Annotated in this window: 36 protein-coding genes; 11 read left to right on the top strand and 25 right to left on the bottom strand. The window is 71.6% G+C overall.

The genetic code is table 11. The features are described from left to right. Positions 1-59: 59 nt before the first annotated feature. The 6 genes from H9623_RS08940 to H9623_RS08965 form a co-directional block, all read right to left on the bottom strand. On the bottom strand, positions 60-1,022 hold the full coding sequence (locus tag H9623_RS08940) for a pseudouridine synthase (RefSeq protein WP_193719707.1): 963 nt from the start codon (positions 1,020-1,022) through the stop codon (positions 60-62). Beyond that, a complete protein-coding gene (gene scpB / locus H9623_RS08945; protein WP_193719708.1) occupies positions 1,019-1,801 on the bottom strand; it encodes an SMC-Scp complex subunit ScpB in 783 nt (260 codons plus the stop codon). Before scpB ends, H9623_RS08940 begins: the two co-directional genes overlap by 4 nt. Next, positions 1,798-2,979 (bottom strand): segregation and condensation protein A, encoded by a 1,182-nt coding sequence (locus H9623_RS08950; protein ID WP_193719709.1) that lies wholly within the window; start codon positions 2,977-2,979, stop codon positions 1,798-1,800. Before H9623_RS08950 ends, scpB begins: the two co-directional genes overlap by 4 nt. Further along, entirely contained in the window at positions 2,963-3,853 is an 891-nt protein-coding gene (locus H9623_RS08955; RefSeq protein WP_193719751.1) for a ParA family protein, read from the bottom strand. Before H9623_RS08955 ends, H9623_RS08950 begins: the two co-directional genes overlap by 17 nt. A gap of 135 nt (positions 3,854-3,988) precedes the next feature. After that, positions 3,989-4,996: a site-specific tyrosine recombinase XerD gene (gene xerD / locus H9623_RS08960; protein ID WP_193719710.1), complete on the bottom strand. Its 1,008-nt coding sequence runs from the start codon at positions 4,994-4,996 to the stop codon at positions 3,989-3,991. A gap of 51 nt (positions 4,997-5,047) precedes the next feature. Then, positions 5,048-5,929, bottom strand: coding sequence for a heme o synthase (locus H9623_RS08965; protein ID WP_321575362.1), 882 nt, complete (start codon positions 5,927-5,929; stop codon positions 5,048-5,050). 492 nt (positions 5,930-6,421) lie between these two features. Between H9623_RS08965 and tkt the strand changes: the two genes are divergently transcribed. The 5 genes from tkt to pgl all read left to right on the top strand — a co-directional run bounded on the left by tkt (position 6,422) and on the right by pgl (position 13,310). Next, the gene (gene tkt / locus H9623_RS08970; RefSeq protein ID WP_193719753.1) at positions 6,422-8,623 is read left to right on the top strand and encodes a transketolase; all 2,202 of its coding nucleotides are present in this window, start codon (positions 6,422-6,424) and stop codon (positions 8,621-8,623) included. Positions 8,624-8,713: 90 nt separating this feature from the next. Beyond that, positions 8,714-9,853 carry a transaldolase gene (gene tal, locus H9623_RS08975; RefSeq protein WP_193719711.1) on the top strand — a complete coding sequence of 380 codons (1,140 nt, stop codon included), beginning with the start codon at positions 8,714-8,716 and terminating at the stop codon, positions 9,851-9,853. Between the two features lie 160 nt (positions 9,854-10,013). Beyond that, positions 10,014-11,555 (top strand): glucose-6-phosphate dehydrogenase, encoded by a 1,542-nt coding sequence (gene zwf / locus H9623_RS08980; protein ID WP_193719712.1) that lies wholly within the window; start codon positions 10,014-10,016, stop codon positions 11,553-11,555. Positions 11,556-11,616: 61 nt separating this feature from the next. After that, positions 11,617-12,534, top strand: a complete 918-nt coding sequence (opcA, locus tag H9623_RS08985; RefSeq protein WP_193719713.1) for a glucose-6-phosphate dehydrogenase assembly protein OpcA — start codon at positions 11,617-11,619, stop codon at positions 12,532-12,534. Beyond that, complete coding sequence (pgl, locus tag H9623_RS08990; RefSeq protein ID WP_193719714.1) at positions 12,531-13,310, top strand: 6-phosphogluconolactonase; 780 nt, start codon at positions 12,531-12,533, stop codon at positions 13,308-13,310. The genes opcA and pgl overlap by 4 nt, the downstream gene beginning before the upstream one ends. A 175-nt stretch (positions 13,311-13,485) precedes the next feature. Here the strand turns inward: pgl and H9623_RS08995 are convergent, their stop codons facing one another. The 9 genes from H9623_RS08995 to uvrC all read right to left on the bottom strand — a co-directional run bounded on the left by H9623_RS08995 (position 13,486) and on the right by uvrC (position 23,507). Beyond that, on the bottom strand, positions 13,486-13,833 hold the full coding sequence (locus tag H9623_RS08995; RefSeq protein ID WP_193719715.1) for an RNA polymerase-binding protein RbpA: 348 nt from the start codon (positions 13,831-13,833) through the stop codon (positions 13,486-13,488). 76 nt (positions 13,834-13,909) lie between these two features. Beyond that, on the bottom strand, positions 13,910-14,152 hold the full coding sequence (gene secG, locus H9623_RS09000) for a preprotein translocase subunit SecG (protein WP_030152466.1): 243 nt from the start codon (positions 14,150-14,152) through the stop codon (positions 13,910-13,912). Positions 14,153-14,416: 264 nt separating this feature from the next. After that, positions 14,417-15,214 carry a triose-phosphate isomerase gene (tpiA, locus tag H9623_RS09005; RefSeq protein ID WP_193719716.1) on the bottom strand — a complete coding sequence of 266 codons (798 nt, stop codon included), beginning with the start codon at positions 15,212-15,214 and terminating at the stop codon, positions 14,417-14,419. A gap of 42 nt (positions 15,215-15,256) precedes the next feature. Next, the gene (locus tag H9623_RS09010) at positions 15,257-16,456 is read right to left on the bottom strand and encodes a phosphoglycerate kinase (protein ID WP_193719717.1); all 1,200 of its coding nucleotides are present in this window, start codon (positions 16,454-16,456) and stop codon (positions 15,257-15,259) included. A gap of 130 nt (positions 16,457-16,586) precedes the next feature. After that, positions 16,587-17,591, bottom strand: coding sequence for a type I glyceraldehyde-3-phosphate dehydrogenase (gene gap, locus H9623_RS09015; RefSeq protein ID WP_193719718.1), 1,005 nt, complete (start codon positions 17,589-17,591; stop codon positions 16,587-16,589). Between the two features lie 523 nt (positions 17,592-18,114). Then, entirely contained in the window at positions 18,115-19,095 is a 981-nt protein-coding gene (whiA, locus tag H9623_RS09020) for a DNA-binding protein WhiA (protein WP_191805771.1), read from the bottom strand. Between the two features lie 216 nt (positions 19,096-19,311). After that, positions 19,312-20,274 (bottom strand): gluconeogenesis factor YvcK family protein, encoded by a 963-nt coding sequence (locus H9623_RS09025; RefSeq protein WP_193719719.1) that lies wholly within the window; start codon positions 20,272-20,274, stop codon positions 19,312-19,314. A 3-nt stretch (positions 20,275-20,277) separates the two neighbouring features. Next, positions 20,278-21,216, bottom strand: coding sequence for an RNase adapter RapZ (rapZ, locus tag H9623_RS09030; protein WP_193719720.1), 939 nt, complete (start codon positions 21,214-21,216; stop codon positions 20,278-20,280). A gap of 20 nt (positions 21,217-21,236) precedes the next feature. Further along, positions 21,237-23,507 (bottom strand): excinuclease ABC subunit UvrC, encoded by a 2,271-nt coding sequence (gene uvrC / locus H9623_RS09035; RefSeq protein ID WP_193719721.1) that lies wholly within the window; start codon positions 23,505-23,507, stop codon positions 21,237-21,239. A 101-nt stretch (positions 23,508-23,608) separates the two neighbouring features. Here uvrC and H9623_RS09040 point away from each other — a divergent pair, with 101 nt between their 5' ends. Next, entirely contained in the window at positions 23,609-24,094 is a 486-nt protein-coding gene (locus H9623_RS09040) for an OsmC family protein (protein ID WP_193719722.1), read from the top strand. A 23-nt stretch (positions 24,095-24,117) separates the two neighbouring features. Here the strand turns inward: H9623_RS09040 and uvrA are convergent, their stop codons facing one another. Next, positions 24,118-27,186, bottom strand: a complete 3,069-nt coding sequence (uvrA, locus tag H9623_RS09045; protein ID WP_193719723.1) for an excinuclease ABC subunit UvrA — start codon at positions 27,184-27,186, stop codon at positions 24,118-24,120. Positions 27,187-27,445: 259 nt separating this feature from the next. On the opposite strand from uvrA, the gene H9623_RS09050 reads away from it, so the two are divergent. Together H9623_RS09050 and H9623_RS09055 are read left to right on the top strand one after the other, a co-directional pair. Beyond that, positions 27,446-28,153 carry an MBL fold metallo-hydrolase gene (locus tag H9623_RS09050; RefSeq protein ID WP_193719724.1) on the top strand — a complete coding sequence of 236 codons (708 nt, stop codon included), beginning with the start codon at positions 27,446-27,448 and terminating at the stop codon, positions 28,151-28,153. Between the two features lie 70 nt (positions 28,154-28,223). Then, positions 28,224-28,532, top strand: a complete 309-nt coding sequence (locus H9623_RS09055) for a YciI family protein (protein WP_321575359.1) — start codon at positions 28,224-28,226, stop codon at positions 28,530-28,532. A gap of 112 nt (positions 28,533-28,644) precedes the next feature. Here H9623_RS09055 and H9623_RS09060 read toward each other — a convergent pair whose 3' ends face one another. From H9623_RS09060 to uvrB, 4 genes are all read right to left on the bottom strand, one after another. Beyond that, positions 28,645-29,658: a TerC family protein gene (locus H9623_RS09060; protein WP_193719725.1), complete on the bottom strand. Its 1,014-nt coding sequence runs from the start codon at positions 29,656-29,658 to the stop codon at positions 28,645-28,647. Continuing rightward, on the bottom strand, positions 29,658-30,656 hold the full coding sequence (locus tag H9623_RS09065; RefSeq protein WP_193719726.1) for a TerC family protein: 999 nt from the start codon (positions 30,654-30,656) through the stop codon (positions 29,658-29,660). The genes H9623_RS09060 and H9623_RS09065 overlap by 1 nt, the downstream gene beginning before the upstream one ends. A 280-nt stretch (positions 30,657-30,936) precedes the next feature. Then, the gene (locus H9623_RS09070; RefSeq protein WP_193719727.1) at positions 30,937-31,359 is read right to left on the bottom strand and encodes a VOC family protein; all 423 of its coding nucleotides are present in this window, start codon (positions 31,357-31,359) and stop codon (positions 30,937-30,939) included. 107 nt (positions 31,360-31,466) lie between these two features. Further along, a complete protein-coding gene (gene uvrB / locus H9623_RS09075) occupies positions 31,467-33,563 on the bottom strand; it encodes an excinuclease ABC subunit UvrB (protein WP_193719728.1) in 2,097 nt (698 codons plus the stop codon). Positions 33,564-33,820: 257 nt separating this feature from the next. Here uvrB and H9623_RS09080 point away from each other — a divergent pair, with 257 nt between their 5' ends. Then, positions 33,821-35,308: a choice-of-anchor A family protein gene (locus H9623_RS09080; protein ID WP_193719729.1), complete on the top strand. Its 1,488-nt coding sequence runs from the start codon at positions 33,821-33,823 to the stop codon at positions 35,306-35,308. 121 nt (positions 35,309-35,429) lie between these two features. Here the strand turns inward: H9623_RS09080 and H9623_RS09085 are convergent, their stop codons facing one another. From H9623_RS09085 to H9623_RS09095, 3 genes are read right to left on the bottom strand one after another with little or no spacing between them, the layout of a single operon-like run. Beyond that, positions 35,430-36,122, bottom strand: a complete 693-nt coding sequence (locus H9623_RS09085; RefSeq protein WP_193719730.1) for a pyroglutamyl-peptidase I — start codon at positions 36,120-36,122, stop codon at positions 35,430-35,432. Then, positions 36,119-36,736: a dephospho-CoA kinase gene (gene coaE, locus H9623_RS09090; RefSeq protein ID WP_193719731.1), complete on the bottom strand. Its 618-nt coding sequence runs from the start codon at positions 36,734-36,736 to the stop codon at positions 36,119-36,121. The genes H9623_RS09085 and coaE overlap by 4 nt, the downstream gene beginning before the upstream one ends. Positions 36,737-36,752: 16 nt before the next feature. Further along, on the bottom strand, positions 36,753-37,217 hold the full coding sequence (locus H9623_RS09095; protein ID WP_193719732.1) for a MarR family winged helix-turn-helix transcriptional regulator: 465 nt from the start codon (positions 37,215-37,217) through the stop codon (positions 36,753-36,755). Between the two features lie 150 nt (positions 37,218-37,367). On the opposite strand from H9623_RS09095, the gene H9623_RS09100 reads away from it, so the two are divergent. Beyond that, the gene (locus H9623_RS09100) at positions 37,368-39,278 is read left to right on the top strand and encodes an ABC transporter ATP-binding protein (protein WP_193719755.1); all 1,911 of its coding nucleotides are present in this window, start codon (positions 37,368-37,370) and stop codon (positions 39,276-39,278) included. A 289-nt stretch (positions 39,279-39,567) separates the two neighbouring features. Here H9623_RS09100 and rpsA read toward each other — a convergent pair whose 3' ends face one another. Both rpsA and H9623_RS09110 read right to left on the bottom strand, forming a co-directional pair. Next, positions 39,568-41,040 (bottom strand): 30S ribosomal protein S1, encoded by a 1,473-nt coding sequence (gene rpsA / locus H9623_RS09105; RefSeq protein ID WP_191790319.1) that lies wholly within the window; start codon positions 41,038-41,040, stop codon positions 39,568-39,570. Between the two features lie 347 nt (positions 41,041-41,387). After that, the gene (locus H9623_RS09110) at positions 41,388-42,413 is read right to left on the bottom strand and encodes a 6-phosphofructokinase (RefSeq protein WP_193719733.1); all 1,026 of its coding nucleotides are present in this window, start codon (positions 42,411-42,413) and stop codon (positions 41,388-41,390) included. Positions 42,414-42,544: 131 nt separating this feature from the next. On the opposite strand from H9623_RS09110, the gene H9623_RS09115 reads away from it, so the two are divergent. Continuing rightward, positions 42,545-43,354 carry a class I SAM-dependent methyltransferase gene (locus H9623_RS09115; RefSeq protein ID WP_193719734.1) on the top strand — a complete coding sequence of 270 codons (810 nt, stop codon included), beginning with the start codon at positions 42,545-42,547 and terminating at the stop codon, positions 43,352-43,354. The last annotated feature ends 60 nt before the right edge of the window (positions 43,355-43,414 follow it).

The following is a 43,414-nucleotide window of genomic DNA, read 5'->3' on the forward strand; positions in this document are numbered from 1 at the left end:
AAGACCGTCGCGGAGCTCCGCGAGCAGGTCGTCCGCCCCCCCGGGGGCCCCGGGACGGGCTAGAGCCCGACCTCGGCCATGAGCGTGCCGAGCTCGGTACGGCCCAGGACGCGGGTCGCGCCCGGGCGCAGGTTGCCCAGGTGGATCGAGCCGATGCGGGTGCGCACGAGGCGGGTCACGGGGTGGCCGATCTCCTCGAACATGCGGCGGACGATGCGGTGACGCCCCTCGTGGAGCACGACCTCGACCATGCTGGCCTGGGGGGTCGTGTCGACGACGCGGTAGCGGTCCACCTTGGCGGGGCCGTCCTCGAGCTCGACGCCGTGGAGGAGCCTGTTGGCGACGTTGCCCGCGACGCGGCCCTCGACGGTCACGAGGTAGGTCTTGGAGACCTCGTACTTGGGGTGCGTCAGGCGGTTGGCGAGCTCGCCGTCGTTCGTCAGGAGCAGCAGCCCCTCGCTGTCGGCGTCGAGGCGCCCGACGTGGAAGAGGCGCTCGGGGCGCGTCGCGACGAACTGCGTGAGCGCGGGGCGCCCCTCGGGGTCGTGCATCGTGGACACGACGCCGAGCGGCTTGTTGAGCGCGATCGTCACGAGGGACTGGTCGAGCTGGACCCGCATGCCGTCGACGTGGATGACGGCCTTCTCGGGGTCGACGCGCACACCGAGCTCGCGCACCACGACGCCGTCGACCTCGACACGGCCTGCGGCGATCAGGTCCTCGCACGCGCGGCGCGAGCCCAGGCCTGCGGTCGCGAGGACCTTCTGGAGGCGGACGCCGTCGGCGACGTGGACGTCACGCTGGGGGCCCTGGGGGGTCGCGCGGCGACGCGGCGGGTTGCTCTTGCCCGCCTGGGGGTCGCCCGCCCACCCGCGTCCCGCACCGGAGCGGGGGGCCGCGGAGCGCTGACCTGCCGACCGCCCACCGCCCGCGCGACCACTGCCCGGTCGACCCGTGCCCGAGGTGTTCTCGGACCGCTGTCCTCGGGCGGCCGGACGGCCACCCTCGCGTGCGCTGCTCATGATGTTCCTTCGTCGTTCGTGCTGGGTCGAGCGTCGTCGGGCAGGGCCGGCGGCCGCGGCTGCGCGCGGTCGCTCCCGCCCCCGGACGCTCCGAGTGTGCGGTCTGCGGCGTCGACGATCGAGTCGACGTCCGGCAGGTGAGGCGCGAGGGCGGGGAGCTCGTCGAGCGACGAGAAGCCCATGCGCTCCAAGAAGTATCCCGTGGTTCCGTACAGGACCGCACCCGTCGAGGGATCCTGACCGACCTCCGCGACGAGCCCGCGGGTCGTCAGCGTCCGTACGACGCCGTCCACGTTCACGCCGCGCACGGCCGAGATCTGGCCGCGCGTGACCGGTTGACGGTACGCGACGACCGCGAGGGTCTCCAAAGCGGCCTGCGTCAGGCGCGCGCTCTGGCCCTCCAGGAGGAACCGTCCGACGACGTCGGCGAACACCGGCGCCGAGTAGATGCGCCATCCTCCGCCGGCCTGGCGCAGGTCGAAACCGCGGGGCCTGCCGCCGAGCTCGCCGCGGTACTCCGCGGCCAGCTCGCCGAGCAGGTCCTCGACCTCGCGCTGCGGCAGTCCGAGCGCAGTGGCGAGCTGGACGGCCGGGATGGGCTCGTCGGCGACCATGAGGACGGCCTCGAGGGCCGCGAGCGCCCCGCCCGGCAGGTGCTCGGCGCTGAACGTCACGTCCGGGGCGTCGGTCTCGCGGGGGACGGCGCCGGGCGCGCTCCCCTGCGCACCACCGCCGTCGCCGGTGCTCGTGGTGCTCGTCCCGACCGTGTCCTGCGTCATGCTCTCCCCGTTCCTGCGTGCGTCTCGTCGGCGGTGCGCACCGTGCCGTCCGCCATCTCGCCGCCGCCGTCCGCGGCAGCCAAGGCCGCGCGGTCCGCAGCGACCTCCACGTCGTCGTCGCCCACGAGCACGTCGCCGTCGTCGAACTCCTCGCCCACGGCCGCGAGCGCGTCCAGCGCGCCGTCCCCCTCGTCGTCGGCGCCCGTCCAGCGGACCGTGAGCTCACCGAGCGCCTCGACCTGCTCGAACGCGACGAGCCCCTCACGGAAGAGCTCGAGCAGCGCGAGGAAGCGCGCGACCACGACGATCGTCTCGCCCGCGTCGGCGACGAGCACGCGGAAGGACGCGGCTCCCTCGCGGCGCAGCAGCCCGACGACGATGCTCGCCTGCTCGCGCACGCTCACCGCGGGCGCGTGCAGGTGTGTCAGCGACACCCCGGGCGGGGGCGCCTTGGGCTCGAGGGCCTTGGCCGCCATGGCCGCGAGCTGGTCGGGGCCGAGCTTCCACACGAGCTCGGGCAGCAGGGCCGCGAGGTGAGGTTCGAGCTGCACGATGCGCGGGAAGCGGCGCCCCTCGGTCGCGAGCCGGTCCGCGATGACCGCGGAGACCTGCTTGTAGGCGCGGTACTGCAGGAGCCGGGCGAACAGCAGGTCGCGGGCCTCGAGCAGCTCGAGGTCCTCGGCGCTCTCGACGTCGCCCGTGGGCAGCAGCCTGGCGGCCTTGAGGTCGAGCAGGGTCGCGGCGACGAGCAGGAACTCGCTCGCGGTGCCCAGGTCCCAGCCGGGGTGCCCGCCGCGCCCGGGGACGGGGCGACGCGAACGCCCGGGACGAGCGGCGCCGTCGGGCACCGTGCCCGACGGCTCGGCCCGCGCCGCCTCCTCGGCCTCGCGTGCGAGGCGCTCGGCCGTGCGGATGTACGCGATGAACTCGTCCGTGACCTGCGAGAGCGCGATCTCCGTGATGTCGAGCTTGTGCTTCGCGATGAGCGAGAGCAGCAGGTCGAAGGGGCCCGAGAAGTTCTCGAGGTGCACCTCGAACGCGGGGTTGCCGTTCCGGTCGGTCGAGGGGACGGCCGGCGCGGGGGCCTCCGCGGAGGCGGTCGACGGTGGGGCGGGCTGCTGGTCCTGCGTGGCGTCCGCCCGGGCGGACGCCGGTGCGGTCTCAGGCAGCGTCGCCACGGGCGACCAGCTCGCGGGCGAGCTGACGGTAGGCCGTCGCGCCCGGGTGGGAGGGGGCGTAGACCGTGATGGGCTCGGCCGCGACCGACGCGTCGGGGAACTTCACGGTGCGCCCGATCACGGTGTGCAGGAGCTTGTCGCCGAAGGCCTCGTGCACGCGCGCCACGACCTCGCGCGAGTGCAGGGTGCGCGAGTCGAACATGGTCGCGAGGATGCCGTCGACCTCGAGGCGCGGGTTGAGGCGGTCGCGCACCTTCTCGATGGTCTCGACCAGCAGGGCGACGCCGCGCAGCGCGAAGAACTCGCACTCGAGCGGGATGAGGACGCCGTGCGCGGCCGTGAGGGCGTTGACGGTCAGCAGGCCCAGGGAGGGCTGGCAGTCCACGAGGATCACGTCGTACTCGTCCTGCACGGGCCGCAGGACCCGCGCCAGCACGGACTCGCGCGCGACCTCTCCCACGAGCTGGACCTCTGCCGCGGACAGGTCGATGTTGGCGGGCAGCACGTCGAGGTTCTCGACGGCCGTGGGCACGATGACCTCGCGGATGTCCGCGCCACGCTCCATGAGGAGGTTGTAGACCGTGCGGTCGAGGTCGTGCGGGTTGACGCCCAGGCCCACCGACGCGGCGCCCTGCGGGTCGAAGTCGACCAGCAGGACCTTGCGCCCGTACTCGGCGAGCGTCGCGCCCAGGTTGATGGTCGTGGTCGTCTTGCCGACCCCGCCCTTCTGGTTGCACATCGCGATGATGCGCCCGGGACCGTGCGTGGCGAGCACGGCCGGCACGGGGAAGTCGGGGATCTCGCGGCCGACGGGATCGACCCGGGGGGTGCTGTCGGGTGCGACGTCCGCACCGCCGTCGACGGCGCCCGCCACCGTGTCGACGCGTGCGTCGAACGGTCCGGCGGCGTCCTGGATCTCGCTCGGGGCCTGGCTGCTCACGTCCGCCACGCTACCTCAGGGGCCCGCGTGCGACGCGAGCACGCGCCGGAGTGGCGCGAACCCGCACCGTCAGCCCAGGGCGCGCGGGTGCGCCGACGCGTAGACCTCGCGCAGCGACTCCCGCGTCACGAGGGTGTAGATCTGGGTCGTCGTCACCGAGGCGTGCCCGAGCAGCTCCTGGACCACGCGCACGTCGGCACCGCCCGCGAGCAGGTGGGTCGCGAACGAGTGCCGCAGCGTGTGGGGAGAGATGCGCTCGGGGTGCTCGAGCCCCGCACGCTCCGCCGCGGTGCGCAGGACCGCCCACGCGCTCTGGCGGCTCAGGCGAGCGCCGCGGGTGTTGAGGAACACGGCCGGGGTGCCGCGGCCCGTGGCGGACAGCGCGGGCCGCCCCCGCACCAGGTAGGCGTCCAGGGCCCGCACCGCGTACGACCCGACGGGCACGACGCGCTCCTTGGCCCCCTTCCCGAACAGGCGCACGGCCCCCGTGCCGAGGTCCAGGTCGTCGACGTCGAGGCTCACGGCCTCGGAGATGCGGGCACCCGTGGAGTACACGAGCTCGAGCAGCGCGCGGTCCCGCAGCGGCCCCGGGCCCTCCCCCGCACCGGCGGCCTCGAGGATGGCCTCGACCTCCTCCGCGGAGATCGCCTTGGGCAGGCGTCTGCCCTGCGCGGGCGGGCGCACCTCGGCCGACGGGTCGGTGCCGGTGTGCCCCTCGAGCGCGCAGAAGCGGTGCCACCCGCGCACCGCGGCCACGGACCGGGCCGTCGACGACGGCGAGAGGAGCGCGGCGCCGTCGGCCCCCGTGCGGACCGTGGTGACGTAGTCCGTGACGTCGGCCGGGACGACGTCCGCGGGTTCCGTGCGGCCCCGCGTCGCGAGGTACGCGGCGTACCGCGCGAGGTCGCGACGGTACGCCGCGACCGTGTTCGGGGACAGCCCGCGCTCGACCGTCAGGTGGGCGAGGTACTCGCGCACCGCACGGTCGAGGGCTGCGGGCAGCGGCGGGGCCTCCCCCGCGGGAGCAGGCTCAGGCCCGACGGCGAGCGCGGACTCCTCCGCAGCGGCGCGCGTCATCGCGCACCGGCTGCAGGTCGAACGATCATCCCGTGGTTCCCGGGCCGACCGTCAGAAGGGGAGGAACACGTCGACCGCGACGGCGACGAACAGGAGGGTCAGGTAGGTGATCGAGGCGTGGAACACCTTCATGGCCCCGAGCTTGCCCTTGGTCGGGTCGTTCGCGCGGCGCAGCATCAGGATGCACAGCGCGAGGAACCAGGCGCCCAGACCGATCGCGACGACGCCGTAGACCCACGTCATGGGCGCGAGCCACCACAGGGCGAGCGACGAGGCGATCATCGCGACCGTGTAGGCGATCATCTCGCGCGCGACCTTGCGGTTGTCGGCGACGACCGGGAGCATCGGGACGCCCGCGTTCGCGTAGTCCTTCTTGAACTTGATCGACAGCGGCCAGTAGTGCGGCGGCGTCCAGAAGAAGATCACGAGGAACAGCGCGACCGCGGACCAGCTCAGCGACTCCGTGACGGCCGACCAGCCGATGAAGACCGGCATGCAGCCCGCGATGCCGCCCCACACGATGTTCTGCGGCGTGCGCCGCTTGAGGATCATGGTGTAGCCGACGACGTAGATCGCGATGGCGGCGAACGTGAGCCACGCCGAGGGGGCGTTGACGAGCCGCGCGAACCAGACGAGCGCCACGACGCCCAGGACCGTCGCGAAGACCAGCGCGGCCCGCGGGGAGATCTCCCCCGTCACGAGCGGTCGACGCTTGGTGCGGTTCATGAGCTCGTCGATGTCACGGTCGATGTAGCAGTTGAAGACGTTGGCCGACGCGGCGGCCAGCGTGCCGCCGACCAGCGTCTTGACGACCAGCCAGAAGTCCGGGAAGCCGCCCTGGGCGAGGATCATGGTGGGCAGCGTGGTCACGAGCAGGAGCTCGATGATGCGCGGCTTCGTCAGGGCGATGTATGCACCGATCGTGCTCCGGATCCCCGCGACGGCGCTGCCGTCCGCGGTGACACGGGGCTGTCCGGCGACCTGGGCGGTCGCGGCAGGACGAGACGGATGACCCGTCTCGTCGATCGGTGCCTGGCTCGTGGTGTGCACGCGCTTCGGTGTTCCGTTCTGGCGAGGAAAGCGGGGGGCGTCGTCCGGCAGCCGGGGCGTGTCGGCACCGACCCGCTGGACGTCCGTCTTATGTTACGTCTCCCCCTCTGGTGCCGCCGCCCTGGGCCGTCGGGCAAAAGTGTGAGATCGGACCGCGATCCACCCCGTGGTCGGGGCGGGACGCCCTCCGGGGGTCCGCGTATAGGCTGGGTCGAGCAACCGACGGCCTGGTGCCCTGGTGGCCCGCGTGGCGTCCTGCCTTCGTGGTGACCACCGTCCGGACCGGCCGGCCGCCCGCTCGGCCCCGGCTCCACCTGTGAGCGACCGGGCGTGTGCGACGGAATAGTTCAACGGTTGATCCTTGTTGTGTCGACGATGATCCGGGGCGCAGACTCCGGACGGGAAAGAGGTCCGGTAAACGTGTTCGTTCCTGCCAACCAGCCCCTCGAGTGGTCCCCTCTGGACGACCAGGCTGTCAAGACCATCAAGGCCCTGGCGGCCGACGCCGTCGAGAAGGTCGGCAACGGCCACCCGGGGACCGCGATCTCGCTCGCCCCCGCTGCGTACCTGCTCTTCCAGAAGGTCATGCGCCACGACCCGGCGGACTCGCACTGGGTCGGCCGCGACCGGTTCGTGCTCTCCGCGGGCCACTCCTCGCTCACGATCTACCTCCAGCTCTTCCTCGCCGGCTACGGCCTGGAGATCGAGGACATCGAGGCGCTGCGCACCTGGGGCTCCAAGACCCCGGGCCACCCCGAGTACAAGCACACCAACGGCGTCGAGATCACCACGGGCCCCCTCGGCCAGGGCCTCGCGTCCTCGGTCGGCATGGCCATGGCGGCCCGCCGCGAGCGCGGCCTGCTCGACCCGTCGGCGGCGCCCGGCGAGAGCCCGTTCGACCACCACGTGTACGTCATCGCCTCCGACGGCGACCTGCAGGAGGGCGTGACCTCCGAGGCCTCCTCGCTCGCGGGCCACCAGCAGCTCGGCAACCTCATCGTGATCTGGGACGACAACAAGATCTCGATCGAGGACGACACGGACATCGCCTTCACCGAGGACGTCCTCGCGCGCTACGAGGCGTACGGCTGGCACACCCAGAAGGTCGACTGGACCCAGGGCGGCACGGGCTACGCCGAGAACGTCGACGAGCTCGCCGCCGCGGTCGCCGCGGCGCAGGCCGAGACCGGCAAGCCCTCGATCATCGCGCTGCGCACGATCATCGGCTGGCCCTCGCCCACCAAGCAGAACACCGGCGGCATCCACGGCTCCGCGATGGGTGCGGACGAGATCCGCGGCCTCAAGATCGAGCTCGGCCTCGACCCCGACACGTCGTTCGACGTCCCCAGCGAGGTCCTCGAGTACACGCGCGCCGTGGGCGAGCGCGGCGCCGAGCTGCGCGAGCGCTGGAACACCGCGTTCGAGGCGTGGAAGGTCGCCAACCCCTCCGGCCACGCGCTCCTGCAGCGCCTCGAGGCCCGCGAGCTGCCCGCCGGCTGGACCGAGTCCCTGCCGACGTTCGAGGCGGGCAAGGACGTCGCGACGCGCGCCGCCTCCGGCAAGGTCCTCTCGGCCCTGGCCGACACGCTGCCCGAGCTCTGGGGCGGCTCTGCCGACCTCGCCGGCTCGAACAACACGACCATGGACGGCGAGCCCTCGTTCGTCCCGGCCGAGCACGCGACCAAGAAGTTCCCCGGGCACGAGTACGGCCGCACGCTGCACTTCGGCATCCGTGAGCACGCCATGGGCTCGATCCTCAACGGGATCGTCCTGCACGGCGGTACCCGCGCCTACGGCGGCACGTTCCTCACGTTCTCCGACTACATGCGCCCCGCGGTCCGCCTCGCGGCCCTCATGGAGATCCCGTCCACGTTCGTCTGGACGCACGACTCGATCGGCCTGGGCGAGGACGGCCCCACGCACCAGCCCATCGAGCACTTCGCCGCGCTGCGCGCCATCCCCGGCCTCGACGTCGTCCGCCCGGCCGACGCCAACGAGACCGCCTGGGCCTGGCGCACGATCCTCGAGCACACCGACCGCCCGGCCGGCCTCATCCTGACCCGCCAGAACGTCCCGACGTTCCCCCGCGGCACGGACGGCTTCGCCGACGCGTCGGGCACCGCCCGGGGCGGCTACGTGCTGCTCGACACCGAGGGCACGCCCGACGTGATCCTCATCGGCACGGGCTCCGAGGTCCAGCTCGCGGTCGAGGCGCGCGAGCAGCTCGCCGCCGACGGCATCGCGGCCCGCGTGGTCTCCCTGCCGAGCCGCGAGTGGTTCGACGCGCAGAGCCCCGAGTACCGCGAGAGCGTGCTCCCGGCGGCCGTCAAGGCACGCGTCTCGGTCGAGGCGGGCATCGCCCAGGGCTGGCGGGACCTGGTCGGCGACGCCGGCCGCTCCGTGAGCCTCGAGCACTACGGGGCGTCGGCGGACTACAAGATCCTCTACCGCGAGTTCGGGATCACGTCCGAGGCCGTCGCGGCCGCCGCGAAGGAGTCGATCGAGGCGGCCCGCACGGGTGCGGCCCCCGGTGGCGCTCCCGTCCCCTCGGTCGGTGGCACTGGCGACCAGCTCTGACCATCCGTAGATTCCAGGAGGGGGCGGTCATCGCCCGCCCCCTCCTGGACCGTCCGTGAGGACGGCCGCCAGACGACGAGAGGGAGAGCCATGTCCGTCCAGCACAGCACTGCGCCAGCACCCGTCCGTGAGCTGTCGGAGGCGGGAGTCTCCATCTGGTTGGACGACCTCTCCCGTGAACGCCTGCGCGGCGGAGGGCTCGCCGAGCTGATCTCCTCGCGGGCGGTCGTCGGTGTCACGACCAACCCCACGATCTTCGCGAGCGCCCTCGCGGCGGGCGACGCCTACGACGCACAGCTCGCCGAGCTGGCCGCCGCCGGGACCGACGTCGAGGCAGCGGTCGAACGGATCACCACGGACGACGTCCGCGAGGCGGCCGACGTCCTGCGGCCGGTCTACGACGCGACAGACGGGGTGGACGGCCGCGTCTCGATCGAGGTCGACCCGCGCCTGGCCCGCGACGCCGACCGCACGGTCGAGACCGCTGTCCGCCTGTGGCGGACGGTCGACCGTCCCAACGTCCTCATCAAGATCCCCGCCACGGTCGAGGGCCTCGACGCGATCGAGCGCACCCTGGCCCAGGGCATCAGCGTCAACGTGACGCTCATCTTCTCCCTGGCCCGCTACCGCCAGGTCATGGACGCCTTCCTCGCGGGGCTCGAGCAGGCCCGCGACTCCGGCCACGACGTGACGCGCATCGCCTCGGTCGCCTCGTTCTTCGTCTCGCGCGTGGACTCGGCGGTCGACCCCGCCCTGACCGCGATCGGGACCCCCGAGGCCCTGGAACAGCGCGGCCGCGCCGCGATCGCCAACGCGCGGCTCGCGTACGAGGCCTACGAGCAGCTCGTCCAGACCGACCGGTGGCGCGCGCTGGAGTCCGCGGGCGCCCACCCGCAGCGGCCCCTGTGGGCCTCGACGGGCGTCAAGAACCCGGACTACCGCGACACCATGTACGTCGACGAGCTGATCGCTCCCGGTGTGGTGAACACCATGCCGCAGGCCACGCTCGACGCGTTCGCGGACCACGGTGTCGTGCTCGGCGACACCGTCGCGGACACCTACACCGCCTCGCGCTCGACCCTGGAGGCCATCGAGTCGTTCGGGGTCTCCCTCGACCAGGTCACCGAGCACCTCGAGGCGGAGGGCGTCCAGAAGTTCGAGGCCAGCTGGACCGAGCTGCTCAGCACCGTCGCCGCCGGTCTCGCCCGCGCGGGCGACGGCGCACCGTGACCTCCTCCCGCGCGACCGGCGCACCGCACGGCGCCGCACCGGCGTCCGCGGACCTGGACGCCTCCGTGGTCACCCACGACCACCACCTAGGCTCTGTCCCGGTCCGCCGGACGGGCCGCCCGACCATCCCATCCCCCGCCGACGAGAACGGTGACATCAGTTGAGACCGGCAAAGATCAGCGCAGAGCACAACCCGCTGCGCGACCCGCGTGACCTTCGACTCCCCCGCATCGCCGGGCCCAGCGGCCTCGTGATCTTCGGCGTCACGGGCGACCTCGCCCGCAAGAAGCTCATGCCCGCCGTGTACGACCTCGCCAACCGCGGTCTGCTCCCGCCCGGCTTCGCACTCACGGGGTTCGCGCGCCGCGACTGGGCCGACCAGGACTTCGCCAAGGTGGTGCGCGACGCCGTCGAGCAGTACGCGCGCACGCCGTTCCGCGAGGCGACCTGGAAGCAGCTCGCCGAGGGCATCCGGTTCGTCCAGGGCGAGTTCGACGACGAGCAGGCGTTCGAGCGCCTGCGCACCACCGTCGAGGAGCTCGACAAGGAGCGCGGCACGGGCGGCAACCACGCGTTCTACCTCTCGGTCCCGCCCAGCGCGTTCCCCCTGGTCTGCGAGCAGCTCTCGCGCTCCGGGCTCTCGCGCTCGGGCGAGGACGCCTGGCGCCGCGTGGTCATCGAGAAGCCGTTCGGCCACGACCTGACCAGCGCGCGCGAGCTCAACGACGTCGTCTCCAAGGTCTTCTCGCCGGACTCGGTCTTCCGCATCGACCACTACCTGGGCAAGGAGACCGTCCAGAACATGCTGGCGCTGCGGTTCGCCAACCAGCTCTACGAGCCCATCTGGAACGCGCACTACGTCGACCACGTCCAGATCACCATGGCCGAGGACATCGGCATCGGTGGCCGCGCCGGGTACTACGACGGGATCGGCGCCGCCCGCGACGTCATCCAGAACCACCTCATCCAGCTCCTCGCGCTGACCGCGATGGAGGAGCCCGTCTCGTTCGACGCCGAGTCGCTGCGCGCCGAGAAGCTCAAGGTCCTCTCGGCCGTGCGGCTCCCGCGCGACCTGGGCCGCCACACCTCGCGCGGCCAGTACTCGGCCGGGTGGCAGGGTGGCGAGGAGGTCGTCGGGTACCTCGAGGAGGACGGCATCTCGCCCGAGTCCACGACCGAGACGTTCGCCGCGATCCGCGTCGACATCGACAACCGTCGTTGGGCCGGGGTCCCGTTCTACCTGCGCACGGGCAAGCGCCTGGGACGCCGCGTGACGGAGATCGCTGTCGTCTTCAAGTCGGCCCCGCACCTGCCGTTCGAGTCCTCCGCGACGTCCGAGCTGGGCAAGAACGCGCTCGTGATCCGGGTCCAGCCCGACGAGGGGGTGACGATCCGCTTCGGTGCCAAGGTGCCCGGGACCGCCATGGAGGTCCGCGACGTGACGATGGACTTCGGCTACGGCCACGCGTTCACCGAGTCCTCCCCCGAGGCCTACGAGCGGCTCATCCTCGACGTCCTGCTGGGTGACCCGCCGCTCTTCCCGAGCCACGAGGAGGTCGAGCTCTCCTGGAAGATCCTCGACCCGATCACGGCGTTCTGGGAGTCCAAGGGCGCGCCCGACCCCTACCGCTCGGGCACCTGGGGTCCGGAGTCGGCCGACGAGATGATGGCCCGCGACGGCCGCACCTGGCGACGCCCGTGACCGCACCGATCTCCCGCCTGCCCCGGAACCCCGGCCGGACCTCGAACTGGAGCCCCACCTCATGATCATCGATCTCCCCGAGACGACGACCAATGCGGTCAACAAGCGCCTCGTGAAGCTGCGCGACGAGGGTGGTGCCGTGGCCCTCGGTCGCGTCCTGACCCTCGTCGTCCTGGCCGAGGAGGCCGACGTCGAGGACGCGGTCGCCGCGGCCAACGGCGCCTCGCGCGAGCACCCCTGCCGCGTCGTGGTCGTCGCGCCCGCCAACAAGCGAACGACGGCCCGGCTCGACGCCCAGATCCGCATCGGGGGCGACGCGGGGGCCAGCGAGGTCATCATCCTGCGTCCCTCGGGTCCGCTGGTCGCGCACACCGACACCCTGGTGATGCCGCTCCTGCTCCCGGACGCCCCGATCGTGGCCTGGTGGCCCCGCGAGACGCCTGACAACCCGTCGGCGGACCCGGTCGGCCAGATGGCCCACCGCCGCATCACGGACGCGGTCAACGCCGGCAAGTCGCTCCAGACGCTCCAGCGCCTGAGCAAGAGCCACCACCCGGGCGACACGGACCTCGCATGGACCCGCGTGACCCTGTGGCGCGGCCTCATCGCGGCCGCGCTCGACCAGCCGCCGTACGAGTCGGTGACCGCGGTCGAGGTCGAGGGCGAGGAGCACCACCCCTCGGTCGACATCCTCGCGGCATGGCTCGCCCAGCAGCTCCGGTGCCCGGTCCGGCTCGTCCGCCGCCGTGGCGTCGAGGGCATCACCAAGGTGACGCTCGAGCGCAAGGGCGGGCCCGTGGTGCTGTCCCGCCCCGACGGGCGCATCGTGACGCTGACCCAGCCCGGGCAGCCGGACCGCTGCCTCTCGCTGCCCCTGCGCCAGCTCGAGGAGTGCCTCACCGAGGAGCTGCGCCGGCTGGACCCCGACGAGGTCTACGGCGAGGTCCTCACCAAGGGCCTGGCAAGGATCGGCGAATGACGGCCGGCTCCGGGGCTGCGTCCCCGTCGCACGGGCCACGGCTCGTCGTCGTGCACCCGGACGCGGGCGTGCTCGCCGAGGCCGTCGCGGCCCGGCTCCTGACCCGCGTCCTCGACATCCAGTCCGTGCGCACCCCGGTCCACGTGGTCCTCACGGGCGGGACGGTCGGCATCCGTTCGCTCGCGGCCGTGGCCGCGCACCCGGTGCGCGACGCCGTCGACTGGACGGGCGTCCACCTGTGGTGGGGCGACGAGCGGTTCCTGCCCACGGGTGACCCCGAGCGCAACGAGACGCAGGCGCGCGAGGCCCTGCTCGACCACCTGCCGACCCTGCCCCCGGAGAACGTGCACGTCGTGCCCGCGCCGGGTGACGGCGTCGGGACCCCCGAGGAGTCGGCCGCGCTGTACGCGGACGAGATCTCGCGCTTCACGCCCGACGGCGCCACGCACCTCGCGTTCGACGTCCTCCTGCTGGGCATGGGCCCGGACGGACACGTCGCGTCGCTGTTCCCCGGGAACGCGGGGCTCGACGCGCAGGGGACGACGACCGGGGTGCACGACTCCCCCAAGCCGCCGCCGGAGCGCGTCTCGCTGACGTTCTCCGCGATCCAGGCGGCCCAGGAGGTCTGGGTCGTCGCCGCGGGCGCGGAGAAGGCCCCTGCGGTGGCCTCGGCCCTCGCCGGTGACCCCGTGACCACGACCCCGGCGGCCGGGGCGCTCGGGACGCAGCGCACGCTGTGGCTCGTCGACCTCGCAGCGAGCGGCCGCGTGTCCTGACCGGACGGGCCGGCGGCAGCCCGTCCGCCGGCCCAGGTCGCTCCCGGGAGCACCGGAGCGCCCGGGAGAGCTCGCAGGATGCAGCACAGCGGGGCCCGTCCGACATGGACGGGCCCCGCTGTGCGGTGTGTCCTGCCCTGCCCGGGCGGGACGGTGACGACGTGTGGTGAGGGGCCTAGCGGCCGCGGCGTGCTCGGAGCGCGGCGAGCGCCTCCTCGAGCAGCGCGACCCCGTCCTCGTCGCTCCGGCGCTCCTTCACGTACGCGAGGTGCGTCTTGTACGGCTCGTTGCGCAGCGCGCTGGGCGGGTTCGCCGGGTCGAGGCCCGCGGGCAGACCGCAGCGCGGGCAGTCCCAGGTCTCGGGCGTGACGATCTCCGCCTCGGACGAGAAGCTGGGCCGGGTCTCGTGACCGTTGGCGCACCAGTAGGCGACCCAGACACGCGGTGCGATGTCGCCCCGCTCCGTCTCCCCCAGCGGGCCCGCACCGACGCGAGACCCCTTGATAGCACTGCCACCAGCCACGACTTCACTCCCCTGACTCACGACCGTCCGCGTCCCGGAACGGTTCCCTACCCCGTGCCGCCGGTGCGGCGCAGGGTCAGCTGACCTTCTGGATGAGCCCCAGGAGGACGATCACGACGGTCCACGTGATCGCGAACGTGATGGTGATGCGGTTGAGGTTCCGCTCGGCCACCCCCGAGCTGCCTGCGCTGCTCGAGATGCCGCCACCGAACATGTCGGACAGGCCGCCGCCCTTGCCCTTGTGCATCAGCACGAGGAGGGTCAAGAAGCCGCTGGTGATGACCAGCAGGATCTGGAGAATGATGCGCAGCGCGTCCACGAGTACGTCCTTGGCTCTGGGTCCACGTCGAGAAGTCGAGAGCGGACCGCACGGTTGTCCTGGACCGACCTGCGAGGCGCAGGTGCGGCACCGAGGACAAGGGTAGGCGACGCGGGGCCGATCCGACGAACCGATCCACCGGGTGGTCGATGCTGGCGGACAGGTCACCGTGCGTGTCGGGCTACCGCGAGGAGAGTCCTCCGCGGTGCGCGGAGGCGACGCTGCCGGGGCGCGCCGCGTGGCACGACCCGGCAGCGGCGGGGATCAGGCCCCGGTCTGGTGCGACTGGAAGCGCGCGATCTTCGCGAACTCCTCCGGGTCGAGGCTCGCGCCGCCGACCAGTGCGCCGTCGACGTCCTGCTCCTTCATGAGCTCGGCGATCGACGACGACTTGACCGAACCGCCGTAGAGGACGCGGACGGCGTCCGCCACCTCGGCGGAGTACAGCTCCGCGAGACGGGCACGGATCGCGCCGGCGACCTCCTGCGCGTCCTGCGGCGTGGCGACCTCGCCCGTGCCGATGGCCCAGACGGGCTCGTACGCGATGACGACCTTGGCGGCGTCCTCGGCCGAGAGACCCTCGAGGGCGCCGTCGACCTGCGCGAGCGTGTAGGACACCTGCTCACCGGCCTTGCGGACCTCGAGCGCCTCGCCGACGCAGATGATCGGGATCAGGCCGTGGGCCAGGGCGGCCTTCGACTTGGCATTGACGAGCGCGTCGTCCTCGCCGTGGTACTGGCGGCGCTCCGAGTGCCCGATCGCGACGTAGGTCACGCCCAGCTTGCTCAGGAACACGGGCGAGATCTCACCCGTGTAGGCACCCGAGACGTGCTGCGAGACGTCCTGCGCGCCGTACGTCAGCTCGAGCTTGTCGGCGTCGACGAGCGTCTGCACGCTGCGCAGGTCCGTGTACGGTGCGAGCACCGTGACCTCGACCGCCGAGAAGTCGTGCTTGGCGTCCTTGAGGGCCCAGGCGAGCTTCTGGACCGTGTGGATGGCCTCCTGGTGGTCCAGGTTCATCTTCCAGTTGCCCGCGATGAGCGGGGTACGTGCATCAGTCATGGTGTCTACCTTCTGTGAGCCGTGAGGCTGCGGGGGTGGGGGTCAGGCCTCGAGGACCGCGAGCCCCGGGAGGGACTTGCCCTCGAGGAACTCCAGGCTCGCGCCGCCACCGGTCGAGATGTGGCTGAAGCCGGCCTCGTCGAAGCCGAGGATGCGCACGGCCGCAGCGGAGTCGCCGCCGCCGACGATCGTGAACGCGCCGTTCGCGGTCGCGTCGACCAGGGCCTGCGCGACAGCACGGGTGCCACCGGAGAACGCCTCGAACTCGAACACGCCTGCGGGGCCGTTCCAGACGACCGTCTTGGCGTCGACGATCTTGCTCGCGAACAGCTTCTGCGACTCGGGGCCGATGTCCAGGCCGATCTTGCCGTCCGGGATCGCGTCCGCGGGCACGACCTCGTAGGGCGCGTCGGCGGCGAACGAGTCGGCCGCGAGGATGTCGGTCGGCAGGACGATCTCGACGCCCGCCTTCTCGGCGTCCGCGAGGTAGCCCTTCACGGTGTCGATCTGGTCCGTCTCGAGGAGCGAGTTGCCCACCGAGTAGCCCTTGGCCGCGAGGAACGTGAAGACCATGCCGCCACCGATGAGCAGGCGGTCCGCCTTGGTCAGCAGGTTGGCGATGACGCCCAGCTTGTCGGAGACCTTCGAGCCACCGAGCACGACGACGTAGGGGCGCGCGGGGTCCTCGGTCGCCTTCTTGAGGGAGTCGACCTCCTTGAGCACCAGCTCGCCCACGGCGGACGGCAGCACCTTGGCGATGTCGTAGACCGAGGCCTGCTTGCGGTGCACGACGCCGAAGCCGTCCGAGACGTACGCGTCGGCGAGCGAGGCGAGGTCGGCGGCGAGCGACTCGCGCTCGGCGTCGACCTTCGAGGTCTCGCGGGGGTCGAAGCGGATGTTCTCGAGCAGCGCGACCTCGCCGTCGCCCAGCGCGGCGACCGTGGCCTTGGCGGACTCGCCGACGGTGTCCTGCGCGAGCGTCACGGGGGCGCCGAGCAGCTCGCCCAGGCGGGCCGCGACGGGGGCGAGGGAGTACTTGGCGTCGGGCTCACCCTTGGGGCGACCGAGGTGCGCGGTCACGACGACCTTCGCACCGGCGTCGGTCAGCCGCTTGAGCGTGGGGAGCGCGGCGCGGATACGGCCGTCGTCCGTGATGGTCGTCCCGTCGAGGGGGACGTTGAAGTCCGAACGGACGAGCACGCGCTTGCCGCGCAGGTCGCCGAGGGAGTCGATGGTCTTCATGAGCACACTCCTGGTCTGAACAGGTCGAAACAGGTCACGTCACACATGACTGCGTCCGCGTGCATGGGCGGCCAATCGGGCCGGCCACGCACGCGGACGCAGAATTCACCTCACGTCGCAGGGACGGAGATCAGAGACGAGCACCCACGTACTGCGTGAGCGAGACGAGCGAGCTGGAGTAGCCCCACTCGTTGTCGTACCACGCGACGACCTTGACCAGGTCGCCGCTCACCTTGGTGAGCTTCGAGTCGAAGATCGAGGTGTGCGGGTCCGTGACGATGTCCGAGGAGACGATGTCGTCGTCGACGTACTTGAGGACGCCCTTGAGCGGGCCCTCGGCAGCAGCCTTGACCGCAGCGTTGACCTCCTCGACCGTGACGGTCTTCGAGGCGGTGAAGGTGAGGTCCGTGGCCGAACCCGTGATGACGGGGACGCGCATCGCGAAGCCGTCGAGCTTGCCCTTGAGCTCGGGGAGCACGAGGGCGACGGCCTTGGCCGCACCGGTCGAGGTGGGGACGATGTTCTGCGCGGCCGCACGGGCACGACGCAGGTCCTTGTGGGGGCCGTCCTGCAGGTTCTGGTCACCCGTGTACGCGTGGATCGTGGTCATGAGGCCACGCTCGATGCCGATCGCGTCGTTGAGGGCCTTGGCCATCGGGGCGAGGCAGTTCGTGGTGCACGACGCGTTGGAGATGATGTGCTGCGTCGCGGGGTCGTACTGCTCGTGGTTCACGCCGACGACGAAGGTGCCGTCCTCGTTCTTCGCCGGAGCGGAGATGATGACCTTCTTGGCGCCGGCCTCGATGTGAGCCTTCGCCTTGGTCGCGTCGGTGAAGAAGCCGGTCGACTCGATGACGATGTCAGCGCCCAGCTCGCCCCAGGGGAGCTTCGCGGGGTCGCGCTCCTCGAGGGCGCGGATGGCCTTGCCGTCGACGATGATGTTGTTCTCGTCGAAGTCGACGCTCAGCGGGAAACGACCCAGGACGGTGTCGTACTTCAGCAGGTGCGCGAGCGTCTTGTTGTCCGTGAGGTCGTTGACACCCACGATCTCGATGTCCGCCCCCGACGCGATGATGGCGCGGAAGAAGTTACGTCCGATACGACCGAAGCCGTTGATACCGACGCGGATGGTCACAATGCCCTCCTCAGGGCGCGCCGGTGTTTCCGACGCACACGGTTGATGCCGAACGATCACGTACTACGGCGTACGTAGGTGGTAACGGCGAAGCACTCCCCCACCGATGCCTCGCGGCGTGGACTCCGGGAATCTCGCAGGGCCACAGCGACAGCTGCGGCTCAACAGGGTCCCGAAGACCTCAGTGAAGGAGCACGTCTTTGTCACCTGACATCCCCGATCCTATACCCGAAGCCCCCCATCACGTGACCTGGACACGGATCTGAGACGACCGGGAACGCACCGTGGGATGTGACCGAGGTCAGAGACGGCGGTCACACCGGGCCCCCTGCCGGGCTGTCGCGGGAGGGGTCGGGGTCGGAGCACGCAAGCGCTCCCACAGGGCCGCGCGGCAAGGCCCCCGGACGCGCCGGGCCCCCCCGGGCCGCCCCGCCCGCACCCCACGAGCCCTGCCCACGACACGGCGAAGGGGGCGCGTGCCCGCCGGGCGCGCGCCCCCTTCGCAGGTGGCCGGTGGGACGGGTCAGACGTCGAGCAGGTCCGGGCTCAGGCCCGCCTCGGTGTCCGGGATGCCGAGCTCGGCCGCGCGCTTGTCCGCGGTCGACAGCAGCCGGCGGATACGACCCGCCACGGCGTCCTTGGTCAGCGGCGGCTCGGCGAGCTGTCCCAGCTCCTCGAGCGAGGCCTGCTTGTGCGCGAGCCGCAGCTCGCCGGCCTCACGGAGGTGGTCCGGGAGGTCCGGGCCGAGGATCTCGAACGCGCGCTCGACACGGGCGCCCGCGGCGACCGCAGCACGAGCCGAACGGCGCAGGTTCGCGTCGTCGAAGTTCGCGAGCCGGTTCGCGGTGCCGCGCACCTCGCGGCGCTGGCGACGCTCCTCCCAGACCACGACGGTCTCGTGGGCCCCGAGCCGGGTCAGCATCGCGCTGATCGCCTCGCCGTCCCGGATCACGACCCGGTCGACCCCCCGCACCTCGCGAGCCTTCGCGGAGATCCCCAGGCGCCGGGCGGCACCGACGAGCGCGAGCGCGGCCTCGGGTCCGGGGCACGTCACCTCGAGCGCCGAGGAGCGGCCCGGCTCGGTCAGCGAGCCGTGCGCGAGGAACGCACCACGCCACGCCGCCTCGGCCTCGCCGACGCCCGCCGAGACCACCTGCGGCGGCAGCCCGCGCACGGGCCGTCCACGGTTGTCGAGCAGGCCCGTCTGCCGGGCCAGGGACTCACCGTCCTTGACGACCCGCACGACGTAGCGGCTGCCGCGTCGCAGCCCCCCCGCCGACACCACGATCAGCTCGCTCGTGTGCCCGTACACGTCGCTGATCGTCTGCCGGAGCCGTCGGGCCGCGATCGCCGTGTCGAGCTCCGCCTCGATCACGATGCGCCCCGAGATGATGTGCAGCCCTCCCGAGAACCGGAGCATGGCCGAGACCTCCGCCTTGCGGCAGGAGGTCTTGTCCACCTTGAGTCGCGCGAGCTCGTCCTTCACCTGTGCCGTCAACGCCATGGCGACATCCTCCCATCAACGAGCAACGATCGTGACCGCCTTCTGCCACGAGGGACGTCCCGACGCGGGGCACGAGCCGCTGGTGCGGCTGACCGTTCACGCGCCCGCATAGGGCGCCGGGGACCGTGCGGTGTCCTCGCGCCGGGGCGGGCAAGGCTGTCCGTCGGTGACCGGTGCAGGTGGGTGCAGGCCGATCCCGGGCTGGTCGGCTCCCGCTCAGCGCGCCGAGGTCCCCACGTCCCCCAGGAAGCCGTCGAAGACGTCGCGCAGGGCGGCGGCGAGGCGCAGCGCGTCGTGCTGCGGGGTCCCGTCCGAGCGCCCCACCTGGCGCAGCAGCAGGCGCGCCCCTGTCCTCGCCGACTCGTCGACGAGGAGCCCGATGTCCTCCGCCGCGCTGGGGTCCGCGATCACCGCGTCGATACGCAGGTCGGGCGCGTGCTTGTGCAGCGCCTCGAGGTGGTCGGTCGCGGTCAGGCCGAACGTCTCCCCCGAGGTGTTCGAGAGGTTCAGGACGACGCAGCGCCGGGCCGAGGTGTCGTGCAGCGCGCGCGCCAGCTCGGGCACGAGCAGGTGCGGCATGACCGAGGAGTACCAGGACCCCGGCCCCAGGACGACCCAGTCGGCCGCCATCACCGCCTCCACGGCCTCGGGGCAGGCGGGCGGGTCGGGCGGCACGAGCCGGAGCTGCTCGATCCGCTCGTGGGTCAGGGCGACCTGGCTCTGCCCCACGATCGTGGCGAGCCCGTCCCCCGTCCGGACGTCGGCCTCGATGCCGAGCGGGACCGCGGCCATGGGAAGGACCCGCCCCCGGGCCCCGAGCAGCTTGCCGACCCAGTCCAGCCCCGCGACCGGGTCGTCCAGCAGCTCCCACAGCGCGACGATCAGGAGGTTGCCGACCGCGTGCTGGTCGAGGTCGCCGCTCGAGGAGAACCTGTGCTGCAGGACCGAGCTCCACGTCCGTCCCCACTCGGAGTCGTCGCACAGGGCCGCGAGCGCCATCCGGAGGTCTCCGGGGGGCAGGACGCCGAGCTCGGCCCGCAGGCGCCCGGAGGACCCGCCGTCGTCGGCGACGGTCACCACGGCCGTGATGCGGTCGGACATGAGCCGCAGGGCCGAGAGCGTCGCGGACAGGCCGTGCCCGCCGCCGAGGGCCACGACCGCCGGGTTGACGAGTGGCACGGGCTACTCCTTGCCGAGGTCGCGGGCAGTGACGGTGACGCGCTGGCCGAGAGCTCTCAGCCGTTGCGCGAGCACCTCCGAGATCGCGACCGAGCGGTGCTTGCCCCCGGTGCAGCCCACGGCGATGGTCACGTAGCGCTTCTCCTCGGCGAGGTACCCCGCGAGGACCGGCTCGAGCGCGCTCACGTACCGGTCGACGAACTCGAGGGCGCCGGGGCGGGCGAGGACGTAGTCGCGCACGGGTTCGTCCCGGCCCGTGAGGTGCCGCAGCTCGGTGATCCAGTACGGGTTGGCGAGGAACCGCATGTCGACGACGTGGTCGGCGTCGAGCGGGATGCCGTACTTGAACCCGAACGAGACCACGTTGATCCGCAGCGTCTCCGGAGTTCCTTCGGCCACGGCCGCGCGGACCTCGCGGGCGAGGTCGTGGACGTTGAGCTCCGAGGTGTCGATCACGACGTCCGCACGCTCCTCGACGCTCGAGACGAGGCGTCGCTCCTCGGCGATGCCGTCCAGGATGCGCCCGTCTCCCTGCAGCGGGTGCGGGCGCCGCACCTGCTCGTACCGGCGCACGAGGACCTCGTCGGACGCGTCGAGGAACAGGATGCGGTAGAAGACCCCGGCGTCCCTCAGGTGCTTGAGCACGTCGAGGAGGTCGGTGAAGAACCCTCCGCCGCGCACGTCGACGACGGCGGCGATCCGCTGCACGCTGGACCCGGCGCGGGTCATCATGTCGACGAGGGGCACGAGCATGCGCGGGGGCATGTTGTCCACGACGTACCAGTCGAGGTCCTCGAGCACCGCGGCGGCCCGGCTGCGTCCGGCGCCGGACATCCCGGTGATCACGAGGACCTCGGCGTCGGACCGCTCGGGGGCGGGCGTGGCCGCCTCGATCACGGGGATGCCCTGGGGGACGGTCGTCGGGGCGGGTTCGGAGCTCATGTCACCAGCATGCCAGCCGCTCACGGAGCCCCGGGCCCGGCGGCCGCGCCGGGCGTGTCCGCCGCGGCGCTGCCACCGCCCTGCCCGACGGCGTCGCGCCCCTCGGGCGGGAGGGCGTCGGACGTGCCCGTCCCGCCGGTGCGCGGTGCGGACGCGTCGGGCTCACGGGGCGCGGCGCCGTCGGGCGTGGACGGGGCAGGTGCCGCGCCGACGGGCGGGGCCTCCCCCGGCGCGGAGGCCGACGGCTCGCCGGCTCCTGCGCTGCCGGTCGCCTGCGACGAGGCCGGCCGCAGCGCCGCCACGACCGCGGCCGCGGTCGCCGCCCCCATCCCGGGGACCGTCGCGATCTCCTCGGCCGACGCCGCACGCAGACGCTTGAGCGAACCGAAGTGGGTCAGCAGCGCCTTCTTGCGTGCCGGCCCGAGCCCGGGGACGTCGTCCAGGGCGGAGGCGGTCATGGCCTTGCCGCGCTTCTTGCGGTGGTAGGAGATCGCGAACCGGTGCGCCTCGTCACGGACGCGCTGGAGCAGGTAGAGCCCCTCGGAGCTGCGCTGCAGGATCACGGGGTAGTCCTCCCCCGGCAGCCAGACCTCCTCGAGCCTCTTCGCGAGCCCGCACAGCGCGACGTCGTCGATCCCGAGCTCGGCGAGCGCCCGGGCGGCCGCCGCGACCTGGGGAGGCCCGCCGTCGACGACGACGAGGTTGGGCGGGTAGGCGAAGCGTGCCGCGCGACCTGCCGGGGCGTCGGCGCCCACCTCGCCCGACCGGGGTACGTACCCCGCGGCGACCGCGTCGGCGTCGTGTGCCGTGTCGTCGTCCGCCCCCAGGTCCATCTCGACGTCCGTCGCCTGCGAGCGGTCCGCGAGGTACCGCTTGAACCGACGGGTGATGACCTCGTGCATGGCCGCGGTGTCGTCGCGCGCCCCCAGCCCCTCCGGCCCACGGATCGCGAAGTGGCGGTACTCGCTCTTGCGCGCGAGCCCGTCCTCGAAGACCACCATGGACGCGACCTGGTGCGTGCCCTGCGTCGTGGACACGTCGTAGCACTCGATGCGCAGCGGCGCGGTCTCCAGGCCCAGCGCCTCCTGGATCTCGCGCAGGGCCTGGCTGCGGGTCGTGAGGTCGCCCGCGCGACGGGTGCGGTGCAGCGCGAGGGCGTGCTCGGCGTTCTTGTGCACCGTCGCCGCGAGCTCTCGCTTGTCCCCCCGCTGAGGCACGCGGACGTCGACCTTCGCCCCGCGCAGACCCGTGAGCCACGCCACGACCTGCTCGGTGTCGGGCGGAAGGACCGGCACCAGCACCTCCCGGGGGACGACGCTCGACGAGGGGGACGAGGAGTCGCCCAGCGCCTCGTCGACCGAGCCGTAGACCTGCTGGAGGAGGTGCTCGACGAGCTCCGCGTCGGTCACGTCCTCGACCTTCTCGACGATCCATCCCCGCTGGCCACGGATGCGGCCGCCACGGACGTGGAAGACCTGGACCGCGGCCTCGAGCTCGTCCCCCGCGAGCGCGAAGATGTCCGCGTCCGTCGCGTCGCCCAGCACCACGGCGTTCTTCTCCATGGCCCGCTCGAGGGCCAGGATGTCGTCACGCAGCCGCGCCGCCTGCTCGTACTCCATCGCCGCGGCGGCCTCCTTCATCTTGGCCTCGACGCGACGGATGAACTTGGCGGTGTCACCGGCCATGAAGTCGCAGAAGTCCTCCGCGAGCGCGTGGTGGTCCTCGGGGGAGATCCGTCCGACGCAGGGGGCCGAGCACTTGTCGATGTACCCGAGCAGGCACGGGCGCCCCGTCTGCTGGGCGCGCTTGAAGACGCCGGCCGAGCACGTGCGGACCGGGAAGACACGGAGCAGCAGGTCGAGGGTCTCCCGGATGGCCCAGGCGTGCCCGTAGGGCCCGAAGTACCGGGTCCCGGGGCGCTTGGCGCCGCGCATGACCTGGGCGCGCGGGAACTGCTCCCCCAGGGTCACGGCGAGGTACGGGTACGACTTGTCGTCGCGGTACTTGACGTTGAAGCGCGGGTCGAACTCCTTGATCCACGAGTACTCGAGCGCGAGCGCCTCGACCTCGGTCCCCACGACCGTCCACTCGACCGACGCGGCCGTCGTGACCATGGTCTGGGTGCGGTAGTGCAGGTTCGTCAGGTCCTGGAAGTAGCTGCCGAGGCGTGCCCGCAGGTTCTTGGCCTTGCCCACGTAGATGACACGGCCGTGCTCGTCGCGGAAGCGGTACACGCCCGGTGACGTGGGGATCTCTCCTGGTGCGGGGCGGTACGAGGACGGGTCGGCCATGCCTGCCAGCCTAGGACAGTGCACCCACACGTCCGCCCCCTCGGGGCGACGCACGTGACGCCCGTCACACACGAACGGGGATCCGCCGCTAGGGTGACCGCATGGGCGCCCTTCACTCCTACGCCGCGACCGTCCGCTGGACGGGGGCCGGCCAGACCGGAACCACCACCTACACCGCGTACAGCCGGGACCACGACGTCGAGCTCGCCGGGAGGCCGACGCTCCCGGGCACTGCCGACCCCGCGTTCCGCGGCGACCCGGCCCGCTACAGCCCCGAGGAGCTGTTCGTCGCGAGCCTGTCGCAGTGCCACATGCTGTGGTTCCTGCACCTCGCGTCCGCCGCGGGGATCGTCGTGCGCGAGTACACGGACGAGGTGACGGGCACCATGCGGGTCGAGTCGGCCGGCGCGGGACAGTTCACGGACGTCACCCTGCACCCGCACGTCGTGGTCGACGACGGCCCCCAGGTCAGCGACCAGGCCGTCGCCGAGGTCCATCGCCGCGCGCACGACCACTGCTTCCTGGCACGGTCCGTGAACTTCCCGGTCCTGCTCGAACCCGCCCCGCTGCGCACGCACGCCGCCTGAGACGGGCCACCCCGCGGCGGAGCTCAGTCGCTCGTCGGCTCGGCCTTCTCCGCTGCGGCCTTCCGGGCGGCAGCCTTCCTGGGGGCCGCAGCCTTGGGGGCGGCCGACGCCTTGACGGTCGTCGAGGACTCGTTCGCCGCGGCCGTCGTGGACGACTTGCGTGCGGCCGTCTTCCGAGGCGTCTTCGCGGCCGAGGCCTTGCCCGCCGTGGCGGACGAGGACTTCTTGGGCAGGGGCGCCACCGGGATCGGGTCCCCCGTGAGGACCTCCGCGAGGAACCGACCGGTGTGGCTCGCCGGGACCGCCGCGACCTGCTCCGGCGTTCCCTCCGCGATGACCCGACCTCCCCCGGAACCGCCCTCGGGGCCCATGTCGATGACCCAGTCCGCGTTCTTGATGACGTCGAGGTTGTGCTCGATCACGAGGACCGTGTTGCCCTTGTCGACGAGCGACTGGAGGACCGCGAGCAGCTTGCGGATGTCTTCGAAGTGCAGGCCCGTCGTGGGCTCGTCCAGGACGTAGATCGTCCGGCCCGTCGACCGCTTCTGCAGCTCGCTCGCGAGCTTGACGCGCTGGGCCTCACCACCCGAGAGGGTGGGCGCCGGCTGACCGAGGCGCACGTAGCCGAGGCCGACCTCCGAGAGCGTCTTGAGGTGCCGCGAGATCGTGGGGACCGCCGCGAAGAACTCCGAGGCCTCCTCGATGGGCATGTCGAGCACGTCCGCCACGGTCTTGCCCTTGAAGTGCACCTCGAGCGTCTCGCGGTTGTAGCGCGCGCCGTGGCAGACCTCGCAGGGGACGTAGACGTCCGGCAGGAAGTTCATCTCGATCTTGATGGTCCCGTCGCCCGAGCACGCCTCGCAGCGCCCGCCCTTGACGTTGAACGAGAAGCGCCCAGGCGTGTAGCCACGGACCTTGGCCTCGCTCGTCTCGGCGAAGAGCTTGCGGACGTGGTCCCAGACCCCCGTGTAGGTCGCGGGGTTCGACCGCGGGGTGCGCCCGATGGGCCCCTGGTCCACGTGCACGACCTTGTCGAGGTTCTCGAGCCCCGTGATGCGACGGTGACGGCCCGCGACCTGCCGCGCCCCGTTGAGCTCGTTGGCGAGCACGGTGTAGAGGATCGAGTTGACCAGCGTGGACTTCCCCGAGCCCGAGACCCCGGTGACGGCGGTCAGGGTGCCGAGCGGGAAGCTCACGTCGATGCCCTCGAGGTTGTGCTCTCGCGCACCGATGACCGTGACCTGACGGTCCTTGTCCACGGGTCGGCGCGACGCGGGCAGCGGGATGCTGCGGCGTCCTGCGAGATAGGCGCCCGTGACGGACTCGGGGGCCTCGAGGAGCCCCGCGTAGTCGCCCGAGTGGATCACGCGACCGCCGTGCTCGCCGGCCCCCGGCCCGATGTCCACGATCCAGTCGGCGGCACGGATGGTGTCCTCGTCGTGCTCGACGACGATGAGGGTGTTGCCCAGGTCCCGCAGACGGGTCAGCGTGTCGATGAGGCGACGGTTGTCGCGCTGGTGCAGCCCGATGCTCGGCTCGTCCAGGACGTACAGCACACCCACGAGCCCCGAGCCGATCTGCGTCGCGAGGCGGATGCGCTGCGCCTCGCCGCCCGAGAGGGTCCCTGCGGGACGCTCGAGCGAGAGGTAGTCCAGGCCGACGTCGAGGAGGAAGCCCAGCCGGGCGTCGATCTCCTTGAGGACCTCGGTCGCGATGGCCTTCTGGCGGGTGCCCAGCTCGAGCGAGCCGAGGAACGCGGCGGCCTCGCGCAGCGGCAGACGGCAGACCTCCGCGATCGACTTGTCGCCGACCTTGACCGCGAGGACCTCGGGCTTGAGGCGAGTGCCCTCGCACACCGGGCACGGCGTCTCGCGCATGTACGCCTCGTACTTCTCCTTGGACCACTCCGACTCGGTCTCGCCGTGCCGGCGTTCCAGGAACGTCACGACCCCCTCGAAGCCGGTCGAGTACTGGCGCTCGCGCCCCCAGCGGTTCTTGTACCGGACGTGGACCTCGTGGTTCTGGCCGTAGAGCACGGCCTGCTGGGCGCGCTGGGGCAGCGCGCGCCACGGCACGTCCATGGAGAAGCCGAGGTCCGAGGCCAGGGCCGTCAGGACGCGGTTGAAGTACTCCGAGGAGATCTGCGCCCAGGGGGCCACCGCGCCCTCGGCCAGCGACTTCTCGTCGTCGGGGATCACGAGGTCCGGGTCCACCTCGAGGCGGAAGCCGATGCCCGTGCACTCGGGGCACGCCCCGTAGGGAGCGTTGAAGGAGAAGGTGCGCGGCTCGATCTCGTCGAGCGTGAGCTCGTGGTCGTTGGGGCACGCGCGCTTCTCGGAGAAGCGTCGCTCACGCTGCGGGTCGTCCGCGTCGGCGTCCACGAGCTCGACGACGACGAGCCCGCCCGCGAGCCCCAGCGCCGTCTCCACGGAGTCCGTGAGCCTGCGCTGGACGCCCTCGCGCGAGACGAGACGGTCGATCACGACCTCGATGTCGTGCTTGAGCTTCTTCTCGAGCGTGGGAGGGTCCGTCAGCTGGACGACCTCTCCGTCGACCCGTGCGCGCGCGAACCCCTTGGACTGCAGCTCCTTGAAGAGCTCGCTGTACTCGCCCTTGCGTCCGCGGACCACGGGCGCCAGGACCTGGTAGCGCGTGCCCTCCGGCAGCTCGAGGAGGCGGTCGACGATCTGCTGCGGCGTCTGGGCCTGGACCTTCTCGCCGCAGACCGGGCAGTGCTGCGTGCCGGCGCGCGCGAACAGCAGGCGGAGGTAGTCGTAGACCTCGGTGATGGTGCCCACGGTCGAGCGCGGGTTGCGGTTGGTCGACTTCTGGTCGATCGAGACCGCGGGCGAGAGCCCTTCGATGAAGTCGACGTCCGGCTTGTCCATCTGCCCGAGGAACTGGCGGGCGTACGCGGACAACGACTCGACGTAGCGGCGCTGCCCCTCGGCGAAGATGGTGTCGAACGCGAGGGAGGACTTGCCGGACCCCGACAGGCCCGTGAAGACGATGAGCTGGTCCCTCGGCAGGTCGAGGTCGACGTTGCGGAGGTTGTGCTCGCGGGCACCAGCGATGACAAGGCGATTGCTCACCGAAGCATCGTATGCCTCGACCCTGACATTCGCACACCTGTTCGACCCCTCGGTTCCACCGCCGACCGTCGGGAGCGACGTCCCCGACGGCCCGGATCCGCCGGCGGGCCCCGTGACCAGCGCGCCGACCGGCGTCCCGACCCGTGCGCACGGCACCGCAGGTGCGGACGAGACACGCGTCACACGGTCCGCCTCGCGTGCCATACTCGGCCGCGAGCAGCCCGGCCGGGCTGCTCGAGCGACGGGACGGGGAGCGCACATGGGCTACGGCGGCGACGTGGTGGTCGGAGGACCGAGCGACCTGCGCGTCCTCGACGAGCTCGAGGTCCGCAAGGCGGCCGTCGGCCCCTCCGCGAACAACACCTACCTCCTGACCTGCCGGGCCGGCGGAGCCCAGCTCCTCGTCGACGCCGCCGCCGACGCCGACCGGCTCGTCGCCCTCGTGCGCGAGGGGTCGCCCGACGCTCGCCTCGACCTGATCGTCACGACGCACCGCCACCTCGACCACGTGGGAGCGCTCGAGTCGCTCGTCGCCGTCACCGGGGCCCCGGTCGCCGCAGGCGCCCCGGACGCGGAGGCCGTCAGCGAGGCGACCGGGGTCGCGATCACGCGCCCGCTGCACGACGGCGACACGATCGTCCTCGGCCACGTCACCCTCGAGGTGATCGGCCTGCGGGGCCACACCCCGGGGTCCGTCGCGCTCGCCTACCGCGAACCCGAGCACGCGAGCGGCCCCGGCTCGCTGCCCGGGCGCGTGCACCTGTTCACGGGGGACACCCTGTTCCCGGGCGGGGTCGGCAGCACGTCGAACGACCCCGCGCGCTTCGCCCAGCTCTACGCCGACGTCACCACGAAGCTCTTCGACCGGTACGACGACGCCACCTGGGTGTACCCCGGCCACGGCCTCGACACGACCCTCGGGGCCGAGCGCCCGCACCTCGACGAGTGGCGCGAGCGCGGGTGGTAGCCCCCTCCGGTCCGGCGGGCCGCCCCGAGGCCCGGGACCAGGGGCCGGCCTCGGTCCGGAGAGTGCTTGAATGAGCGCCATGCCGATCTTCGCCGTGACCTACACGTACGCCGACCGCCCCACCGTCCTGGACGAGCACCGCCCTGAGCACCGCGCCTTCCTGCGCGGGCTGCTCGACGACGGCACGCTGCTCGCGTCCGGCCCGCTCGCCCAGGACGCCGCCAACCCCGCCGGCGCCCTCCTGCTGGTCGACGCGCCGGACGAGGGGGCGGTCGCGACGGCGCTCGACGCCGACCCGTTCGCGCGCGAGCACGTCATCACCCGCCGGACCGTCCGCCCCTGGTCCCCCGTCATCGGCCCCTGGGCCGACCGCGCCTGACCGCACCGGCACCCTCGACGGGCGACGCGCCCCCGGACGCGCGACGGCCCGCCTCCCCGAGGGGAGGCGGGCCGTCCGCGTACCAGGCGAGCAGGCGCCCGACGCGAGCGCGCTACGAGGGCGCGTCGACGTCGTCGGGCACCGGCTCGAGCCTGCTCGACGCACGCGTGCGCAGCAGGCTCGCCACGGTCGTGACCCCGAGCGCGCCCACGATGACCACGAGCGAGAGCCAGATCGGGACCGTCGGGACGGCCTCGACGTGCTGCCCGCCGTTGATGAACGGCAACGTGTTCTCGTGCAGCGCCTCGAGGATGAGCTTGATCCCGATGAAGCCCAGGATGACCGCCAGCCCGATCGGCAGGTAGACCAGGCGCTCGAGCAGCCCACCCAGCAGGAAGTAGAGCTGACGGAGCCCCATGAGGGCGAAGACGTTCGTCGTGAACACGATGAACGGGTCCTGCGTCAGGCCGAAGATCGCCGGGATCGAGTCGAACGCGAACAGCAGGTCCGTGCTGCCGATCGCGAGGAACACGACGAGCATGGGCGTGAAGAGCTTCTTGCCGTCGACCACGGTCCGCAGCCTGCCGCCGTCGTACGTCTGCGACAGGGGAAGCACCCGGCGCAGCGACCGGATCAGCCGGTTCTCCTGGTACTCCTCCGGCTCGTCCCCGCCCGCGACCAGCTTGACCGCGGTGTAGATCAGGAACGCCCCGAAGAGGTAGAAGACCCACACGAACTGGGCGATGATCGCGGCGCCCGCGAGGATGAACGCACCTCGCAGCACGAGCGCCACGATGATCCCCACCATGAGCACCTTCTGCTGGTGCTCCCGCGGCACGGCGAACCTCGTCATGATGATGACGAACACGAAGAGGTTGTCCACGGACAGGCTGTACTCGGTGAGCCAGCCCGCGTAGAACTCGACCGCGGGAGCACTGCCGCCCACGAGGGCGACGAGGCCGCCGAAGACCAGTGCCAGGGCGACGTAGAACGCCACCCACAGGCCGCTCTCCTTCATCGACGGCACGTGCGGCCGACGGCCCACGACCACCAGGTCGACGAGCAGGAGGACGACGAGGGCCGTCAGGGACGCCGCCTCGAACCAGAACGGCAGCTCGTGCTGCATCAGTAGGTCTCCTTCTCCAGCTGTCGGCGGTCGCTACGGTCCTTCGCGAGGCTCGCGATCGTGGTGATCGCCAGCGTGACCACGATGAAGCCGAGCGAGACGGCCGTGGAGATCTCCGGGATGGCCGTGATGTGCTCACCACCGTTGATGAACGGGATCTCGTTCTTGTGCAGCGCGTGGATGAGCAGCTTGATCCCGATGAAGCCGAGGATCGCGGCCAGCCCCCAGGCCAGGTACACGAGGCGGTCCAGCAGACCGTCGATCAGGAAGTAGAGCTGACGCAGACCGAGCAGCGAGAACGCGTTGGCCGCGAAGACGAGGAACGTCTCCTGCGTGAGACCGAAGATCGCGGGGATCGAGTCCACCGCGAAGAGCAGGTCGGCGCTGCCGATCGCGATCATCACGATGAGCATGGGCGTGATGTAGCGCTTGCCGTCGATCTTGGTGAACATGCGGTCCTCGACGTACGCGTCCGTCGTCGGGAACAGGCGGCGCGTGAGGCGCAGGACGCCGTTCTCCTTGTACTCCTCGTCGTCGTGCGACCGCGCACTCTTGATCTGCGCGTACGCCGTGTAGATCAGGAAGGCGCCGAAGATGTAGAAGACCCAGCTGAAGTTCTCGATCAGCGCGGCGCCCAGGAAGATGAAGATCGTGCGCAGGACCAGCGCGATCGTGATCCCGATCAGCAGCACCTTCTGCTGGTACAGCCTGGGCACGCGGAAGCTCGTCATGATGAGGACGAACACGAAGAGGTTGTCGACCGACAGGCTCTTCTCCGTGATGTACCCGGCGAAGTACTCACCGCCGTAGACCGAGCCGAAGTAGGCCCAGATCCCGACCCCGAAGAGCACCGCGATCCCGACGTAGCCGGCGGACCACCACGAGGCTTCCTTGAGGGTGGGAGCGTGCGGGGTGCGGACGTGGCCCACGAAGTCGAAGGCCAGCATCGCGACGATCACCCCGATCGTCGCGACCCACATCCAGACAGGAACATCCATCACACATACCTCCGGTACGTAGCGTCGAGTACCGAAGGTCTCTTCCGCCCTCGGATCACCGAACCGCCCGGAGGCGGCCGCGAGAGGTGACCGTGCAGGACCGGTGACACCGGGCCGACGACTGCGCCGACCGTGATGACGACATCACCGTGTTCAGGAATACTCCCCTTCAACCGAGCAAGCATAGGGCATCGTGCGATGCCGGCCCCCTCGCCTCCCACAACGCGTCGAGCCGTGCGGTTCTTCCGGCACGCCTCCCGCCGCGGCGCCCGTCAGGTGCTCACTGCACGCAGAACTCGTTGCCCTCGGGGTCCTGCAGGACGATCCAGAACTCACCGTCCTCGTCCATCTCCTGGAGCACGGTCGCCCCGAGCGAGACGAGGTGCTGCGTGTGCGAGCGGACGTTGCGCACCCTCTCGTCGCCCTGTCCGTCGACCCCCACGTCGATGTGCATGCGGTTCTTGGCCGTCTTGCCCTCGGGGACCTGCTGGACGAAGATCCGTGGCCCCACGCCGTCCGGGTCCACGATCGCGGCGAACGCGTTGAACCGGTCCGGGCTCATGCCCCAGGACGCCATCGCGGCCTCCCAGTCGTCGAACCCGTCGGGCGGTGGCTGCGCGACGTAGCCGAGCGCCTCGCACCAGAAGGCCGCGAGCGCCCGGGGGTCCGCTGCGTCGAACGTGATCTGGACCGTGCGTGCCATGTGATCCCTCGTCCTCTCCCGAGCGCCGGGCCGACGGCGTCGGTCGGGCGGTGCCCTGGCGTCCGGCGGCGCCCCGTGCAGGCGGTCGCCGTCGTCAGGGCGTGTCGTCAGGCGGTGGCCGACTGCATCTGCCGCAGCTCCTTCTTGAGCCCGGAGATCTCGTCGCGCAGGCGCGCGGCGAGCTCGAACTGCAGCTCGGCCGCTGCGGCGTGCATCTGGTCGCTCAGCTCCTGGATGAGGTCGGCGAGCTCGCCCGCCGCGACCCCCGCCAGCCGGTTCGACGTCGCCCCCTCCTTGGGGCCGCCGGGGACCGGGGCGCGACCCTTGCCGGGCTGCCGGTAGCCGCCCGCGAGGAGCTCCTGCGTGTCGATGTCCTCCCGGGCGAGCATGTCCGTGACGTCGGCGATCTTCTTGCGCAGCGGCATGGGGTCCACACCGTGCTCGAGGTTGTACGCGACCTGCTTCTCGCGGCGCCGCGTGGTCTCCTCGATCGCCTGGGCCATGGCGGGGGTGATCTTGTCGGCGTACATGTGGACCTGGCCGGACACGTTGCGCGCCGCACGACCGATCGTCTGGATGAGGGACGTGCCCGATCGCAGGAAGCCCTCCTTGTCCGCGTCGAGGATCGCGACGAGCGAGACCTCGGGCAGGTCGAGCCCCTCGCGGAGCAGGTTGATGCCGACCAGGACGTCGTACTCCCCCATCCGCAGCTCGCGCAGGAGCTCGACGCGGCGCAGCGTGTCGACCTCGGAGTGCAGGTACCGGACCCGGACGTCGCGCTCCAGGAAGTAGTCCGTGAGGTCCTCGGACATCTTCTTGGTCAGGGTCGTGACCAGGACGCGCTCGTTGCGCTCGACCCGCTCACGGATCTCGTGGAGCAGGTCGTCGATCTGCCCCGTGGTCGGCTTGACCACGATCTCCGGGTCGACCAGACCGGTGGGGCGGATGATCTGCTCGACCACGCCGTCCGACATCGAGAGCTCGTACTTGCCCGGCGTCGCCGAGAGGTACACCGTCTGCCCGATCCGCTCGACGAACTCCTCCCAGCGCAGCGGCCGGTTGTCCATGGCGCTCGGCAGGCGGAAGCCGTGGTCGACGAGGTTGCGCTTGCGCGACATGTCACCCTCGAACATCGCCCCGATCTGGGGCACGGTCACGTGGGACTCGTCGATCACGAGGAGGAAGTCCTCGGGGAAGTAGTCCAGCAGCGTGTGCGGCGCGGTGCCGGGCTCTCGCCCGTCGATGTGCCGCGAGTAGTTCTCGATCCCCGAGCACGACCCGATCTGGCGCATCATCTCGATGTCGTAGGTGGTGCGCATGCGCAGACGCTGCGCCTCGAGGAGCTTGTTCTGCCGCTCCAGCTCCGCGAGCCGCTGCTCGAGCTCGGTCTCGATCGACGTGATCGCGCGCTCCATGCGCTCCGGGCCGGCGACGTAGTGCGTCGCGGGGAACAGGTTGACGCTCGTCTCCGACCGCACGACCTCTCCCGTGAGCGGGTGGAGCAGGTGGATCGCCTCGATCTCGTCGCCGAAGAACTCGATGCGGATCGCGAGCTCCTCGTAGACCGGGATGATCTCGACCGTGTCGCCGCGCACCCGGAACGTGCCGCGCGTGAACGCCATGTCGTTGCGCGTGTACTGCATGGTGACGAACTGGCGCAGCATCGCGTCCCGCTCGACCTGGTCCCCGACGTCGAGCCGGACCATGCGGTCGACGTACTCCTGCGGCGTGCCCAGGCCGTAGATGCACGACACCGAGGCCACCACGACGACGTCACGGCGCGTCAGCAGCGACGACGTCGCGGAGTGACGCAGGCGCTCGACCTCGTCGTTGATCGAGGAGTCCTTCTCGATGTAGGTGTCCGTCTGCGCGATGTAGGCCTCGGGCTGGTAGTAGTCGTAGTACGACACGAAGTACTCGACCGCGTTGTTGGGGAGCAGCTCCCGGAACTCGGTCGCCAGCTGCGCCGCCAGGGTCTTGTTGGGCGCCATGACCAGGGTGGGCCGTTGCAGCTCCTCGATGAGCCACGCCGTCGTCGCCGACTTCCCGGTACCCGTGGCCCCGAGGAGCACCACGTCCTTCTCGCCCGCGCGCAGGCGCTCGGAGAGCTCGGCGATGGCCGTGGGCTGGTCTCCGGACGGGGTGTAGTCGGAGATGACCTCGAACGGGGCGACGGTGCGCTGGAGATCGGTGACAGGTCGCATGGTTCCACGGTACGGCGAGCCACCGACAACCGGCCGCTCGGCCCGTCGGCCCCATCGGCCGCCGAGGCGCCGTCGTGAGGATCGGCGCCGGTTTTCACCCGGTTGAAGATTTGGCGTGTCGCGAAGGCCGCCCCTAATGTCGCGGTGATCCCACGCTTCTCGTGACATCCCTCACCAAACCCGACAGCGGGCCACGACGTGCCGTTGATTAGTACGCAAACCTTACTTTCAGCCTCGACCCTCTCCCGGAGACGACGATGTTCCTCAGCTCGACACGCAGGGCACCCCGGCGCCCCCTCCTCGGCCTGCTCACCGCAGGTGCGCTGACCGCAGGCCTGCTCGGTGCCGCAGGAGCGCCCGCGGCCTTCGCAGCCCCCGCGTCCACCACGAAGGCTCCGTCGACGTGCCCCGCTGACGGCGTCTTCCCCGACATCACCACCGGGCCGGGCAACCTCGTGCTGGACACGGGCGTCGCCGTCTACGTCGGGGGGAACTACGTGGCCCACCCCGCCGCGGCCGAGTCCGAGGGCCTGCTCGTCGTCGCGGGCGACGCCACGTTCTCCTCGGGCCAGTTCAACGTCGGCACCGTCGGCGGAGGATCGGGCGTCACGCCCGCCGGGGGTGCCGCCATGCTCGTCGTCGGCAAGGACCTGACGCTCGAGAGCGGCCCCGTGCAGGTCGGCTTCGGCACCGACCCGGGCGGCGCTGTCGTCGTCGGGGGCAAGATCGTCGGCAAGAACCACCTCGAGACGAACGGCACGGGCGACGCGAGCGTGTCCGCCGAGGTCACGGAAGGCGTCGGCTCCGCGAAGGCCCTCGCCCCGTACGCCGCGCTCGGGAGCTCGCTGGGCAGCATCTCCCAGGACCTCGCCCGCACCCCGGTCAACGGCCGCACGCAGATCGAGGGGAACGCGGTCTCGTTCGTCGGCGACGGCACCCGGAGCACGCAGGTCTTCTCCGTCAGCGCAGCGCAGCTCAACTCGATCCGCGAGGTCAGGTACTCGGGCCTCGCCGCGGGCACGCCGGTCGTCATCAACGTCTCGGGTGACGGCGTCGACTTCTCGCCCAACTACCAGGCGCTCAACGCGCGCCGGGTCGACGACGTCGCCACGAGCGCGAGCATCGGGACGTTCGCGGGCCGCGTCCTGTGGAACTTCTCCGAGGCGACGTCGGTGACCCTCGGGACCGCCGACCAATTCGTCGGCAGCGTGCTCGTGCCCTCCGCGAGCAGCACGGTCGAGATCAAGACCAGCACCAACGGACGGCTGTACGTCGGAGGCGACCTGAGCTTCGCCGGTGCCGCGGGCCCCGCCGGTCTCGAGCACCACAGCTACCCGTGGATCGGCTCGGGCGCGTTCGGGTGCACCCTGACCGTCCCCCCGACCACGGGCACCGACGGTGGCGGGCAGGAGCCGTCCGACCCCACCGACGAGCCCGGCTCGACCGACGAGCCGAGCGTGGAGCCCGGCGAGCCGGGTGAGGGCAGCCTGGTCCCCACGCCGACGGCCACCACCCCGGCCCCGCTCGACGAGACCACGCCCGTCGCGGACCCGGTCACCCCTGCCCCCGGCGCAGCGAACCCGGTGCAGGACGAGGACGTGCCCGGCGCAGCCGCCACGGAGGACGGCGGCCTCGCCGCCACGGGCGCGCAGACCGCCGTGATCGTCCTGATCGCCGTGGCGCTCCTCGCGGGCGGCACGTGGCTGGTCCTGCTGGCACGCCGACGCGCGGCCGCGTCGCGCTGACGACCGGGCGACGCAGCACGACGGCCGAGGCCCCCAGGTAGGCACACCTGGGGGCCTCGGCCGTCCTCCGGCGACCGTCACCGCCGAGGCGCGGGCGCCGGCCGGGAGGCAGGCAGCCTCGTCAGTGCTCGGTCCCCCCGGAGACCGCCAGGGGCGCGACGTGCGCCGGACGACCGTCGCCGCGCGCGGGCTCGGCGTCGAGATCCGCGAGGGCCGTCTCGACGACGACCCGCAGCCCCTCGACGACCGCGGCGAGAGGCAGGGACGCACCGTCGGGCCCCTGGCTCCCGGGCGCTCCCGTCGCGCTCACCTCGGGGACGTGCACGAACCCGGCCCGGACGCCGTCGCGCCCGTCCGCCCACCGCATGAGGTCGTAGAACGTCGCGTTGCACACGTAGGTCCCCGCGGTGCTCGACACCGCGACGGGGACCCCGGCCTCACGCACCGCGACCAGGACAGGCTTGAGGGGCAGGGTCGTGAGGTAGCCGACCGGCCCTCCCTCGACCACGGGCACGTCGACGGGGGCCTCCCCCGCGTTGTCGGGGATGCGCGCGTCGACCACGTTGATCGCGACGCGCTCGAGGCGGAGCGCGCTCGTCCCGGCGGCGAGGCCGACAGCCACCACGACCCGGGGCCGGTGCTCCTCGACGGCCGCCCGCAACGCGGGCCACGCCCCCGCGAACGTGCACGGGAGCTCGACCGCGACGAGCCGCTCGTCCCCGTGCCACGTGTCGCGCAGCGCACGCACGGCCTGCCAGGACGCGTTGGTCGCGGCGCCGTCGAACGGTTCGAACCCGGACAGCAGGACGGTCACGCGAGCTCCTCGGCCGTCTCCTGGACGATCCGCTCCCACAGCACGTCGACCTCGGCGCGCAGCGCCTCCGGGGCGCCGCCACCGTCGAGCGTGACGTCGGCGACCGCGAGCCGCTCGGCGTCCGTGGCCTGCGCGGCGATGCGCGCCCGGGCCTCGTCCTCGCTCATGCCCCGCACGGAGACGAGGCGCCGCAGGCGCACGTCCTCGGGAGCCACGACCACGGCGACCAGGTGGAACGACTCGGCCTGCCCCGTCTCCACGAGCAGCGGGATGTCGTGCACGACGACGGCGCGCGGGTCGCGTGCGGCGACGAGGGCCTCGCGCTCGGCGGACAGGCGCCGCACCTCGGGGTGGACGATCCCGTTGAGCCTGCCGCGGGCCGCGTCGTCGCCGAACACGATCGTCCCGAGCCGCGCACGGTCGAGCGATCCGTCGGGCGCGAGGACGTCGGCGCCGAACGCCTCGACGATCTCCGCGAGCCCCACGGTGCCGGGAGCGACCGCCTCGCGTGCGAGGACGTCGGCGTCGATGACGCAGGCCCCGAGCTCGGCGAACCGATCGAGGGCCACGGACTTTCCTGCTGCGATCCCGCCGGTCAGGCCTACGCGAAACATGGGTCCATCCTGCCAGTCAAGCCTCGTGCGCACGCCCCGGGGCCGGGCCGGGCTCGTCGGCCACGACGCGCAGCAGGCGGATGAGCTCGTGCCGGTCGTCGGCGTCGAGGCGCGACAGGAGCGTCCCTGCGCTGGTCTCGCGCTCGGCGGCGACCGCTGCGAGGGTGCGTCGGCCGTCCTCGGTCAGTTCGACGAGGGTCGCTCGACGGTCCGTGGGGTCGGGCAGCCTGCGCACGAGCCCGGCGGCCTCGGCGTCGTCGACCTTCGAGGTGACGGACCGGGGGGCGACGTCGAGCATGCAGGCCAGCGCACTGGGACGCTGGGGGCCGTCGCAGTGCGCGAGGGCGCGCAGCATGCGGTACTGCCCCGGGGTCGTCCGGGCCCGACCGAGACGCTCCCCCGCCTCGCGCCGCACCGCACGCATCGCGGCGTGCAGGAGGGTGAGGAACTCGGCGTTCTCGGCGTCGATGTCTGTCGTCACAGGCACGAGACTAGTCGCCCGCCGAAGCATTGTGAACCACCTCATGGTGAGGTAGGCTCACTAACGGCGTCGAGGCCCCTCCTCCGCTGCTCCCTCCGACCTCCTGGAGGCCACGTGTCCTTCCCCTCATCCTTCGGCGGCGGCTCCGGCATGCGCACCTTCCGCCAGGACTCCTCGATCACCAAGCAGCGGCTCCACCGCGGCACCGTCCGGCGCATCCTCGGCTTCGCGCGCCCGTACAAGGCGCAGCTCACCGTGTTCATGGTGCTCATCGCGCTCAACGCCGCCGCGGGCGCCGTGACCCCGCTGCTGTTCAAGTACCTCATCGACAACGGCATCACGGCCGGGCGGGTCGACGTCGTCGTCGAGATCTCGCTCGTCGTCGCGGGCATCGCCCTCGCGTCCGGGCTGCTCAGCGTCGGCGAGCGCTGGTTCTCCGCCCGCGTGGGCGAGGGCCTCATCCTCGACCTGCGCACCGCGGTGTTCGACCACGTGCAACGCATGCCCCTCGCGTTCTTCGCCCGCACGCGCACCGGGGCCCTCGTCCAGCGCCTGAACGGCGACGTGCTCGGCGCGCAGCAGGCGTTCACCTCCACGCTGTCCAACGTCTTCTCGAACCTGCTCACGGTCGTGTTCGTGCTCGCCGCGATGCTCTCGATGTCCTGGGAGCTCACGCTCATCGCGCTCGCGCTGCTGCCCGTGTTCGTCCTGCCCGCCCGCTGGGTCGGACGTCGGCTCGCCGGGATCACGCGCGAGAGCTACACCCTCAACGCCGACGCTGCCCAGATGATGAACGAGCGGTTCAACGTCGCAGGTGCCCACCTCGTCAAGATCTTCGGACGACCCGAGCAGGAGTCCGCGACATACGCGGAGCAGGCCGGCCGCGTCCGCGACATCGGGGTGACGGCCGCCATGTACGCCACGGTCTTCCGCGTCGCGCTGACGACCGTCGCGTCCGTCGCGGTCGCGATCGTCTACGGGCTCGGGGGCGTCATGGCCATCCGTGGCACGCTCACCGTCGGCGTCGTCGTCGCCCTCACGGCCTACCTCGCGCGCCTCTACGGGCCGCTCACCGCGCTCTCCAACGTCCAGGTCGACGTCATGACGGCGCTCGTCAGCTTCGAGCGCGTCCTCGAGGTGCTCGACCTGGAGCCGTCCGTGACCGACGCCCCGGACGCGAGCGACCTGTCCGACGACGTCGCCCGCCACGGCGCGACCCTCGCCCTCGACCACGTCACCTTCCGCTATCCCGGGGCCGCGGACGTCTCGCTCGCGTCGCTCGAGGCCGTCGCGACCGTGAGCTCGGACCCCACCACCGACACGCTCAGCGACGTCTCGTTCGAGGTCCCGGCCGGCGCGATGGTCGCGATCGTCGGCCCCTCGGGCGCAGGCAAGACCACGATCTCCCAGCTCGTCACGCGGATGTACGACCCCACGCACGGTGCGGTGCGCATCGCTGGACGCGACCTGCGGGAAGTGACCCAGAGGTCGCTGCAGGACACCGTGGGAGTCGTCTCCCAGGAGGCGCACCTCTTCCACGACACGATCGCCGGCAACCTGCGGTACGCCAAGCCGGACGCCACCGACGCCGAGCTGTGGACCGCCCTGCGCCAGGCGCACGTCGCAGAGCTCGTCGAGTCCCTGCCCGCCGGCCTCGAGACCGTGGTCGGCGACCGCGGCTACCGGCTCTCGGGCGGCGAACGCCAGCGGCTCGCGATCGCCCGCCTCTTCCTCAAGGCGCCGGCACTCGTCGTGCTCGACGAGGCCACGGCCCACCTCGACTCCGAGTCGGAGGCAGCGGTCCAGCTCGCGCTCGACGCCGCGCTCGACGGACGGACGTCGCTCGTGATCGCCCACCGTCTGTCCACGATCCGCCAGGCCGACATGATCGTCGTGCTCGACCAGGGGCACGTCGTGGCGACCGGCACGCACTCCGAGCTGCTGGTCCACGGCGGGCTCTACGCCGAGCTCTACCGGACCCAGTTCGCGACCACGGCCGAGGCGGGCACGTCCGGCGAGGCGCTGAGGTCCGACGACGACGCGGAGCCGCTCCCCGTGTGAGCCCGCAGGACGCCGCGCCCGTCGGCGCCCTGTCGGCTCCCCGGGGCACCGGCGCCCCGAGGACACGCGGGCGCCGTGGCGCGGCTGCGGCCTGCGGGGTACGGCCACGGGTGCGGTCGGCGGCCTGTGCGTCCGTGCAGGATCGACGCACGCAGGACGCCCTGCGGCCGGATCGAGCACCAGGCGTGACCGCCCGAGCCCTCACGACGTCCGGGCACGACGAAGGCCCGCCACCCGAAGGTGGCGGGCCTCGTCATGACGTCACCCCGGCCGTGAGGCCAGGAGGAGATCAGTTACCGGTGAGCTTCTCGCGCAGAGCGGCGAGCGCCTCGTCCGAGGCCAGCGTGCCGGCAGCCTCTTCCTGGACCGGGGTCGAGGAGTAGGTGGCAGCGGAGCTGGCGGAGGACTCGCCCGAGGTCGCAGCCTCGTCGTCGGCCTTGAGAGCCTCGGCGACCTGCTTGCGGTGAGCCTCCCAGCGCTCGTGAGCCTTCGCGTACTGCGACTCCCACGTCTCGCGCTGAGCCTCGAAGCCCTCGAGCCACTCGTTGGTCTCGGGGTCGAAGCCCTCGGGGTACTTGTAGTTCCCCTGCTCGTCGTACTCGGCAGCCATGCCGTACAGCGCGGGGTCGAAGTCGTCCGACTCCGGGTCCACGCCCTCGTTGGCCTGCTTGAGCGACAGCGAGATGCGGCGACGCTCGAGGTCGATGTCGATGACCTTGACGAAGACCTCGTCACCGACGTTGACGACCTGCTCGGGCAGCTCGACGTGGCGGACAGCCAGCTCGGAGATGTGCACGAGGCCCTCGATGCCGTCCTCGACGCGCACGAACGCACCGAACGGGACGAGCTTCGTGACCTTGCCCGGCACGACCTGACCGATGGCGTGCGTCCGGGCGAAGGTCTGCCACGGGTCCTCCTGCGTCGCCTTCAGCGACAGGGAGACGCGCTCGCGGTCGAAGTCGACGTCCAGGACCTCGACCGTGACCTCCTGGCCCACCTCGACGACCTCGGAGGGGTGGTCGATGTGCTTCCAGGACAGCTCGGAGACGTGCACCAGACCGTCGACGCCGCCGAGGTCCACGAACGCACCGAAGTTGACGATCGAGGAGACGACACCGGGGCGCACCTGGCCCTTCTGCAGGGTCTGCAGGAAGGTCGAGCGAACCTCGGACTGCGTCTGCTCGAGCCACGCACGACGCGACAGGACGACGTTGTTGCGGTTCTTGTCGAGCTCGATGATCTTCGCCTCGATCTCCTTGCCGACGTACGGCTGGAGGTCGCGGACGCGGCGCATCTCCACCAGCGACGCGGGCAGGAAGCCGCGCAGGCCGATGTCGAGGATGAGGCCGCCCTTGACGACCTCGATGACGGTGCCGGTGACGACGCCGTCCTCTTCCTTGATCTTCTCGATCGTGCCCCAGGCACGCTCGTACTGAGCGCGCTTCTTGGAGAGGATCAGGCGACCTTCCTTGTCCTCCTTCTGGAGGACGAGGGCCTCGACTGCGTCACCGACCTTGACGACGTCCCCGGGGTCCACGTCGTGCTTGATGGACAGCTCGCGGGAGGGGATGACGCCCTCGGTCTTGTAGCCGATGTCGAGGAGAACCTCGTCGCGGTCGACCTTGACGATCGTGCCTTCGACAATGTCACCGTCATTGAAGTACTTGATGGTGGCGTCGATGGCGGCAAGGAAGTCCTCTTCGGTGCCGATGTCGTTGATGGCAACCTGAGGTGCGGACTTCGCGGGGGTGGAGATGGTCATTGAGTTCGATGCTCCGATGCGGACAGGAAGTAGTTCGGATAGGGATGTTGCTGTGGTGGTCACCACCGGTGACCTCCGCTCCGAGCACGGAACGGCCCCGCCACGACGGACACGAGCGGACACGCGTCGAGTCTTCGGCGGGAGGTAGGGCGGTAGGCGCACTGCACCGTCAGACATCCTATCGACGGATCGGCGGAGCGGTCAAAGGGAGAGCGTGGCGTTGCACGCGCTCTCACGTGTGCTCCGTCACCTCGGGATCCCCTCCCCGTCCCCACGACCGGCTGCGCCCGCACGCGCGCCGGCCGCTCGCGAAGCCACGAGCGGCCGACGGGCAGGGCGATCCCGGGTCAGGACAGGGCGTGCGCGACCCGCAGCAGCTCCGCGGGGACGTGCTTGACCTTGCCTGCGATCTCGTCGAGCGGGACGAGCACGACGCTCTCGCCGCGCAGCGCCGTCATGACCTTCGACTCGCCGCGCGAGATCGCGTCGACCGCGGCGACCCCGAACCGGCTGCCGAGGATGCGGTCGGTGGGCGTGGGCTCCCCGCCACGCTGCACGTGCCCCAGGACCGTGAGCCGCGTGTCGAAGCCCGTGCGGCGGGCGATCTCGGCCGAGACCCGCTCGCCGATCGAGCCCGCGATGATCTCGCCGTACTTCCCGAGCTCCTGGGTGAACTCCATGCTGCCGCCCTCGCGGGGCACCGCCCCCTCGGCGACGACCACGATCGAGAAGTTCGCGTGCGCGCGGTGACGGTGGCGCAGGAACTTCTCGATGGCGTCCATGTCGAACGGGTCCTCGGGCGCGAGGACGACCTCGGCGCCGCCGGCGATCCCCGCGTTGACGGCGATCCAGCCCGCGTGACGCCCCATGACCTCGACGACCATGACGCGGTTGTGGCTCTCCGCGGTCGTGTGGACGCGGTCGATCGCCTCGGTGGCGATGTTCACGGCCGTGTGGAAGCCGATCGACAGGTCGGTGCCCTCCACGTCGTTGTCGATCGTCTTGGGGATCGCGACGATGTTGACGCCGGCGTCCGCGACCTTGCTCGCGGCGTGCAGCGTGCCGTCACCACCGATGCAGATCATGGCGTCGAGCCGCTCCGCCTCGACCGTCGCGAGGACCGCGTCGATCCCGCCGTCGGACGCGTGCGGGTGGAAGCGCGCCGTGCCGAGGAGGGTCCCTCCGACAGGGAGCACGTTCCGGATGTCCTGGCGTCCGAGCGGGATGATGTCGCCGTCGACGACGCCCTTCCACCCGTTCCGGAAACCGATGATGGTGTGACCGTACTCGCCCATCCCCTGCTTGACGACGGCCCTGATGGCCGCGTTCAAACCGGGGCAGTCCCCGCCACCTGTGAGCAGACCGATGCGCAACTCGAACCTCGTCTCGTGATGAGTGATCGTCGGAAGGCGGACCAGCGCCTTCGCTCGACCGACCAGCCCTCAGCCTATCGACCACCAGGGACGATGCCGTGGAACGACCCTCGGCACGAGACGATGGATGCATGACGGATGAGACGATCGGTTCGGTCGGGTACCGCGACGTCCCCCCTGCACAGGGCGGGGCGGCCGGGCGCTCGTGGTGGGACGCCAACGCCGAGGAGTACCTCGACGAGCACGGGGACTTCCTCGGCGCGGTCGACTTCTGCTGGTGCCCCGAGGGGCTGCGCGAGTCCGAGGCGCACCTCCTGGGCGACCTCGCAGGACGGCGCGTGCTCGAGCTCGGGGCGGGTGCCGCCCAGTGCTCGCGGTGGCTCGTGTCGCGCGGCGTCGAGGCGGTCGCGACGGACGTCTCGGGCGGGATGCTCGCAGCGGGCGCGCGGCTCAACGCGTCGACGGGCATCGCCGTGCCGCTGGTCCAGGCCGACGCACGCCGCCTCCCCTTCGCGGACGCGAGCTTCGACGTCGCCTTCACCTCGTTCGGCGCCATCCCCTTCGTGCCCGACGCCGCCTCGATCCACCGCGAGGCCGCTCGCGTCCTGCGCCCGGGGGGCTCGTGGGTCTTCTCGGTGACCCACCCGGTGCGCTGGGCATTCCCCGACGACCCGAGCGAACGGGGCCTGACGGCGCACCGCTCCTACTTCGACAGGCGCCCCTACGTCGAGACCGACACCTCCGGTCGCGTCACCTACGCGGAGTACCACCGCACGCTCGGGGACCACGTGCGCGAGGTCGTGGGTGCGGGTCTCGCGATCGAGGACGTGGTCGAGCCGGAGTGGCCGGCAGACAACCAGGAGGTCTGGGGCGGCTGGGGACCCGTCCGGGGCGCCTACCTGCCGGGCACGGCGATCTTCCGGACACGCCTGACCGGCTGAGCAGAGGCCCTCGACCGGCGCGGGGGGGGGGGGGGGGGGGGGGGGGGGGGGGGGGGGGGG

Source organism: Oerskovia douganii, assembly GCF_015142735.1.
Classification (GTDB): domain Bacteria; phylum Actinomycetota; class Actinomycetes; order Actinomycetales; family Cellulomonadaceae; genus Oerskovia; species Oerskovia douganii.

Coding starts and splice junctions, on each gene's coding strand:
- H9623_RS09060 (WP_193719725.1), bottom strand. CDS start 29,658: ATGCAGCACGAGCTGCCGTTCTGGTTCGAGGCGGCGTCCCTGACGGCC.
- rpsA (WP_191790319.1), bottom strand. CDS start 41,040: ATGACCATCTCCACCCCCGCGAAGTCCGCACCTCAGGTTGCCATCAAC.
- whiA (WP_191805771.1), bottom strand. CDS start 19,095: ATGGCGTTGACGGCACAGGTGAAGGACGAGCTCGCGCGACTCAAGGTG.
- H9623_RS09010 (WP_193719717.1), bottom strand. CDS start 16,456: ATGAAGACCATCGACTCCCTCGGCGACCTGCGCGGCAAGCGCGTGCTC.
- xerD (WP_193719710.1), bottom strand. CDS start 4,996: ATGACGCGCGCCGCTGCGGAGGAGTCCGCGCTCGCCGTCGGGCCTGAG.
- tpiA (WP_193719716.1), bottom strand. CDS start 15,214: ATGACTGATGCACGTACCCCGCTCATCGCGGGCAACTGGAAGATGAAC.
- opcA (WP_193719713.1), top strand. CDS start 11,617: ATGATCATCGATCTCCCCGAGACGACGACCAATGCGGTCAACAAGCGC.
- uvrB (WP_193719728.1), bottom strand. CDS start 33,563: ATGCGACCTGTCACCGATCTCCAGCGCACCGTCGCCCCGTTCGAGGTC.
- coaE (WP_193719731.1), bottom strand. CDS start 36,736: ATGTTTCGCGTAGGCCTGACCGGCGGGATCGCAGCAGGAAAGTCCGTG.
- tal (WP_193719711.1), top strand. CDS start 8,714: ATGTCCGTCCAGCACAGCACTGCGCCAGCACCCGTCCGTGAGCTGTCG.
- rapZ (WP_193719720.1), bottom strand. CDS start 21,216: ATGAGCTCCGAACCCGCCCCGACGACCGTCCCCCAGGGCATCCCCGTG.
- H9623_RS09070 (WP_193719727.1), bottom strand. CDS start 31,359: ATGGCACGCACGGTCCAGATCACGTTCGACGCAGCGGACCCCCGGGCG.
- H9623_RS09050 (WP_193719724.1), top strand. CDS start 27,446: ATGGGCTACGGCGGCGACGTGGTGGTCGGAGGACCGAGCGACCTGCGC.
- H9623_RS08940 (WP_193719707.1), bottom strand. CDS start 1,022: ATGAGCAGCGCACGCGAGGGTGGCCGTCCGGCCGCCCGAGGACAGCGG.
- pgl (WP_193719714.1), top strand. CDS start 12,531: ATGACGGCCGGCTCCGGGGCTGCGTCCCCGTCGCACGGGCCACGGCTC.
- H9623_RS09065 (WP_193719726.1), bottom strand. CDS start 30,656: ATGGATGTTCCTGTCTGGATGTGGGTCGCGACGATCGGGGTGATCGTC.
- H9623_RS09115 (WP_193719734.1), top strand. CDS start 42,545: ATGACGGATGAGACGATCGGTTCGGTCGGGTACCGCGACGTCCCCCCT.
- H9623_RS09080 (WP_193719729.1), top strand. CDS start 33,821: ATGTTCCTCAGCTCGACACGCAGGGCACCCCGGCGCCCCCTCCTCGGC.
- H9623_RS09040 (WP_193719722.1), top strand. CDS start 23,609: ATGGGCGCCCTTCACTCCTACGCCGCGACCGTCCGCTGGACGGGGGCC.
- scpB (WP_193719708.1), bottom strand. CDS start 1,801: ATGACGCAGGACACGGTCGGGACGAGCACCACGAGCACCGGCGACGGC.
- H9623_RS09100 (WP_193719755.1), top strand. CDS start 37,368: ATGCGCACCTTCCGCCAGGACTCCTCGATCACCAAGCAGCGGCTCCAC.
- uvrC (WP_193719721.1), bottom strand. CDS start 23,507: ATGGCCGACCCGTCCTCGTACCGCCCCGCACCAGGAGAGATCCCCACG.
- tkt (WP_193719753.1), top strand. CDS start 6,422: ATGATCCGGGGCGCAGACTCCGGACGGGAAAGAGGTCCGGTAAACGTG.
- H9623_RS09055 (WP_321575359.1), top strand. CDS start 28,224: ATGAGCGCCATGCCGATCTTCGCCGTGACCTACACGTACGCCGACCGC.